This window comes from Bacillus sp. AP8, from assembly GCF_000321185.1.
In the GTDB taxonomy this organism is placed as follows: Bacteria; Bacillota; Bacilli; order Bacillales; family DSM-1321; genus Bacillus_AD; species Bacillus_AD massilioanorexius.
This window is the reverse complement of record NZ_CAPG01000070.1, coordinates 1-57,671: the sequence shown is the minus strand read 5'-3', so window position 1 is coordinate 57,671 and position 57,671 is coordinate 1. Positions and strand designations below refer to the sequence as shown.

At 33.4% G+C, this 57,671-nt stretch carries 51 protein-coding genes and 3 pseudogenes; 33 read left to right on the top strand and 21 right to left on the bottom strand.

The window, feature by feature from the left end; all coding sequences use genetic code 11:
- Positions 1 to 10: 10 nt before the first annotated feature.
- Positions 11 to 745 (bottom strand): tryptophan-rich sensory protein, encoded by a 735-nt coding sequence (locus tag BN349_RS16835; RefSeq protein ID WP_019243504.1) that lies wholly within the window; start codon positions 743 to 745, stop codon positions 11 to 13.
- 149 nt (positions 746 to 894) lie between these two features.
- Between BN349_RS16835 and BN349_RS26960 the strand changes: the two genes are divergently transcribed.
- The 5 genes and pseudogenes from BN349_RS26960 to BN349_RS16810 all read left to right on the top strand — a co-directional run bounded on the left by BN349_RS26960 (position 895) and on the right by BN349_RS16810 (position 5,086).
- Entirely contained in the window at positions 895 to 1,017 is a 123-nt protein-coding gene (locus BN349_RS26960; protein ID WP_019243503.1) for an RAxF-45 family protein, read from the top strand.
- Between the two features lie 401 nt (positions 1,018 to 1,418).
- Positions 1,419 to 3,053: a ribosomal protection-like ABC-F family protein gene (gene abc-f, locus BN349_RS24185; RefSeq protein ID WP_019243502.1), complete on the top strand. Its 1,635-nt coding sequence runs from the start codon at positions 1,419 to 1,421 to the stop codon at positions 3,051 to 3,053.
- 233 nt (positions 3,054 to 3,286) lie between these two features.
- Positions 3,287 to 4,099: a pentapeptide repeat-containing protein gene (locus BN349_RS16820; RefSeq protein WP_019243501.1), complete on the top strand. Its 813-nt coding sequence runs from the start codon at positions 3,287 to 3,289 to the stop codon at positions 4,097 to 4,099.
- 156 nt (positions 4,100 to 4,255) lie between these two features.
- A pseudogene (locus BN349_RS24180) lies at positions 4,256 to 4,763 on the top strand (GNAT family N-acetyltransferase).
- Complete coding sequence (locus BN349_RS16810; protein ID WP_019243500.1) at positions 4,760 to 5,086, top strand: hypothetical protein; 327 nt, start codon at positions 4,760 to 4,762, stop codon at positions 5,084 to 5,086. The pseudogene BN349_RS24180 and the gene BN349_RS16810 overlap by 4 nt, the downstream one beginning before the upstream one ends.
- A 187-nt stretch (positions 5,087 to 5,273) precedes the next feature.
- Here the strand turns inward: BN349_RS16810 and lepB are convergent, their stop codons facing one another.
- From lepB to BN349_RS26955, 4 genes are all read right to left on the bottom strand, one after another.
- Positions 5,274 to 5,801, bottom strand: a complete 528-nt coding sequence (lepB, locus tag BN349_RS16805; protein WP_019243499.1) for a signal peptidase I — start codon at positions 5,799 to 5,801, stop codon at positions 5,274 to 5,276.
- Positions 5,802 to 6,136: 335 nt separating this feature from the next.
- On the bottom strand, positions 6,137 to 9,289 hold the full coding sequence (locus tag BN349_RS16800; RefSeq protein WP_019243498.1) for a DEAD/DEAH box helicase: 3,153 nt from the start codon (positions 9,287 to 9,289) through the stop codon (positions 6,137 to 6,139).
- Between the two features lie 165 nt (positions 9,290 to 9,454).
- Positions 9,455 to 10,327, bottom strand: coding sequence for a protein-glutamine gamma-glutamyltransferase (locus BN349_RS16795; protein WP_019243497.1), 873 nt, complete (start codon positions 10,325 to 10,327; stop codon positions 9,455 to 9,457).
- Positions 10,328 to 10,452: 125 nt separating this feature from the next.
- Complete coding sequence (locus BN349_RS26955; RefSeq protein WP_081591275.1) at positions 10,453 to 11,016, bottom strand: ABC transporter permease; 564 nt, start codon at positions 11,014 to 11,016, stop codon at positions 10,453 to 10,455.
- A gap of 461 nt (positions 11,017 to 11,477) precedes the next feature.
- Here BN349_RS26955 and BN349_RS25945 point away from each other — a divergent pair, with 461 nt between their 5' ends.
- The 3 genes from BN349_RS25945 to BN349_RS24175 all read left to right on the top strand — a co-directional run bounded on the left by BN349_RS25945 (position 11,478) and on the right by BN349_RS24175 (position 12,788).
- A complete protein-coding gene (locus BN349_RS25945; RefSeq protein WP_019243496.1) occupies positions 11,478 to 11,648 on the top strand; it encodes a hypothetical protein in 171 nt (56 codons plus the stop codon).
- 197 nt (positions 11,649 to 11,845) lie between these two features.
- Positions 11,846 to 12,022, top strand: coding sequence for a hypothetical protein (locus BN349_RS25940; protein WP_019243495.1), 177 nt, complete (start codon positions 11,846 to 11,848; stop codon positions 12,020 to 12,022).
- A 256-nt stretch (positions 12,023 to 12,278) separates the two neighbouring features.
- Positions 12,279 to 12,788: a GNAT family N-acetyltransferase gene (locus BN349_RS24175; protein WP_081591274.1), complete on the top strand. Its 510-nt coding sequence runs from the start codon at positions 12,279 to 12,281 to the stop codon at positions 12,786 to 12,788.
- 555 nt (positions 12,789 to 13,343) lie between these two features.
- Here the strand turns inward: BN349_RS24175 and BN349_RS16770 are convergent.
- Positions 13,344 to 13,919 (bottom strand): hypothetical protein, encoded by a 576-nt coding sequence (locus BN349_RS16770; protein ID WP_019243492.1) that lies wholly within the window; start codon positions 13,917 to 13,919, stop codon positions 13,344 to 13,346.
- 343 nt (positions 13,920 to 14,262) lie between these two features.
- Positions 14,263 to 15,159: a DUF2935 domain-containing protein gene (locus BN349_RS16765; RefSeq protein WP_019243491.1), complete on the bottom strand. Its 897-nt coding sequence runs from the start codon at positions 15,157 to 15,159 to the stop codon at positions 14,263 to 14,265.
- 346 nt (positions 15,160 to 15,505) lie between these two features.
- Here BN349_RS16765 and BN349_RS16760 point away from each other — a divergent pair, with 346 nt between their 5' ends.
- Together BN349_RS16760 and BN349_RS24170 are read left to right on the top strand one after the other, a co-directional pair.
- Entirely contained in the window at positions 15,506 to 16,375 is an 870-nt protein-coding gene (locus tag BN349_RS16760) for a cation diffusion facilitator family transporter (protein WP_019243490.1), read from the top strand.
- 214 nt (positions 16,376 to 16,589) lie between these two features.
- The gene (locus tag BN349_RS24170; RefSeq protein WP_019243489.1) at positions 16,590 to 16,940 is read left to right on the top strand and encodes an N-acetyltransferase; all 351 of its coding nucleotides are present in this window, start codon (positions 16,590 to 16,592) and stop codon (positions 16,938 to 16,940) included.
- Positions 16,941 to 17,115: 175 nt separating this feature from the next.
- Here the strand turns inward: BN349_RS24170 and BN349_RS16750 are convergent, their stop codons facing one another.
- The gene (locus tag BN349_RS16750; RefSeq protein ID WP_019243488.1) at positions 17,116 to 17,349 is read right to left on the bottom strand and encodes a hypothetical protein; all 234 of its coding nucleotides are present in this window, start codon (positions 17,347 to 17,349) and stop codon (positions 17,116 to 17,118) included.
- Positions 17,350 to 17,431: 82 nt separating this feature from the next.
- On the opposite strand from BN349_RS16750, the gene BN349_RS16745 reads away from it, so the two are divergent.
- Together BN349_RS16745 and BN349_RS16740 are read left to right on the top strand one after the other, a co-directional pair.
- Positions 17,432 to 17,989, top strand: coding sequence for a cysteine hydrolase family protein (locus BN349_RS16745; RefSeq protein WP_019243487.1), 558 nt, complete (start codon positions 17,432 to 17,434; stop codon positions 17,987 to 17,989).
- Positions 17,990 to 18,227: 238 nt separating this feature from the next.
- Positions 18,228 to 19,067, top strand: a complete 840-nt coding sequence (locus BN349_RS16740) for an STAS domain-containing protein (protein WP_019243486.1) — start codon at positions 18,228 to 18,230, stop codon at positions 19,065 to 19,067.
- Between the two features lie 118 nt (positions 19,068 to 19,185).
- On the opposite strand, the gene BN349_RS16735 is transcribed toward BN349_RS16740, so the two are convergent.
- Positions 19,186 to 19,458: an acylphosphatase gene (locus tag BN349_RS16735; RefSeq protein WP_019243485.1), complete on the bottom strand. Its 273-nt coding sequence runs from the start codon at positions 19,456 to 19,458 to the stop codon at positions 19,186 to 19,188.
- Between the two features lie 254 nt (positions 19,459 to 19,712).
- Between BN349_RS16735 and BN349_RS16730 the strand changes: the two genes are divergently transcribed.
- The 10 genes from BN349_RS16730 (at position 19,713) to BN349_RS16685 (ending at position 32,321) form a co-directional block, all read left to right on the top strand.
- Positions 19,713 to 22,958, top strand: a complete 3,246-nt coding sequence (locus tag BN349_RS16730; RefSeq protein WP_019243484.1) for a BTAD domain-containing putative transcriptional regulator — start codon at positions 19,713 to 19,715, stop codon at positions 22,956 to 22,958.
- A 282-nt stretch (positions 22,959 to 23,240) separates the two neighbouring features.
- Positions 23,241 to 24,464 carry an ABC transporter substrate-binding protein gene (locus tag BN349_RS16725; protein WP_019243483.1) on the top strand — a complete coding sequence of 408 codons (1,224 nt, stop codon included), beginning with the start codon at positions 23,241 to 23,243 and terminating at the stop codon, positions 24,462 to 24,464.
- A gap of 134 nt (positions 24,465 to 24,598) precedes the next feature.
- Positions 24,599 to 25,366 (top strand): ABC transporter ATP-binding protein, encoded by a 768-nt coding sequence (locus tag BN349_RS16720; protein WP_019243482.1) that lies wholly within the window; start codon positions 24,599 to 24,601, stop codon positions 25,364 to 25,366.
- Positions 25,350 to 26,057, top strand: a complete 708-nt coding sequence (locus tag BN349_RS16715) for an ABC transporter ATP-binding protein (RefSeq protein ID WP_019243481.1) — start codon at positions 25,350 to 25,352, stop codon at positions 26,055 to 26,057. The genes BN349_RS16720 and BN349_RS16715 overlap by 17 nt, the downstream gene beginning before the upstream one ends.
- An 11-nt stretch (positions 26,058 to 26,068) precedes the next feature.
- Positions 26,069 to 26,929 (top strand): branched-chain amino acid ABC transporter permease, encoded by an 861-nt coding sequence (locus BN349_RS16710; protein WP_019243480.1) that lies wholly within the window; start codon positions 26,069 to 26,071, stop codon positions 26,927 to 26,929.
- 4 nt (positions 26,930 to 26,933) lie between these two features.
- On the top strand, positions 26,934 to 27,944 hold the full coding sequence (locus BN349_RS16705) for an ABC transporter permease subunit (protein ID WP_019243479.1): 1,011 nt from the start codon (positions 26,934 to 26,936) through the stop codon (positions 27,942 to 27,944).
- Positions 27,945 to 28,035: 91 nt separating this feature from the next.
- On the top strand, positions 28,036 to 29,058 hold the full coding sequence (locus BN349_RS16700) for a 3-oxoacyl-ACP synthase (RefSeq protein WP_019243478.1): 1,023 nt from the start codon (positions 28,036 to 28,038) through the stop codon (positions 29,056 to 29,058).
- A gap of 56 nt (positions 29,059 to 29,114) precedes the next feature.
- Entirely contained in the window at positions 29,115 to 30,014 is a 900-nt protein-coding gene (phaZ, locus tag BN349_RS16695; protein ID WP_019243477.1) for an intracellular short-chain-length polyhydroxyalkanoate depolymerase, read from the top strand.
- A gap of 13 nt (positions 30,015 to 30,027) precedes the next feature.
- A complete protein-coding gene (gene fabG, locus BN349_RS16690; RefSeq protein ID WP_019243476.1) occupies positions 30,028 to 30,768 on the top strand; it encodes a 3-oxoacyl-ACP reductase FabG in 741 nt (246 codons plus the stop codon).
- A 68-nt stretch (positions 30,769 to 30,836) separates the two neighbouring features.
- On the top strand, positions 30,837 to 32,321 hold the full coding sequence (locus BN349_RS16685) for an AMP-binding protein (RefSeq protein ID WP_019243475.1): 1,485 nt from the start codon (positions 30,837 to 30,839) through the stop codon (positions 32,319 to 32,321).
- A 184-nt stretch (positions 32,322 to 32,505) separates the two neighbouring features.
- On the opposite strand, the gene BN349_RS16680 is transcribed toward BN349_RS16685, so the two are convergent.
- Positions 32,506 to 33,054 carry a thioredoxin family protein gene (locus BN349_RS16680; protein WP_019243474.1) on the bottom strand — a complete coding sequence of 183 codons (549 nt, stop codon included), beginning with the start codon at positions 33,052 to 33,054 and terminating at the stop codon, positions 32,506 to 32,508.
- 212 nt (positions 33,055 to 33,266) lie between these two features.
- Positions 33,267 to 34,541 (bottom strand): MDR family MFS transporter, encoded by a 1,275-nt coding sequence (locus BN349_RS16675; RefSeq protein WP_019243473.1) that lies wholly within the window; start codon positions 34,539 to 34,541, stop codon positions 33,267 to 33,269.
- A gap of 196 nt (positions 34,542 to 34,737) precedes the next feature.
- Between BN349_RS16675 and BN349_RS16670 the strand changes: the two genes are divergently transcribed.
- Positions 34,738 to 36,384: a CoA-disulfide reductase gene (locus tag BN349_RS16670; protein WP_019243472.1), complete on the top strand. Its 1,647-nt coding sequence runs from the start codon at positions 34,738 to 34,740 to the stop codon at positions 36,382 to 36,384.
- A 142-nt stretch (positions 36,385 to 36,526) separates the two neighbouring features.
- Positions 36,527 to 37,276, top strand: a complete 750-nt coding sequence (gene nfsA / locus BN349_RS16665; RefSeq protein ID WP_019243471.1) for an oxygen-insensitive NADPH nitroreductase — start codon at positions 36,527 to 36,529, stop codon at positions 37,274 to 37,276.
- 140 nt (positions 37,277 to 37,416) lie between these two features.
- On the opposite strand, the gene pflA is transcribed toward nfsA, so the two are convergent.
- The 3 genes from pflA to BN349_RS16650 all read right to left on the bottom strand — a co-directional run bounded on the left by pflA (position 37,417) and on the right by BN349_RS16650 (position 41,537).
- A complete protein-coding gene (gene pflA, locus BN349_RS16660) occupies positions 37,417 to 38,151 on the bottom strand; it encodes a pyruvate formate-lyase-activating protein (RefSeq protein ID WP_019243470.1) in 735 nt (244 codons plus the stop codon).
- A 279-nt stretch (positions 38,152 to 38,430) separates the two neighbouring features.
- Positions 38,431 to 40,656: a formate C-acetyltransferase gene (pflB, locus tag BN349_RS16655; RefSeq protein WP_019243469.1), complete on the bottom strand. Its 2,226-nt coding sequence runs from the start codon at positions 40,654 to 40,656 to the stop codon at positions 38,431 to 38,433.
- A gap of 422 nt (positions 40,657 to 41,078) precedes the next feature.
- Positions 41,079 to 41,537 carry a C40 family peptidase gene (locus tag BN349_RS16650; protein ID WP_019243468.1) on the bottom strand — a complete coding sequence of 153 codons (459 nt, stop codon included), beginning with the start codon at positions 41,535 to 41,537 and terminating at the stop codon, positions 41,079 to 41,081.
- A gap of 400 nt (positions 41,538 to 41,937) precedes the next feature.
- Here BN349_RS16650 and BN349_RS16645 point away from each other — a divergent pair, with 400 nt between their 5' ends.
- The 3 genes from BN349_RS16645 to motB all read left to right on the top strand — a co-directional run bounded on the left by BN349_RS16645 (position 41,938) and on the right by motB (position 44,679).
- The gene (locus BN349_RS16645; RefSeq protein ID WP_019243467.1) at positions 41,938 to 42,888 is read left to right on the top strand and encodes an L-lactate dehydrogenase; all 951 of its coding nucleotides are present in this window, start codon (positions 41,938 to 41,940) and stop codon (positions 42,886 to 42,888) included.
- Positions 42,889 to 43,124: 236 nt separating this feature from the next.
- Positions 43,125 to 43,916, top strand: a complete 792-nt coding sequence (gene motA / locus BN349_RS16640; RefSeq protein ID WP_019243466.1) for a flagellar motor stator protein MotA — start codon at positions 43,125 to 43,127, stop codon at positions 43,914 to 43,916.
- On the top strand, positions 43,909 to 44,679 hold the full coding sequence (gene motB, locus BN349_RS16635; protein ID WP_019243465.1) for a flagellar motor protein MotB: 771 nt from the start codon (positions 43,909 to 43,911) through the stop codon (positions 44,677 to 44,679). The genes motA and motB overlap by 8 nt, the downstream gene beginning before the upstream one ends.
- Before the next feature lie 457 nt (positions 44,680 to 45,136).
- Here the strand turns inward: motB and BN349_RS16625 are convergent, their stop codons facing one another.
- From BN349_RS16625 to BN349_RS16615, 4 genes and pseudogenes are all read right to left on the bottom strand, one after another.
- Entirely contained in the window at positions 45,137 to 45,541 is a 405-nt protein-coding gene (locus tag BN349_RS16625) for a thiol-disulfide oxidoreductase DCC family protein (RefSeq protein WP_232423573.1), read from the bottom strand.
- Positions 45,542 to 45,680: 139 nt separating this feature from the next.
- Positions 45,681 to 46,310 (bottom strand): annotated as a pseudogene (locus BN349_RS26950) (methyl-accepting chemotaxis protein); the annotation flags it as partial.
- A 315-nt stretch (positions 46,311 to 46,625) separates the two neighbouring features.
- Positions 46,626 to 47,291: pseudogene (locus BN349_RS26945) on the bottom strand (cache domain-containing protein); the annotation flags it as partial.
- Between the two features lie 330 nt (positions 47,292 to 47,621).
- Positions 47,622 to 47,843, bottom strand: coding sequence for a DUF1128 domain-containing protein (locus BN349_RS16615; RefSeq protein WP_019243461.1), 222 nt, complete (start codon positions 47,841 to 47,843; stop codon positions 47,622 to 47,624).
- 261 nt (positions 47,844 to 48,104) lie between these two features.
- Here BN349_RS16615 and BN349_RS16610 point away from each other — a divergent pair, with 261 nt between their 5' ends.
- From BN349_RS16610 to BN349_RS16600, 3 genes are all read left to right on the top strand, one after another.
- Positions 48,105 to 48,578, top strand: a complete 474-nt coding sequence (locus BN349_RS16610) for a low molecular weight protein-tyrosine-phosphatase (protein ID WP_019243460.1) — start codon at positions 48,105 to 48,107, stop codon at positions 48,576 to 48,578.
- Positions 48,579 to 48,599: 21 nt separating this feature from the next.
- Positions 48,600 to 48,971, top strand: a complete 372-nt coding sequence (locus tag BN349_RS16605; RefSeq protein WP_019243459.1) for a YtxH domain-containing protein — start codon at positions 48,600 to 48,602, stop codon at positions 48,969 to 48,971.
- Between the two features lie 116 nt (positions 48,972 to 49,087).
- Positions 49,088 to 49,924, top strand: coding sequence for a YihY/virulence factor BrkB family protein (locus tag BN349_RS16600; protein WP_019243458.1), 837 nt, complete (start codon positions 49,088 to 49,090; stop codon positions 49,922 to 49,924).
- A gap of 384 nt (positions 49,925 to 50,308) precedes the next feature.
- On the opposite strand, the gene BN349_RS16590 is transcribed toward BN349_RS16600, so the two are convergent.
- Both BN349_RS16590 and BN349_RS26435 read right to left on the bottom strand, forming a co-directional pair.
- Positions 50,309 to 52,243 (bottom strand): heavy metal translocating P-type ATPase, encoded by a 1,935-nt coding sequence (locus BN349_RS16590; RefSeq protein ID WP_019243456.1) that lies wholly within the window; start codon positions 52,241 to 52,243, stop codon positions 50,309 to 50,311.
- A 466-nt stretch (positions 52,244 to 52,709) separates the two neighbouring features.
- Positions 52,710 to 53,021, bottom strand: a complete 312-nt coding sequence (locus BN349_RS26435) for an MFS transporter (protein WP_026089352.1) — start codon at positions 53,019 to 53,021, stop codon at positions 52,710 to 52,712.
- A 391-nt stretch (positions 53,022 to 53,412) separates the two neighbouring features.
- Between BN349_RS26435 and cax the strand changes: the two genes are divergently transcribed.
- Positions 53,413 to 54,477, top strand: coding sequence for a calcium/proton exchanger (gene cax / locus BN349_RS16580; RefSeq protein WP_019243455.1), 1,065 nt, complete (start codon positions 53,413 to 53,415; stop codon positions 54,475 to 54,477).
- A 588-nt stretch (positions 54,478 to 55,065) separates the two neighbouring features.
- Entirely contained in the window at positions 55,066 to 55,878 is an 813-nt protein-coding gene (locus BN349_RS16575) for a YfkD famly protein (protein ID WP_019243454.1), read from the top strand.
- Between the two features lie 68 nt (positions 55,879 to 55,946).
- Here BN349_RS16575 and yfkAB read toward each other — a convergent pair whose 3' ends face one another.
- On the bottom strand, positions 55,947 to 57,149 hold the full coding sequence (yfkAB, locus tag BN349_RS16570; protein ID WP_019243453.1) for a radical SAM/CxCxxxxC motif protein YfkAB: 1,203 nt from the start codon (positions 57,147 to 57,149) through the stop codon (positions 55,947 to 55,949).
- Between the two features lie 333 nt (positions 57,150 to 57,482).
- Here yfkAB and BN349_RS16565 point away from each other — a divergent pair, with 333 nt between their 5' ends.
- A complete protein-coding gene (locus BN349_RS16565; RefSeq protein ID WP_019243452.1) occupies positions 57,483 to 57,662 on the top strand; it encodes an SE1561 family protein in 180 nt (59 codons plus the stop codon).
- Positions 57,663 to 57,671 lie beyond the last annotated feature (9 nt).

The following is a 57,671-nucleotide window of genomic DNA, read 5'->3' as shown; positions in this document are numbered from 1 at the left end:
AATAGGTTAATCATCTCCAATATGATCGCTTTCTTTCTTTTATAAATGGCAGCAAGATAACAATAAGAAGAGCCAGAAAAAAGGAAAAATAGGCGATAAAAGTATGAGTTTGTAAATTACTTACTCCGATACCGATTAGGCTCCAGGAAATGACGAGCGGATAAGCCCAATCATTTTGATAAAGTCGAAACAATATGGTGATAACAGCAATCATAATCAGAATGATGAAAGACCATAAAGTCATTGATAATCCAAAGCCATTCCAACCTAAATATTTAACGTAGTATGCTATATTTACAAAGGTAGCTACTGTAATCCATCCTAAATAAATAGAGAATGGAAAGAGGTCTATGAAATCATGTTCTGCCTTGTGAATTCTTTGATACACAAATATTAAAGATAGAAGAAGGAGTAGCATGATAATGACGGATGCTAGAAATTGTTCATAATGCCATAAGAATATCCAGGCACAGTTTAATAAGTTGCTTATAATAAAATAAGGTGAAGTCGCACGGTAAAGTCTTAAATTTCTTCGATTAGAAGGGATCTGTCTAAACACCCAAATACCGACAAGAATGTATATAACTATCCAAATGGAGAAGGTAAATCCAGCTGGAGTCAGGATAACATCTAGTTTATTAGAAATTTCACCAGTTGTTTGATCATTTAAGGGTATGGTTTCTGCAAAGAAGTTTACAATAAGAACAAGAATGAACGTTACGATATTTAAATATAAAGTAAACATATTTCAGCTCCTTATCTTCTGTTTTACCTATTTATTCCACAATATGATATAAGATAATCATCCTTTTGGAGTCAGTCTTGCTATTTTTTTAACAAGATATTAAAATAAAGAATATACTAAATATTACTAATAAGGAGGTGTTGAGACTAATGGTACGTTCTGTAGAAATACGCATGCAATTTTTGGAGTTTCTCTATATTTGTTGTGCGATTTTTCATGGTGCATTTGTTCAAGGGAGAAGTCTGTCCTTTTTTAGAACAATTGCATATTAAACAGAACGTTAGTGTCTCTTCACCTACTATACACATAGCTTGATTTTCGAAGGGAGCTGAAAGGCTCTTTTTTGTGTACCCATTTTTACATTTGTCTTTTTTGAAGGCCATAGGTAGAGCGCTGTTATTGCTCTGCCTATGGCTTTTTTTAGTAGAAGGCTTCTTGCTGTTAATCTTCAACAAGAAATTGAATAGGAGGAAATTCGGGAGATTCTGGTGGGAGAAACGAAAGGATTGTGACCAAAGAGTCATTGATTGAATGACAATTTTAGAAGTGAATATGAATTTTTTGTTCAAAAGGCTGTTGTTGTACTGAAATAGGGTTAGTGACTAGCTTCATTATCAAGAGTTATAGAAAATCAAAAATAATTGACTAGTGAGCTATAAAGGAGAAATGATATATGATTGCTTGTGCTTTTCATTCTGTTAGTAAAATGTTTGCAGGAAATCCTGTTTATCATAAAATGTCGTTCGAAGTATATGAGAAGGATCGAATTGGTTTAGTAGGAACGAACGGAAGTGGTAAGACCACTATTTTAAAACTATTATCAGCAGTTGATACACCAGATGAAGGAACCATTTCTATTAAAAAAGGGGCAGTAATTGGATATTTATCTCAAATACCTCACTTTAATTTCGAATGGACTTGTAGAGACGTTTTAGAATCTGCTTTTGTAGAAATGAATGCAATAGAAGAGCGTTTGAACTATTTAGGAGAGCAAATGGCTAATGGATGTAATGATGAACAATTAAATAAATACATGCATGAATATGGTGCACTTCAAGATTCATTTTTAGAATTAGGAGGATATGAGAAAGGATCGAAAATAGACAGAGTTTGCAATGGATTAGCTTTACAAGAATTAATGTCCTTACCTTTTTCTCAAGTAAGTGGTGGAGAGAAAACAAAGGTTAGTTTAGCTTATATTCTTTTAAAGCAACCAGATATATTACTGCTTGATGAACCAACTAATCATTTAGATATTAGTGCTGTAGAATGGTTAGAAGAATATGTGAAAAATTATACTGGAACTGTCATTATTGTTTCTCATGATCGCTATTTCTTAGACCAAGTTGTAAACAAAATATTTGACTTAGAAGACGGTGAGTTGAATATTTATTATCAAAATTATTCTGGATTTGTTTTGGAAAAAGAGAAAAAATTAATGCTAGAATTTCAAGAATATCAAGAACAGCAAAAAAAGATTAAGAAAATGAAAGAGGCCATTAAACGGTTAAGAGAATGGGCGAATCGATCTAATCCTCCAAGTGAAGGATTGCATAAAAGGGCTACAAATATGCAAAGAGCTCTTGATCGTATGGTTAAAGTGAAGAAGCCTATTCTTGAGCGAAAAAAAATGAACTTACAATTTGAAGGAGAGAATCGAAGCGGTAAGGACGTTATTGTATTGAAGGATATTGCTAAAATATATAATGATGAATTTCTTTTTGATAGTATCAGTATGCTTCTTAAATATAAAGAAAGAGCTTGTATTGTTGGAAATAATGGTACAGGGAAAAGCACTTTGCTTAAAATCATTATGAAAGAGATTCAACCTGATGTAGGAGAGGTAAAAGTGGGGAGTAATGTGAAAATTGGTTATTTGTCACAGCACCATGTTTATCGTAATCCAGATATGACTCTTTTAGATGCATTTAGGGAAGAAGTAGCCGTATCAGAGGGAGAGGCGAGACATATTCTTGCAAAATTTTTATTTTATGGTCCTTCTGTTTTCAAAAAGGTAGGTGGTCTAAGCGGTGGAGAAAGAATGAGATTACGCTTAGCTCAATTAATGTACGCGGATCTTAACTTTTTAATATTAGATGAACCAACCAATCATTTAGATATAGATTCAAAAGAAGCATTGGAATCTGCATTGGAAGATTTTGAAGGGACAATACTTGCCGTTTCTCATGATCGATACTTTTTAGATAAATTATCTCAAAGAACCTTTTGGCTTAGAAATGGAACCATGCAATCTTTCGAAGGAGCCTATTCGTGGGCAAAAATGAAACTTTCCAAAAGTGAATGCTAGAAGAGAAGTTTTATTATAAAAGCTCAAGTTGACGAAGGAAAGTATCGACTTCGATACTGTCTTTTAAAATACCGTTAAAATAGAAATAGTAGCTTCGACATAATAGAGTGAACGGTTTATAATAAAGAAAACTTTTGTGATTCGGTATTTTCTAATTTTTTTGAGAGAATTTTTAGATATACGAAATGAATGTGAATAATGAAAAGTAAAGTATGCATAGGAGGTGTTCTTAAATGGATAAATACTTAACATCTGATTGTGATAAATGTTTTGGATTATGTTGTGTAGCTCTGCCATATGCTAAATCATCAGATTTTGCATTTGATAAAGATGGTGGAGATCCTTGTAGGAATTTAAATTCGGAATATCGATGTGTTATACATAATCAATTGAGAGAAAAAGGGTTTCGTGGATGTGTGTCTTATGAATGTTTTGGAGCTGGACAACATGTTTCACAAACTATTTATCAAGGAGTAGATTGGCGAAGAAATACTGATAAGACTAGTGAAATGTTTGCTGTATTTCCTATTGTTCAACAGTTGCATGAAATGATCTGCTATCTAAGTCAAGCGTTTGAATTACCAGAGACAAAAACTTTTCGAAAGGCTTTAAAAAACGCTTATGATAAAACAGTAGAAATGACAAATCGATCGCCTGAGGAAATATTACATTTAGATATACCAGGTCATCGTAATAATGTAAACGAGTTATTAGTCATGACTAGTGATTTAGTTCGAAAACAATTTGTTGAAAGAAATAAAAAAAGAAAAATAAAAAAAGGATTAGACTATTTAGGAGCAAATTTATACGGTGTCGATTTTAGAGGTGCAAGTTTACGAGGGACCTTATTGATTGCGGCTAATTTAAGTAATGCTGATTTACGAAAAGTTGATTTTATTGGTGCAGACTTAAGAGATACAGATTTGAGTAACGCTGATTTAACAGATGGCATCTTTTTGACACAATCACAAATCAACTCAGCTAAGGGAAATAAATATACGAAACTTCCTGAATATTTAACTCCTCCTAGTCACTGGTTGAAATAGTAAACTGTATACAAGGAGAAAATACAAAGCTACAGAAATGTAGTTTTTTTTATTCTTGCAAAGATAGAGACGTATCAGTCACTCTAGTTAAATGGAGATGTTTTGAAATAACCATGCAAAAAACGGATAAAAGAGATTTTCTAAGGAGAGTTGAAAATGTATATTGAAACAAAAAGATTAATCATAAGAAATTTTGAATCTGACGATTGGCAAGCAGTCTATACATACACTTCTAATCCAAGTGTGATGAAATTTATACCAGAAGGTGTATTATTTGAAAAAGATACTAAGAAATTCGTTACAGAACAATATAGGAGAAAAAGTTGAGAAATTCCCAGTTTTTTCAAAAGAAGAGAACATACTTATTGGACATATTGCTTTTTTTAAGTATTTTGGTAATCATACTTATGAGATTGGTTGGGTGTTTCATCCGGATTTTCACAATAAAGGATATGCTTCAGAAGCAGCGAGAGCTGTGTTGGAATACGCTTTTACCAAAATGAAGATCCATAGAATTATAGCTACTTGTCAGCCTGAAAATATATCTTCTTTTCGCGTTATGGAGAAAATTGGGATGAGGAGAGAGGGTAACGGAAATGATTGGTGGGATGAGTATTACTATGCGATTTTAAAAGATGAATGGGGAGAGGGTAAAAGAATTTGAAGAAGATGTTTGCTTTTATCGTGCTATCTATAATTAAGTTCACTTGTGGTTATGTAACAAGTGAAATGACATCGGAAGAGGTTACGAGAGAAATTCGATTAGGTGTTAAAAAACAAGAACAAGAAGATCGAATAGATTTTAAGCGGTCTATAACAGATCAACAAGATCAATACATAGTAGATAATTTTACGATGGTGTTATTAAATAGTAAAGCAATTTCAAAAGCAAATGTCGATAAAGATAATCCAAATGTTTATATTGAAATGAATAGCCCGAAACAAAGTACTCAATTGGCTGATTTAATACTGGAAATGGCGCTATAATAGGTACTCGAGCGGATGAGAGTTGGGATAATATTGATTACAAAAGTATAAATCAAGAGGCTGCCGATTTTATTAAAAAGCAGTTAGTTGAGATAGATTAAGAGAAGCTATATCGAATAATATGCACAAATAAAAGCTTGTAAAGAACAAGAAATCTTCTTTACAAGCTTGTTTTATTTATACAAAATTATTTGGTTAATCCAATTTTATTAAAAGGATAGTAACGAAGTTCTACTACCCCAATAACAGAATCAGCATCGATAGGGCCAAATATTCGGCTATCTTTACTTACTCGTCTGTTATCACCAAGGACAAATAATTGATCCTTTGGAACGTATTCATCAAAATCTCCAGTTAAATGCTCACCTATAGGAAGCATTCTTTTAATTTGTTTTAAGTAAGGTTCTTTATACTTCTTCCCATTAATAATTAATTGATCATTATGCATGACCACGTGATCTCCAGGTAAACCAATTACTCGTTTAATATAGTCTTCGTCTGAATCTGGGGCATGAAAAGTAATAATATCGAATCTTTTTGGTGTACTTAATTTGCTTGTCATCACTCTATCACTTGTTTTGTATGTAGGTTCCATCGATTCTCCCAATACTTCTTTTGGGGCAAAGATAAAATATCTACAAGCAAAGACGAGAACAATAGAAAATAGAATGGGCTTTACCCAAGAAAGCAATTCTTGTTTCATTTTTGACTTCATTATTTAGCCCCCCCTGTTTGAATTATACGAAAAGTATATCATATCCATTTATTCTAAAGTAGGAATAACGGATGAATCTTGTTTAGCTACTGTTATATAAATACTATTAAAGATCGATGCTTCTTTATTGGAAAATGAATCATTTGGAAGAGCCTTGCAATCTTTCCTACAATATTTTCATATTACGGCTTCAAATGGAGATAATGTGTTAAATGATGATAGCAAAAAGACCTCTTGCAAATAACGGTAGCACGTCTTTCATAGAAATATGAAAACGTATCAAAATCAAGAGGTCTATATGTGTAGCATTGTTAACGTAGTTTTGGCATATCATGTTAATCTAAATTTAGTATCTGGCGAATATCCTCTTCAGATAAGGAAGAGAGATTTTTATCGTTATCAATAATTTCCTCAATGAGATGTCTTTTTTTCTCCTGTAGTTCATTCATCTTCTCTTCTATTGTTCCACGAGCTACCAGTTTAATCACTTGTACATCGTTCTTTTGACCAAGACGATGGGCACGATCAGTGGCTTGCTCCTCGACCGCTGGATTCCACCATAAATCGTATAATATAACAGTATCAGCACCGGTTAGATTCAAACCCGTCCCCCCTGCTTTTAAGGAAATGAGAAAGAAATCATGCTCACCTTTATTAAAACGGGTACACATTTCTACACGTTCTTCAGGTAATGTTTGCCCATCAAGATAGAAATAGGTCAACCCTCTTACAGCTAGCTCCTGTTTAATCATTTTCAGCATTTTTGTAAATTGAGAGAATATTAATACCCTTCGTCCAGATTGTATGGATTCCTCCACAATGTGTAAAAACTGTGTGAATTTAGAAGAATTACCTTCATACCCATCTACAAATAAAGCGGGATGACAACATATTTGTCTCAAACGAGTCAAACCAGCTAGAATTCGAATTTTATTTTTTCTAAATGTATCACGATCTAAATGTTTTAAGGTGTCATGTCGAAGCTTGGCTAAATAAGCAGCGTATAGTTTTTTCTGTTCGGGTAGCAAATCTACCATTTCAATAGATTCGAATTTTTTAGGAAGTGTATGAATGACATCTTCCTTTAATCTTCGCAGCATGAACGGACGCAGTCGATTGTTTATATTTTTTCTAGTAAGTTTGCTAAACTCCTTCAAACTCATGAATAATTCCGGAAATACAACATGAAAAATCGACCAAAGTTCCTCAAGTGAATTCTCCATTGGCGTTCCAGTCAGAGCAAAAGAATGATCGGCATTAATTAACTTCACAGCTTTTGCAGTCTGTGTAATTGGATTTTTAAAGGCTTGTGCCTCATCAAAAAAGACGGTATGGAACATTTGTTTCTTAAACCAAATTATATCTTGACGCAGTAATGGGTACGAGGTAATCAACACATCTATTTCCGAATATTGTTGTTGGATTTTTTGTCTTTCAGTTTTCGTACCATCTAAGACTATCGCTTCAATTTCAGGAGCGAACTTCATTAATTCACTTAACCAATTATAGATAAGTGAAGACGGGCAAACGATGAGAGCCGGTTTTCTTTGCTTTCTGATTTCAGGTTGCTCACTAACAAGATAAGAGATAGCTTGCAATGATTTTCCGAGTCCCATATCATCCGCTAGAATACCTCCAAACCCATATTCTTTCAACGTTTTCAACCACTTGAAACCTTGAATTTGGTAGGGATATAGGATAGATTTCAAGTAAGGTGGGACTTCAATATCACTTTTGTCCGGATGTTGTATTTGGTCCAAAAATTTTTGAAAAGAGGTTTCAAATTGGAAGATACCGTTTTCTTCTAAGAGATGCTGTAGTCCTTGGACGACGGGCATTTCCCAATCCTCTTCTTGTGTTGGAACAGTATTTAAAAATCGTCTGATTTCATCGTATTCTCTGGATTCTAAAGACAATAAGGCGCCTTTTTTCAACCTGTAGTATTTCCGTTTCTCTTCTAAAGATTGTAAAACATTTTTCACTTCTGCATCCGGAATCCCATCTAGTTCAAATTTAAACTCCAGCCAATTGGTACGTTCTTTTTTCATCCTGACCGATATGCGAGGTCGGGTATGTCCTTTGAAAATTCGATTTCTAATGGCTGTGGTGGCGTATACTTTAGTAAGGCGCTGAAGTTTCGGCAATGTATGATGCAAAAAGTCATATTCTAACTCTTCATCTTGTAGAAAATATCCTCCTTCTGTTTTGGTAAACCCACTTTCGTCCAACAATTCAAGGATGTTAGCCTCTCTATTTTCATCCCTGATTAATAGTACCCCTAAATGGGGTTCCATTTTAAAAGGATCAATAATAATATCACCATATTGAAACTCTATTCCAGCTAGCAAACGATTCTTAATCCGATCCAGATATAAGTTTGCTAAGAGCTTTGTTTTAGTTAATGATGCTTGGAGTTTCTCAGGAATGATTACATTTCCTAATTTTTTTAGGCCTGGCACAACATTTTCTAAGAAGAGCTCTAATTGGCTATTAGATACAGGAATGATATTTGATTTAGTTGCCTCAATCATTTGTTGTAGATCATACAGTCGTTTACTATCTTCGTCGGTCAAGCAGTACAATTTCCCGTCCATAAGGGCGGTTCTATAATCCTTCATTAAAGTCAATGTATCTAGTCCTTGTATCTGACATTGAAATCCTTTACTCGCTTCAGTAAAAAGGAATTTGAGAGGTAATTTTTCATCAGACTGTTCTATCCTCTCGTAAATGGTCTCATTTTCTCGAAGTTTAGCGTTCTGCGATTGGACAAGTAAAGCAAGCAAATCGGACCAAACGGAAGGGCTGATTAGTATAATTGAGTCAATCTCCGATTTTGGTTCAAAATGGCGGTTATTATCTTCGACAATTTGTATTAAATATTGCAATATTCTATCTTGTTCTGAAGAAAAGTAATAAAGGTTCGGATCATAGATATATGATAAAGAAATTTTGTATGGCTTATTCTCATGTACGGCTTTCAAGAATTTCCGGATATTTAGTATAGGAATATTACCGATGCTTAATTCAATACTAGGAATTTTGTTATTTTCATCGATTAAGAATGGCTCACATATGACATTTAACTCAAGTTGTTGTCTGTTTTCAAAATGCTTTTGCTCATGACTTGAGCGGATAGGTTGTCTAGAGAATATTCTTAACAAGTCATTAGCCATTTCTGGTTCCATTTTAGTGAGTACTTTATTTTCTCTGCTCTGTAATCGATCTTGAATGGCGAATAATACAGCTGCAACATGTTGACATTCCAATTTAAAAGATGATAGTTTTGGACAACTACATGAAGCAATTATATGGTTACTTTCTTCTATTTTAATATGGACATGGAAATCTTCCTTCCCTTTTACTATTGCTTCATAGCAAGGAGGACCAAATAGTAGGAAGTTCACTTTGTCAGCTCGGTAAAATGCTTCTCCTCGTTTGAAGGAGATGGTTCCGCATATTTCTTTTATTTTTTGCTGATTGAGTTTCATGGATTTCTCCTTCCAAAGAGATGTTGTTCATAGACTGTATTGTATCATACCACTTAGAAGAGATATCATCCAAACCACCTTAGTGGGATATTGATATGTACTACTTTTTCTCGTTATTGTCGTTTGTTACAACAACAATCTTAAACAGACAAAAAACCATTCTCATCAAGAGAATGGGTTGGAATAATAATTGGTTTGATTGTAAGTGTTGTACAGATAAAAGAGATATCGTTCAAATGATATAGAGCTTTCATTATGATGTATAACCACATGACTCATTTTATACGCTCTATCATTTCGTGGTAACTTTGCCAATTTCGCAAGTGTTTTAAAAGATAGTCTTATAGCTGAATTCATTAGATAGGATGATTGCATGCTCCCTGGCTTTCTTGTGCTATTTAAAGCTTCAATCATTTGTTCGGCGGTTGCTATCTCTGCTCCGTGACCAAAATACGTACCATCTTCTAGTACGACAGCATTTTCTCCACGCCACCAAGGAGTTTCTGGATTATAGTCAGGATTATTAAAATAGACTACGTCTCCAGGTAAAAAATAATCTGTTGTAATATTTCGTATACCAAGATCAGAATCAGAATGCCAGCTATATAAATAGAGGTTTGAAAAATGTTGATTAAATAGATTTTCACCTATGCTGTTTAAAACAGCATGATAATAAATAATGACTATGGCTGTAGCACATTCAAACGCATATAATGGGCTGTTATTGTAAATGTCTTGAATAGCTTCAGAAGGTGTTACACCACGCCGTAATTGAAATCCTCCGTTACTCGTTACATGCCAATACCGAGAATTTGCACGAGACTTTTCAAAGCTTTCGAATTCAGCTTGACTTTGCTTCATGGCTCTTGCACTTTCTATAATATTTTTCCTCAAAGTTACTTCAAACATTAATTCATTGATGGATGAATACGAATGGACAGACGAATCTGTTATCATTCTTTGGATGATTACATTTTCAATATAGCCGATTCCCAACATGCCATTTGGATGGAAAGGCATTCCTGAGACTTGTAACATCCTCTCCCTCATTTCTTGTGTAGTGTTGTTGGTGCTATTACCAAATGTATTTTATATTTCATTTTATTATGTATACAAAAACAAGACTTTGAAGGAAAGGGTATAACTTTATACTTTATTCATAGTTAATCCAAGTAACGAAATGAACGAATTCGTTTTGAAGTAAATAATCGAAAAAATACAATGATAAATAAGATTCCTATAAAGAGTGCTAAGATGACTTCCTTTAATGCTGTATGAAAAAGTAAAGTGGATATGATTATGAATAATTGAGCGCTTAGTAACATGATTAATACATTCAAAAAAGAAGACTTGAAATCCAATTCGGAAATGGGGTAGTGAATGATAATATCGTTCAAGGCTATTTGTAAAGGTAGCAATTGATAACCTGTTATAAATAGGACAAGGATTATAGCAATCCATTGATAACATGGTAAGGCAAAAATAAGGATAGATGAAATCAGCGTTAATCTTAGGTATAAATAAAAGAACGTATTATATGTAATAAATAAAAGAGCAAGTAAATATCGAAAGAAAGAAGAATGCTGATAAGGAATAGCTAGTTTCACTATCGATGTAAGCCATTTTCTTTGCTTAAATGAATAAGCAAGATGTGGAACATCTACGTATATATTAATGAATTTATAAATTTGTAATACAACTTTTTCTTCTTGTTCCTTCCAATTGATATGAAGCTATTATAATGGAATTATAAATCATTTTACAACGAAGTCAGAAAATAAAGCTCTCGTATCTCTTCTTTTACATTTACATTCAAAGTCGTTACAATCATAGAATATAGTCAATATAATTTCCCATCGTAATAATAAAATGTAGATTGCTAGACAATTATTACTATGCTGAAATGTCCTATTTTCTGTCATAATAGAAGGTGTTATTATTTCTATTTTTTGAGCTGGGATTGTAGAAGGTATAGGAGGAGCCAGATTAACGAATAATGAAAAAGATATGATTCAGGGGAGTATTACTAAAAAAGTGCAAAATTATTGGATATTGTTATACGATTGTGACTGCCTTTAGTGAGGAAAGGAATGTTTCTAGCAACATGAAGTTTTGAAAGTGTAAAGCCTAAAATTATAGGAGTACGATGCTTATTGCAAGAAGTGTAATAAGAAAGGTGGATTTTACAATGAAAACGGAGCAAGAAATAAGAAGAGAAATCGAGAATACTAAAATAACAATCAATTATTATCATGGTGCATATAATAGTGGAAAAATATCAATAGGCACTTTAAAAGGTAAAGTAAATGGCTGTGAATCAACTATACAAACATTATTGTGGGTTTTAGATGAGGTCTAATTCATAAGATTATTTATAACTTTAGAATATAAAAGGAGCTATAAAAATGCTCCTTTTTCTTATGAAGAAATATTTTATTTTCAAACATATAAGTCTTAGTATATTGGGTCAGGTACTTTGAAAAGTAACATATACGTTCTAATAAAATGATTAGAGTTAAAGTATTTAATATAATGTTCCAAGCTTTATGATGGTCATTGTTACTGAAAAAAGCCGTAAAAAACCCAATTGTAGACTCCAAAAAAGTAATGGAAGAGAAAAAAAGAGATAATATTGGGAAAGTAATGGGTAAATTGGTAACGGCTAAGTTTAGCAACACAGAGAAAATAATTAGTGCTACTAAACTTATCAAAAAGCAAGAAAAAGAAAGTTAGAGTGTCTTCCAAAATATATCGAAGGAATTTGATAGAATGATAAAAAAGATGTGAATAAAATTAGCTTCATAAGGTCGATTGGAAAGTAAGGCGAGAATTCTATGGAAGCATTCAGGAGCAGCATTCGACCTTTAAGTATGTAAAACAGCGATATAAAAAGATTAGCTTGCTTGTGTGACTACTGCTAATAGCTAAAAATCCATTTCGGAGGAATTAGGATGTTCATACATAAAATAATGATGATTTATCTTTAAAAATTATTGAGTTAAATGATGCAAAAAGCTTACTTAAACTAATAAATCGTTCAAGGGATTATTTGAGAGAATGGCTCCCTTGGTTGGATCTTACTAGAAATCTTGAGGATGTGATGGAATTTGTAAAAAAGTGTCAAATAGATTATGCAAAAAATAAAAGTCTAAATACAGTCATTGTATTTAAAGGAAATATTGCTGGGGTAGCAGGTTTTAATCAAATAAATTGGTCGAATAAGACGGCACAAATTGGTTATTGGATTGGAGAAGAATTTCAAGGAAACGGAATAGTGACAAAAGTAACGAAATCATTAATCAATTATGCTTTTAATCATTTAAAACTAAATAAGGTTGAAATTAGAGTTGCCTTTGAGAATATGCGGAGCCAATCTATCCCTGAAAGATTAGGTTTTGTAAATGAAGGCTGTATTAGGCAAGCGGAATGGCTCTATGATTGTTATGTAGACCACGTAGTTTATGGAATATTATCGGATGAATGGAATCAAAACAGTTAGATGGTTCATTATTGAATAATGCAATACGCGTAATATGAGTTTTCTTAATAGATTCTTCATAATTTAGTAAACTTGTTCTTAAGATTTGCCTGATAAAGTAGGATTCTAAAGAGATTTATTACTACTTTTAGAGGTGATTAAAGTGGGAAAAACAATTTATGTAAATAGTTTATTAGTGTTGTTTATATTTGTTATTTGCTTTACATTAATATTTTTTAAACTTAACTAATCATGAACGTTATGACACTATAGAGTCTATATGACCATGAATTATTGGGAAATTAGTAATAGAATAAGAAATGTAAGGGGACGATTCTTTATGTTAAGGAATCGCTTTTTTTTTGTTTCGAAGTGTAATAAACAGTATAGAATTTATAGATAGCTTTGTTAAAAAATAAGTTTCATTCTAGATTAAGAGTTAATAAAACAGGAGTAGTAGCGCTTTGACAGGTGGAGAGTGCACAATTGATGTAGTATTTGGGCCAAGTGGCGAGAGGTATATAGTGGATTTGAGTATCTTACCACCTAAGGGTCAACCTTTATCAAAAACAGATGTTATTTGGCGTGTTTTAAAAAAATAATATGAAGTCGATTAAAGAAAACAACGCTTAATTCAACCCACAGCCAGCTATACAATAAGGGAAAAAACGCAAGTAGCAAAAATAATTGTATACTTGCAGTTGGATGAATAGAAGGACCTAATAGCGGGAATTGAAAAATAATGAAGACAAGAAGAATTCCAGCAAGTAATGAAAGAGCCCCAGTAATAATAAGACTAAACCGTCGTTCCCACACATGGAAGGCGAAACCAATTCCTATTCCTAACAATCCAGTGGTAAACGGAAAGATAATTAGTTCACTAGGTTGAATTATTAGGAGGAGAAATATTGTTACTATGTAGCTTAAAAAACCAAACCGAATAGATAATACGGAGCTAATCAAAATGGGTGCTGTTGCAAAAGGACTAATAAGCAACCCGATAACAGGTAATAATCCACCTGCTGATTGGAAAAAAGCTGCTAGTGACGCTAATAAAGCAATGAGTGAAATTTGTTTTGATAAGGTAGTATCTTTTTTGAAAGTCTCCGAAATAGCATTTGCTTGTTTTGTAACAGGCTTAAGTAAAAACATAAAAATCTCCTTTTAATTTAAGATGTAAATGATATGGTATGAACTTGTGTTTCTTTATGAATAGAAAACGTTTTACCATTCGATTAACTTAAAAAGGGGCTGTCTGAAAAGTGATATTTATCACTTTTCAGAGGCCCCTACGTTTTATGTGATTACCATTTTTATCGTTTGCTATCGTGTATTTTTACTTTCTAAAAAAGCTGATGTTACACGTTTTGGCCTATGCATCGCTTTATTCTATTCTTTGGTTGGGATAAGGACAGTATGAAACTTACATAAAATATAAGAGGTTGCCATCGAATTATTTTCTTTTTGGACATTCTCTTTTCATAAGTAGAAAATACTATTGCTGTTCACTCATTTTCTTGGCATTTAAACGCTCTTCTAAAATTTGAATCATATAAAGAAAATGTCCAGCTTCTCGTAAAACATGATCGGCCAGAAGAGGATTAATTACACTCTTGATTTGGCAAGATTGTATAAGTTCTAAACCGGCTTTTTTGAAACTTTGAAGTTCTGTAGTAGCGTTTTCACTGTCTTTATTCATTTTTCCAATGATAGGATATGTAGGCTGCTTTCGATATAGCATGGATTCAACATCTCTTGCTTGATTTAAAAGCGTTTCAAAGTCATCTCCAAATTTAAGAGCTGTTTTTACTAAGTTTCTTTCAGATTGATCAAGCAATGATCCAATAAATCTTGAATGTTCCATCATGATTCTTAACCAAAAAACATTTTCATTAATGATGGCATCTTGAATTGGTTCTAAAATTCCTTGATTAAATTTTTTTAGAGTTCGCATAAAATATTCTGCTTCACGAGCAATATGATCCACAAGTAAAGGGAAATTAAAGCCACTAACTTTGCAATTAATGATAAGAATGAGAAGGTTTCGTTTAAAATTACGGAAACCATATACTAATTCTATGCTTTCTTCATTTAATTTTCTAACTAGTTCAACATTGTTGGGAACTTGATAAGCTTTTTTTTCTTGTTGTTCAAAGTAATGATAAAAGCGAACGGTTTGTTGAATGAGGTTGATATCTTTGTGATTAAAGCCCTCACTTAAGAATAAAGCGTGCTCCTTCATAATCCTTAGCCAAAATTTATTTTCTGTAAGGGAACGTTCGACAAATAATTGTTCAGTTAGTGATTCCGGTTTCGCAGCAAATGACTCTGGGGGAAGTAGCATTTGATTATATTGTTCTTCCGTTATGTGCCCAGGGATGTTATTCTGCATTACTTTCCTCCTTTATTGTGTATATATTACAATCTTATTCCTTTAAGGTTTAATTGATACCTAACAGTGTATAAATTTTTAAAATTGTACTCTGTTTTATAAGAAAGTGAGTAGTTATGTTTTCTTGGTAAGTTATTTTTCAAATAGTGCGTATCACCGGATATGTGTATAATAACCATTTTTCTGAAAATGGTTATTATAAATTAGTAGTGGCTTATTTTTTTTGTCTAACGCAACTTTTTTACAAGTAACCTACATATATATAAATAGGCAAAAAGGTTGCTGTAGACCCACCCATACTTGAATTGTTATCATATTTAAGTACTGAAATTTGGGGGGCAAAAAGATGGAAACAGAAAAATATAACAATCTCAAATTAGGTGAACGCGGAGCAATTATTAGTATCATTGCCTATATTGTTCTTTCCATTTTAAAATTAGTTATTGGTTATATGAGTAATTCAGAAGCCTTAAAAGCGGATGGTTTAAATAATACTACAGATATTATTGCCTCTATTGCAGTTCTTATTGGACTAAAGTTGTCACAAATTCCACCAGACAAAGATCATCGTTACGGTCATTGGAAAAGTGAAACGATAGCTTCTATGGTTGCTTCTTTTATTATGGTAGCAGTCGGAATACAAGTCTTAACAGGTGCAGTTACTTCGATTTTTGAAGGTGGAAAAGAAACACCTGATATTCTTGCAGCTTATGTTGGTTTATTTTCTGCATTAGTTATGTATTTCGTATATTTATATAACAAAAGACTAGCTCAAAAAATCAATAGTAAAGCGGTAATGGCAGCTGCCAAAGATAATCTTTCAGACGCGTGGGTTAGTATTGGAGCTGCAGTCGGTATATTAGGTGCTCAATTACATATGCCTTGGTTAGATACTGTAACAGCTATAATTGTAGGTTTACTAATTTGTAAAACAGCATGGGATATTTTTAAACAAGCATCTCATGAGCTTTCAGATGGTTTTGATGAAAATATTCTTCAAGAATATCAAGATATTATTCGAAAGTTAGACGGGGTTAAAGGGATTAAAGAAATAAGAGGAAGAAATTACGGTAATAATGAAGTAATAGATGTCGTTATCCTTGTTAATTCTACGTTAGATATAACTGAAGCTCATAATATAGCAACTCGTGTGGAAAATATTATGATTAAAGAACACGGAGTATACGAAGTACATGTTCATGTAGAGCCCAATTAAGAGGGTTTTTGAAAATTATAAGTATAAGAATCAAAAAGCGATTTTTTCAAAAATCGCTTTTTCTTATGTGAGAAAAAAATAAGCTTAATGAATGAAATCTGTTTGTTTTTCATGTATTCACCACTTGGTTAAATATGGTAAATTATTATGTAGAAAACAGCCTATTTTTAAGAAAATATCTATAGAATGCCAATTTATGAAGGAGAAAAATACTTTGAAAAGAATAAGAGAAGCCAAAGAAGTGGATATGGAAGTAGTTTATATGATGGGCTATGATGTATGGGGAGAAAATATATCTTCTCAAGATTATATTGCTATGTGCAATGAATCTAGTAAGTACAAAAGAGGAATATGGTATGCTTTGGAAGAAAGTAATACTAAGAATTTGTTATGTTCGTTAATAGTATATAAGTTAAATCCTTCAGAAAATATGATTGTTCGAGGAATTGGTTCGATAGCGACTCCTAAACCCTTAAGAAATCGAGGATATGCCAGCTTTTTAATTAAAGAAGTCATAAACCAATTAGAGAGAAATGATCAATGTGATCTTATTTTTTTTGTATAGCGATATTGGTACAGACTTTTACAAGAAATTAGACTTTATTGAATTACAAAAGGATAAACAGAAATATTCGGATAGTATTTGTATGTATTATTCAAAAGAAAATGTTTGGAACTCTATAGAATTTGTAATTCCCAGTTATTTTTAAAGTATACTTGTACATTACAAATGCAAGAGGCTATTTTTTATGTTTCTCCAAAAATTTTAAAATACAAATAATTAGGATGAAAACTACTAAAGAGATGGAAATAGCATTACCAATAAAAACAACATCGAATTCACGTAGATGATATTCTTTTATTCCATGATAATTTAGCAAGATCTTTCCTGAGTTATCATAATCCATATAGCTTGAGGTAATGAAGAGACTAATTATGATAGCACCAATTAAAGATAATGTTAGTTTTTTCATAAGAATCTCCTTTGCAATTATAATGGCTTACATGATTTTTATTGTGATAAATTAGAACAATTAAATTGAGGATGTGATCATTTTGGAACAAGTTTTACTAGTTATTGATGTGCAACAAGATTTAATAGAAGGTGAATCTGGAGAGAAAGGTGTTTTTGAAAAAGAGAAACTAATTTACAACATCAACTATGTTATTGAAAAGGCAATGCGTGAAAAAGTTCAAATTGTCTTTATTAGAGATAAAGATGTTTCAGGTGGTAATGGAAGTGGATTTCAAATACATCAAGAGATTCGAGTGCCATCCACTGCCACTATATTTGATAAATACGCAACAAATTCTTTTTATGGAACGCCTTTACTAGAACTTTTACATAAAAAAGACATAGAGCATATCGTTATTATGGGATGTATGACTGAACATTGTATCGATACAGCTGTCCGGATGGCAACGGTTAATGGTTTTGATGTAACACTCGTTGGAGATGGTCATTCCACAGCAGACTCGGAAATATTATCTGCTGACCAAATTATTCGTCATCATAACAAAACTCTTCATGGTCATTATAATGTAGATCACTTCTCAGTTGTTAGAAATTCACAAGAAGACGTGTTTAATCCAAATCATAATAAATATAGATAATATTTGTATTGTATAATACTTTATTTATAGAGAGGGTGTTTTAAATTAAACGCCCTTTTATATTTTTAGACTTTAATATTGAGTTAGTGATTTTGTGAAGATTTAAACAATATTACTTTATATGCTTTGAACTAATAGAATTGAATTGATAAAATGAATGTAAAATATATTGAAAGTTTTATAATTATATATATTTTAAAATTACATATTAATACGAACATAGAGAAGAGTGATTTTAATGGAGATTGCAAGGAATTTACACGATTATTTGTTAGAGAATGCAGATGAAATGACACAAAAATGGTTAGACACTCGACTAAGTAGTGACTCTTCCCTCTATTCAAGCAAAGCCCCCAATCAAGATTTAGAAATTATAAGAGAACAAAACATACGATTTATTAAAGTGTTATCAAGTTCGTTAATTGAAGAAACGAATAAACAATACATAGAATGGGTAAAAGAGGTATCATTACATAGAGCGAAGTCTCAAATAGCTTTACATATTTCTTTAGGGAACTTTAAAAAGTTTAGATTCATATTTTGGGAATGTATTTTGACATTTGCAGAAGAAAATAATATCTCAGCCTCTGAATTAGGAAAGTTGGGAGCTAAAATTAATTTTACATTGGATCATGTTATTGAATTATTTATTTATAAATATGAGGAAGTAAATCAAGAATTACTAAATTCTCAAAAAGAAATGATTACAGAACTAAGTTGCCCGGTCATTTCAATCAATTCAGCTATTGGTATATTACCTATAGTTGGTGGTATTGATACATATCGTGCAAAAGTAATTAAGGAAAATGCTCTTTCTCAAAGTAATAAATTACTTTTGAAATATTTGGTGATTGACCTTTCTGGTGTTCCGGTTGTAGATACAATGGTTGCTAATGAAATTTATCAGTTGGTAGATATGCTGTCTTTAATTGGTATCAAAACGGTTTTAACTGGAATAAGTCCGTGGATTGCACAAACAAGCGTGCAATTAGGTGTGGATTTTAGCAAAATTCGTATTTACAGTACTTTACAACAAGCATTACCTATTCTATTAAGAGAATCTGAATTAAATCTATAGTAATATGACCATTAAGGAGATGCTTCAAGAGTATGGTTTGATTATTTTTGAAGTATCTCCTTGTTTTGGTTTATGTAGTTTTTGTTAGAGATATCTAGAATAATTCCAAGGATTGTTATTAATATTTAATATTGAATTTTTCATATCCTTTGATAGAGTCTAATTCTCTAACAGATACATTTGTAACATCCGCAAATTGAGGTCCTTTTGATACCTTATGAATAAAGGCTTGAATGTTTAATGGAGGACCCTCAGCTTCTATTTCTACGTTTCCATCACTTGTGTTTCGAACCCAACCTGTTACATGATGATTCGCTGCTTCTAAGGCAGTGAAATAACGAAATCCTACTCCTTGAACATGACCTTCAATAATGATAGATACTGCGTTCATAATCACTTCACTCCTACATATAAATTAATATAAAAAAATATATATTTATTGATTTGGAACAAGCTTACAAAATAGGTTTAGTAGCTAATGATACTCATTGAAGTGTAGCCATCCATCTTCAATTAGATACAAAAGCACTTGTGTTTTCTTATTAATTCTAGCATACATGAAAAGACAGTGATTAAAAAACAAACAGAATATTCCGTTTTATGGTAATATATTAGAAAATTCCATTGTGGGTAAGGGTGATGGACATGCAATCACTACAAATTATGAATACTAAAATACAACCACCTGGTGTCCGAGATACGATCATTCGCAGAGCAACTCTCCATAGAAAACTTCAAACAATCAATCAATATCCAGTAACATTATTATATGCAGGTGCAGGTTATGGAAAAAGTACTTCCTTGTCTCTCTATATTAATGAGTTAAAAATAAAAGCTAGCTGGTATAGTATGTCATCTCATGAAGATGATTTCTTACCGTTTCTTTCTTATATCATACATAGTATTCAAAAGACATATCCTTCCTTTGGTCAGATAATGATAAACATGCTTGCAGTTAGTAATCCGTATTTACAGGAAAAAGATGTACTGTCAATTAGTACGCATTTTATTAATGAAATTGTAAGACTGAAAGAAGAAATCATTTTAATTATTGATGATTTCCATCATGGTGAAAAATCAATAGAAATAATGGAATTCATGGAAACGATCATAGAGCATTGTCCAAATAATTTCCATATTGTTATTTCTGGTAGAAATAGACCGAAATGGAAGCTATTAACTAGAATGAAAGTGGAAGGAAAACTGTTAGAGTTAACACAAAAAGATTTGATTTTAGATAAGGAAGAAGTAGAGCTGTTAATGTCTGATGTTTATCAATTGCATCTGACAGAAGAGGAAATAACAGAAATTTATAAGATCACAGAGGGGTGGGTTATTGCTTTAGGGATAATTGGGCAACAACTGCAAATAAAAAATGATCTTTGTGATTTAGTACAAAATAGAACGCAATCACTAGAAAATTTATTTGAATATATTGCTTTAGAAGTCATACAAAAACAATCTTCAATAGATCAAATGTTTTTAGAACAAACAAGTATTTTAGAAGAATTATCAGGAAAAGTTTGTGAATATATTCTTGATATAGATAATGCGGAGATGATGTTGTTTAGCTTAGCTGAGAAGAATATGTTTATCATGTCTACTGGCGATAATCAATACCGATATCATGCACTGTTTAAAGAACTACTCGAAAAGCGTTTCAAAGAAACGCAACCTGTTGCGTATCGAAAACTACATGAAAAAGCTGCCAAATATTATGAAAGACAAGCTATGTATGATCAAATGTTATATCACTTAGAAAAGAGTAAAAGATTTGATGCAATAGCACTTATCTTACAAAAATACGGTTTCCAGCTTTTAAGTGAAGGTAAATTACAATCACTTTATGAGTTAGTAAAAAAGATTCCGAAGCAACAAAAGAAAATCTACTATTGGTTATGGTATTTTGAAGGAGAAATCTTGAGAATCCGCTCCTACTATGAAAAAGCAGAAATTTGCTATGAGAAAGCAATCTTCGAAAGTGAATCCTATATGGATAGTAGAATTAAAAGCTTAGCAAATGAAGGAAAGGCTCGAATATATATTGATACTATTCAACCAGGAAAGGCGGAACGACATTTACAAATAGCCATTGAGTGTAGAGATCATAGTGAAGATTTTACCATCAAGGAAAAAAAAGAATTATATTTCTTAATGGCAGAGAATCTTATTAATAGTGGAGATGTTAAGAAAGCGGAAAAATGGTTACAGAGAGCAAAAAGCCAAAAGTTGATATTGGAAGATTATAATGTAAAAGCCCGATTGTTATTGCGGACTGGTAGATTAGAAGAAGGGAAAAGAATTTTATTAGAGAGAAAAAAAGTACATCCATTCAATATTGAAAATCATGTACCTCAAACACATAGAGAAACGGATTTACTCCTTGCTCTTATTGAAGCTTACATGGGTAATGGTGAAAAAAGTAAACAATATGCACAACAAGCTATTCAACAAGGAATACTAATGGTTTCCTCATATGTAGAAGCTTGTGGGTGGATTAGAATGGGGCATTCCGTCCAACTTGATTCAGCTTATGAAAGTAGTATGGCGATTGAATGCTATGAAACTTCTTTGCATCTAATGGAAGAATTGAAGAATTCTAGGGGAAAAGCAGAACCATATATGGGATTATGTATATATTGGGGAGCTCAGAACAATGGTTATGAAAAAGCAATTGCATACGGAAAATTAGCTCTAGAAGAAACAGAAAAGGTATACGATTTATGGTTGTCGTCATATATCAAGCTATCTTTAGCAATAGCTTCCATTCATAAAGAAAAGTGGGAGCATGCTAGTCTTTTATTAGAAGAAGCGGAAACATGTTTAAGAGATTGTAATGATTCTTATGGTCTAACTCTCGTTTCTTTATGGAAAACTTATGTTGCATTTTCTATTAATAATGGGGATGTTTTTGTTAAAGAGTGTTTAACATTATTGCAACGAATACAGTATGGAAATTATGAATTTCTATTTTTAAAACGAACGTTATTTGGACCACTTGATATGCAACAATTTGTTCCCATTCTGTTGGAAGCCCAAAGGAGATATATTCAGGAGCACTTTGTAGCTACTATTCTGATGGAATTAGGCTATGGAAATATTAATCTTCATCCAGGTTATACATTAAGAATAGAAACATTGGGAGCTTTTAAAGTATATTTAGGAAAAACAGAAGTGACAGATTGGCAAAGAGGCAAGGCAAAGGAGTTATTTGAATTTTTCGTTACTCATAAAAAAGATTATATTCAAAAACAACAAATAATAGATAGACTTTGGCCGGAGCAAGATGAGAAAACGGCGGATCGAGATTTTAAAGTTGCGTTGAATGCATTAAATAGTGTTTTAGAGCCAACAAGAAAAGCGCGAATGGAACCTTTTTTTATAAAAAGAACTGGGAACAGCTACGGATTAAATGTGCAATCAGGGTATTTTTTAGATACGAAAGAATTCGAAGAGTGGACTCTTGCAGGGATTGATGAAAAAGATTTTCAACGCTCTAAAGATTATTTAGAAAGAGGCTTAAGAATATATAAAGGTAATTATTTACCTGACAGGCGTTTTGAGGATTGGTGTATGAATGAAAGAGAACGCTTACAAGTAATTTTTTTAAGAGGGGCCGAACGGATGGCTCAAGTTTCCATTGCCATAAAAGATTTAAATACAGCTATATATTGGTGTGAACAAATTATTCATCAAGAACCGACATGGGAAGAGGCCTATCGATTACTTATGTACTGCTATTACTATAAAAATAATCGACCACAAAGCATTAAATGGTATCAAAAATGTTATCTTATCTTACAGCAGGAACTAGGAGTAGAGCCATTAGAAACCACAAAGAACATGTACCGTATGATTTTAGATTCTGCAAGAATTGGTCCTATTACATGAGTTGCTTTCTCACTTTAAAACTAATAAGATTCATACAATTTATAAATATGGAAAGTGTCTAAGACGTTGTTCTTTAGGCACTTTTTTGATGTTTATAGATTCATATTTGGTTTGTTCCTAGCTGTTTTCATTCATGGATTATAAATAAGTGCGAACACGAGTATCACCTAGACATGCTTGGATTTTTTCGATTTTGTAACTCCAGTGTAACTACTAATAGGTACGATGTTTGTAAGCATGGTGATGCTTAATCTTAAGCAATTTATAGGGGGTAAGAAGACAGTGAAACGGAAAAATATTCTTTTAATGTTTTTACTATGTTTTATCGTAATTTTTTCGGCTGCTTGTAGCTCTAGCTCTGGTGGTAAGGAAGATGGAGGTAAATCCAAAGATCGAACAGGAAGTATTAAGATCGGTGTACTTGCATCGATGACTGGTCCGCTCGAAGCATATGGAAAACAAACAACTAGAGGATTTGAGCTTGGATTAGATTATGCAACAGAAGGTAAGTTAGAGGTTGCTGGTAAAAAAATCGAATTCATTATTGAAGATACAGAAACGAAGCCTGAGGTAGCCGTAAAAAAAGCTACGAAATTATTAGAAGAAGATAATGTAGATTTTTTAGTTGGATCATCTAGCTCAGGAGATACTTTAGCTGTCGTACCACTAGCTGAAGAATATGAAAAGATTTTTGTAGTAGAACCTGCTGTAGCTGATAGTATTACAGGCTCGGAATACAATCCATATGTATTCCGCACTGCAAGAAATTCGTCACAGGATGCAGTAGCTGGGGCAGCTGCTATTGCTGGAAAAGGTGTAAAAATAGCAACTTTAGCACCTGATAATTCTTTTGGTCGCGATGGTATTGCTGCGTTCGTAGAAGCAGCTAAGGATTTAGGGGCAGAAATAGCTCACGAGGAATATGCAGATCCTGCAGCAACTGATTTCACTTCGAACATTCAAAAAATCATAGATAAAAAGCCAGATTATTTATTTGTTGTATGGGCAGGTGCGAATACACCTTGGAATCAAATCTCAGATATGAAGGTGCAAGAAAAGGGAATCAAAATATCAACTGGAGCTCCAGATATTCCAGCTTTAGCAACGATGAATCCATTAGTAGGAATGGAAGGATTTACGGTTTACTATCATGACTTACCAAAAACAGAGGTGAATGATTGGTTAGTTAAAGAACATAAAGCACGATTTAATGAGGAGGTTCCAGATTTATTTACACCTGGTGGAATGAGTTCTGCTATAGCTATTGTTGAAGCATTGAAGAAAACAGAGGGAAATACGGATACAGAGGAATTAATCAAAACGATGGAAGGAATGAGCTTTGATACTCCTAAAGGAGAGATGACATTCCGAAAAGAAGATCATCAAGCGTTGCAAACACTGTATGCAATTAAATTGGAGAAAAAAGCAGGTATGGATTACCCAGTTCCAGTGTTGATTCGTGAATTATCTCCAGAAGAAACAGCACCGCCTATTCGCAACAAATAACTGAGTGGATCAGCTAGAACTAGATTTATATAAGATTATCTATTGCTCAGTGGTGATAAAAGTCATTACTGAGCATTATTAGATGTTGTATTTTTTGACCATATATTGATGTAAAAAGAGAGAGGAGGAGTACAATGGGGATTTTAATTGAAACAAAGGATGTAGGAATTTCTTTTGGAGCACATCAAGCTGTAGATCACGTATCATTTTCTATTGAAGAGAATCAATTCACTTCGATCATTGGCCCGAACGGAGCGGGTAAAACTACTCTATTTAATTTATTGAGTGGTCAGCTTTCAGCAAGTCAAGGTGAGATTTATTTTAAAGGGAAAAACATTACAAAGCTTTCTCCTATGGAGCGAACTAGATTAGGAATTGGTAGGTCATTTCAAATAACAAATGTATTCCCAAATTTAACAGTTTTAGAGAATGTTCGATTAGCCGTACAGTCTCAACAGAAGGTGCGCTATCAAATGCTTTCTTCTATTCGAAAGTATAAACATTTTGAAGAAAAGGCTTTACATTGGCTAGGTGTAACTTTGCTTCATAATAAGGAAAATACAGTCGCTAAAAATTTAGCGCATGGTGAAAAGAGAAAATTGGAATTGGCTATGCTACTTGCGCTAGATCCAACTATATTACTTTTAGATGAACCAACAGCAGGCATGTCACTCGAAGATATTCCAATGATTTATGAAGTCATTCAAAAAATCAAAGACGAGGGAAACAAAACGATTTTATTAATCGAACATAAGATGGACATGATTATAAATTTATCTGATCGTGTAATGGTGTTATTTAATGGAAAACTTTTAGCCGACGGTACACCAAAGGAAATTATGAATAATGAAACGGTTCAAAGTGCATATCTAGGAGGTTTGTATAATGAATTCACTACTTAGTTTAGAGAATGTTGAAACGTTCATTGGACAATTTCATATTTTACAAGGTGTTTCTTTAGTCGTCCCTAGTGGAGAGGTAACAGTATTATTAGGAAGAAATGGCGCTGGGAAAACAACTACGTTAAGAACAATCATGGGATTGAATCGAGCTTCCAAAGGTAAAATTACATTTCTTAATGAAGAGATTCAAACTAAACAGCCGTATGAAATTGCTAATAAAGGAATTGGCTATGTTCCAGAGGATCAAGGGATTTTTGGATCTTTAACTGTTGAAGAAAATATGAAGGTAGCCATTAAAAGAGATAATGATGTAACGAAGGAAAGAATGGAATGGATTCTTGATTTATTTCCCGATTTAAAAACCTTTTGGAAGAAACCTGGAGGGCTATTGAGTGGGGGTCAAAAACAAATGTTATCTATCGCTAGAGCATATGTGAATGAATGCGAGCTGCTGTTGATAGACGAACCTAGTAAAGGGTTAGCACCGATTGTAGTAGAGAAAGTGATGGATACAATTGTACAAATGAAGGAAAAAACGACGATTGTACTTGTCGAACAAAATTTTATTATGGCAAGTCAAATAGGTGATTCATTTTACATTATTGACGAGGGGCGCACAGTGTATAACGGCAAAATGAATCAATTAATAGAGGATGAAGTGCTAAGAAGAAAATACTTAGGTATTGCATAAGGAGGGATGAAATGGAGTTATTAGTTAATTTAACTATTAACGGATTAGCTACAGGTATGTTAATTTTTCTGCTAGCTGCAGGCTTAACTCTAATCTTTGGATTAATGAGTGTTTTAAATTTTGCTCATGGAGGATTATTCGCATGGGGAGCATACGGTGGAGTTTGGTTATATCTAATGACTGGAAGCTTCCTAATAGGTATAGTGGCAGCTATTCTAACAGGTATTATTCTAGGCTGGATTACAGAAAAATGGATTATTAAACCTGTATATGGCGATCACGTTCAACAAATCTTAATTACTTTAGGATTTATGTTGGTGTTATCAGAGATGTTAAAGGTTGTTTGGGGACCGAATCAGATAGCTGTTACTCCTCCTGCGTTTCTACAAGGTAGTTGGGAAATGGGAGACATGTTAATTATCAAGTACCGAGCCTTCATTATTATTGTAGGTATAATAGTGTTCGCATGTATTCGTTATATGTTGGAAAAGACAAAAATTGGTTTGATAGTCCGTGCAGGAGTAATCAATAAAGAGATGGTTCAAGCTCTCGGTATTAATATTAATCGAGTGTTTATGTTTGTATTTATGATTGGAGCAGCTTTAGCTGCTTTAAGTGGCGTATTAATTGCCCCGTATGCAGGTGTTATTCATGCAGATATGGGAATGGAATATGCCATTTTAGCTTTCATAGTTGTTGTAATTGGTGGGATGGGAAATATTAATGGATCCATTTTTGCAGCTGTATTGGTAGGCTTATCAGGATCCTTTATGGCTTATTTTGTCCCCGACTTAGCGGTTGCAGTGAATATGATTTTAATGGTAATTGTTTTAGTTTTTAAACCACAAGGCTTGTTTAGGGCAAAGGGGTGATCATGTGAGAATTAAACAATATCAAGGTAAAGGGAATTTTGTATTTATACTTATTTGTGCAGCCTTTATGTTATTTCCATTTATCTACGAAGATCGAAATTTATTAATTATTTTTACACAAATTTTTATCTTTGCTGTCTTTGCAATGAGTTATGACGTGCTGTTAGGTTTTACAGGGATAATTTCTTTCGGTCATGCAATGTATTTTGGAATAGGGGCCTATTCAACTAGTATTATTCTAAAAAGATTTGAACCCGATTTATCTTATGTATTTCTGTCATTACTGATAGGAATCGTTTTAGCAGCCGTTATTAGCTATTTAGTAGGTTTGTTGACATTACGCTTAAAAACACATTTTTACGCTATGCTAACGCTAGCACTTGCAAACTTATTTTATGTAGGTGCAGAGAAATGGCGATCATTAACAGCAGGGAATGATGGATTTACTTTTCGAATCCCAGAAATATTAAGAGACCGCACGAGTTTTTATCTGATTTGTTTAGTGTGCATGGTACTTATATATTTTGCTCTGAAATTATTCATTCAGTCACCTGTAGGAAAAGTATTAGTTGCTATAAAAGAAAATGAACAGCGAACAGAGTCATTGGGCTATAATGTATTACACTACAAAATTATTGCTAGTGTAATAGCAGGAGTATTAGCGAGTATAGCTGGCTCCTTATATGCTATTTCACTACGCTTTGTAAATACGAGCGTATTTTCAATGGATATCACATTAGATGCATTACTAATGACAATTATAGGTGGAGTTGGAACCATCATTGGAGCAGTTATTGGATCGGGTGTGATTGAAGTTGCCCATTATTGGTTAACGAGTTTAGCAAAAATTCATTGGATTTTTGAAAGATGGATTATCTTCTTTGGGATTATTTATATTCTTGCTGTCATGTTTTTTCCGAAAGGCATTGTCGGGGCATTCCATTTATTACGAAATAAATGGAAAAAACCAAAGAAACAAAATCCTGATAATCAGGATCGCAAGCTTGCTGGATAGAAAGTAGAAGTGCATCAATGGAAATAATAAGAGACTAGTCTAGTCATTAATAGATGTATGGATCTTTTAATTGTTTAAAAGGAGTGTACAGATGAATAACATCGGAATCGTTTCAACTGGAATATATCTTCCTGCTCAATTTACGACTTCGAAAGAAATAAGCGAATTAGCAGGAATGCAACAGGAAATTGTCGAAAAAAAACTAGGTATTCTAAAAAAGCCAATTCCAGGAAAAGATGACCATGCTTGTCAAATGGGGATAGAAGCAGCAAGAAAAGCAATTTCTAAAGCGAATATTAATCCAAAGGATATCGACTTAGTGATTTATATTGGTGAAGAGCATAAGGAATATCTATTATGGACAGCAGCGATTAAATTACAACAGGAGATAGGGGCAGTTAATGCATGGGCCTTTGATACTGCGTTACGATGTGGAACCACCATTATGGCAATGAAGGTTGCCAAGGATATGATGTTAGCTGATTCCTCCATATCTACAGTTTTATTGGCAGGCGGTTATAGAAATGGTGATTACATTGATTACAAGAATGAGAGGACAAGATTTATGTTCAATCTTGGCGCAGGTGGAGGAGCTATCATCCTTCAAAAAGGAGCAGATAAAAATATTGTTTTAGAAAGCTCTATTATGACGGATGGGACTTTTTCAGAAGATGTTGTTGTTATGGCGGGGGGGACTAAGTATCCAACTTCTTATCAGACAATAGAACAAAACATGCACAAGTTAGATGTCCTTGATCCAATCGGAATGAAGCAGCGATTGGAAGAGAAATCTATGAAAAATTTTGTACGTGTTATACGAGAAGCTTTGAAGAAAAGTAATCATTCTGAAGATGAAATTGATTATCTTGCCATTCTTCATATGAAGAAATCGGCACATGATTTTGTTTTGAGTGAGCTAGGTTTAAGGAATGATCAATCTATCTATTTAAATGAATATGGTCACATTGGTCAAATTGATCAAATTCTTTCTTTAGAATTGGCTGAACAACAAGGAAAACTTAAAGAAGGAGATATTGTTGTGTTAGTTAGTGCTGGGATTGGATATGCATGGGGCGCTACAGTTATTGAATGGGGCAAACCTATTCAGGAATAACGTTTTTGATTTAAAGTGTCATGAATTATGAAAGATGGTAAAGGAGGAAAAGAAGGATGAATGTAAATGTTGTGATGAAAACGGTTTCGTTGGCCAATGGAGAAAACATAGGTTATCGTGAAAGAGACGGAGGAAGTAAACAATTATTGTTGATTCATGGAAACATGACTTCATCTAAACATTGGGATATACTTCTTGAACAGCTGGATCCCTCTTTTAAGGTTTTTGCAGTCGATTTAAGAGGTTTTGGAGCATCTTCTTATCATAATCCTATTCGGCAAATAAAGGATTTTGCTGATGATATCAAATTATTCGTAGATGTTTTAGAATTAAAAAACTTTTCCATGATAGGTTGGTCAACAGGAGGGGCTGTTGCTATGGAATTTTGTGCAGATTATCCTGGCTATTGCAGTAAACTTATTTTGTTAGCATCTGCTTCTACAAGAGGATATCCTTTTTTCGCTACCGATGAATTAGGCAATGTTAATCCAGCAGAACGATTAAAATCCCTAGAAGAGGTAAAGAGAGATTCTATTCGAACGATTCCGATACAAGCTGCTTATGATACAGGAAATAGAGAAGTATTAAAAGCAATTTGGAATAGTCTTATTTATTCTCATAAGCAACCAGAGTATGAAAAATATGAAGAATATGTAGAAGATATGATGACACAAAGGAATTTAGCAGAGGTGTACCATGCATTAAATACTTTTAATATATCTGCTACATTTAATGGTCTCGTAGAAGGCAGTGGAAAGGCAAATCGAATAAACATACCGATACTAGTATTGAGGGGTAATAATGATCTAGTAATAACCGATCAAATGACGAAAGAAACAATGGAAGATTTAGGGGAAGTGGCTTGTTTTGAAGAGTTAGTTGATTGTGGACACTCTCCTCTAATTGATAATTTAGAGTTACTAAATAATAAAATTACTAAATTTTTAGATAAATAGAGAGGGCATAAATATGAAATTACAAGATAAAGTAGCGATTATTACTGGAGGAGCAAATGGAATTGGATGGGAAGCTGTAAAGTTATTTCTAAGTGAAGGAGCTAAAGTTGCAATTGCGGATTATAACGAAACGTCTGCGGAAGAAAAAATCCAAAGCTTATCAAATGTTACAGATCGTGTATCCGTTTTTAAAGTAAATGTTGCAGATCAAGGCAGTGTCCAGGAAATGGTACAAGCGGTTGTTGAGAAGTTTGGCAAAATAGATATACTGATTAATAACGCAGGAATTACAAAAGATGCTATGTTGACGAAGATGACTATCGAAGACTTCCAAAGTGTAATTGATGTGAACTTAACAGGTGTTTTTAACTGTACACAAGCTGTTGTTCCTTATTTAGTAGCCAATGGCAATGGAAGAATTATAAATACTTCATCTGTTTCAGGTGTATATGGAAATGCAGGGCAAACTAATTATTCCGCAGCAAAGTCAGGATTGATAGGAATGACAAAAACATGGGCTAAAGAACTTGGAAGAAAAGGAATAACAGTTAATGCTGTTGCTCCAGGCTTTATTGAAACATCTATGGTAGAAACAGTACCTGACCATATAATTGCTCAGCTAAAAATGTTGATTCCACTACAAAGACTAGGAAAACCTGAGGATATTGCCAATGCTTATTTATATTTAGCTTCTGATGAAGCCAATTATATAAATGGTAATGTGTTACATGTTGATGGCGGTATTATGATGTAAAAAGTGTAACTGATATGTAACTCTCTCATTTTACTATAGATCTATAGACGAATGAGGGGGTTATTTATTTGTTCTCAGGTGATTGGTTATTTAAGCGTTCTTCACTCACACCAAATCATATCGCGGTTCGTGATGCAGGGTATAGTGAAGGATGGACGTATAAACAATTAAATGATAGAGCAGAGCATCTAGCAGGATACTTTTTAAGTAAAGGTGTATGTAAAGGTGATCGTATTGCTCTTTTAGCTGTTAATCATATTTGTTATTTTGACTTTTTATTTGCTTGCTATAAGATTGGAGCCATATTTGTACCATTAAATTGGCGTTTAGCGACAGCTGAATTAGATTATATTATAAAGGATTGCAATCCAAAAATAATAGGTGTCCATAGTACATTCAATCATGTATCTATAATTGACCTTTCTACACATATTATAAAAATCAACAGTCTTTATTACAAAGAAATGAAGTATGCCAAAAGAGCAAAGAGCAAGGATTTTCATGGGGAGCAACATTTACCTGTAGTTCTAATTTATACAGGAGGTACAACAGGTAATCCTAAAGGAGTTATTCTTTCAAGAGAAAATATTCTTATGAATGCACTTAATACAATTGTGAGTTGGAATTTAAGTTCAGCAGAAATTACGCTAACTTCATTGCCGATGTTTCATACAGGAGGACTAAATGCTCTTACGCTTCCTATTTTATTAGCTGGTGGAACAGTTGTTTACAATGAGGACTTTGAGGCAGAACAAGCTGCACGATATCTAGATTTGTATTCTTGTACAATTGCTTTATTTGTACCAACTATGTATCATTCTATGATTGCAACTCCCTATTTTCAACAATCTTCATTTCCTTCTATGAAGGCGTTTTTGTCAGGGGGAGCTCCTTGCCCAATTGAAATTTATCATGCCTTTGAGAAAAAGGGATTACCGTTTAAAGAAGGTTATGGTTTATCTGAAGCAGGTCCTAATAACTTTTTTATTTCAATAGATGAATCCATTCAAAAAAAAGGTTCTGTTGGAAGACCTATGATATTAAATAATGTGAAAATAATGGATGGAGAGTTATTGATATCAGAAGCAGAAAAAGTTGGTGAATTATTGATATCAGGTGCACACACATTTTCAGGTTATTGGCATAATGAAGAAGCATATCAAGACGTGTATCAAAATGGTTGGTTGTATACAGGAGATTTAGCTAAAATGGATGAAGAGGGTTATTTCTATATTGTCGGTAGAAAAAAGGATATGATTATATCGGGTGGTGAAAATGTTTACCCTATAGAAGTAGAGCAGGCTCTTCTCTCTCATCCTTCTGTTGAGGAAGCAGCAGTTATAGGAGTAAAAGATGAGAAGTGGGGAGAAATGGTTACAGCGTTTATTGTCAGCAGTTGTTCGAATCTTCAAACAGTAGAATTAGTAAACTATTGTGAGTCATTACTAGCAAAATATAAAATACCTAAAGTATTTCATTTTATTGATAGTCTACCTAAAACACATGTAGGAAAAATAGATAAAAAATGTCTACAACAAAAAGGGGCTGTATGAAAAGTGATTTTTATCTCTTTTCATTGGCCCTTACGCTTTATGTGATCTACATTTATTGATACGTTTTGCATGAGTGTGTACTTACTTTCTAAAAAAGCTGATTTTACATACCTCGACTATAAAATGTAAGAGGGTGTCCATTGCATTTTCCTTTTTGGACACCCTCTTTTGTTTCTCATTCGAATTATTTTGTAAAAGTCTCAATCATATCTTTTTCGATAATTTTCCAAATGGATGAGTCTGTTGTGTATAATTTCCCGATTTTGCTATAGAACTCTTTAAGTGCTTCTTGATGTGAAGAATCATCAGATTCAGGTAGCTCCTTTTTCATTTCGTCAACCATGATTTGTACGTTTTTTGCACGAGGTCCCCATTTAGCTACTTCTTCACCATTCTCATTAATTAGAACAATAATAGGGATTGAACGAGCTGTTCCATTGGTTAAATATTGATCCATTAGTTCAAGATTTTCATCTCTGATAAAGAATCTGATATCCATATGAGCAGCACGGGCAATTTCCGTGAAAATTGGAAGGTTCACCATAGCATCGCCACACCAATCAGCTGTTAGTACTAATGCACGGAGGTTCCGATTTTTTAATCGTTCTGCTTCAGCTATCAATTGAAGTGAAAACTGTTCTTGAATATGAAGCATATTTTCTTTATTTACTTGCATGTATTGTATATATTCTTCAGTTGTTAATCCTTTTTCAAACCAATTGTTTAAATTCATGAAAAATCTCCTTTTTAAAAGATATGATATCAAATAAATGTCGATGTAGATGAATCTAGGTGAAGCAGAGCACATCCATACTTCTATATGTTTGAAGCAGAAAAAGGTGCTCATTCTTTCTCCTATTATCCTAGCATGGTTTAAGGAATTTCATAAATATTCTGCTTAATGAAAGTAGCTCTGAAGAAGAGACTTGAACTTTGTTCTTATTCCTAAATTGCTAATTGCTTTTGTTTATCATAAAGCTTGAACATTACGAAATATAAAAATCCGCTAAATACAGTTAAACCACATAATATGATAAAGGTAGCTGTATTACCAAACCAATCTGTCATCGGTATGGCAATTGGTGCTAACATTCTACCAATTGTATGACGCAAACTGGCAGCAGCAAAATATTGTCCCCTCATGCTCTCTGGAGCGAGTTTAGAAATGAAATTGTTCTGAATACCAACGGTCATTAACTCACCAAATGAGAAGATAGCAATAGCAAGGACGAATCCCCATACTAAATGTGTACTTCCCATTGTTAACATCGAAAAGCCATAAACAAGAGATGAAGCAATAAATACATTTTTTTCTTTATACATCTCCATCCACCTAGAGACGGAAATTGTAAAGAGTACGACAAATAATCCATTTAAAGAAACAATCAATCCAAATGCTTGTTCACCAGTAACCTCTAAACTAAAGTTTCCAAGTGTTAATAATGTTTGATTATCAACGACATCTTTAATGTAGACAGGGAAAAGTAAATCTAGTTGTAAAAAGGTCATAGCTGCAAAAATACCAGCAATGATAAAAAGCAAAAATGTACGGTCTTTTACGATAACACCATAGTCTTGAATTTGTGATTTTAAAAATTGTAGACCACTCATAGGCTGATCAGTTTTTTCTTGCTTATTAAGTACATTAGGTGCGGTTTCAACAATCCATTTTGATAAAATAAAACTAAGAAGTAGATTCATAATGGCTGAAAGCAATAATAATTCAAAACGATAGTTTTCGTAAAATAGGCTTCCGATAATAGGTCCAATTACTACAGCCATATTTACGGATGTGTAAAAAATAGCAAAAACACCGCTTCTGTATTTCTCGTCTACAACGTCTGCTATCATTGCTTGACTGGCAGGCCAATAAAATGAACTAAAGATACTTACAATCGAGAAGCAAATAAATCCGATGGCTGCAGAATCGAGCCATGGAGATGAAGAATAGGCAAAGATTAAATAAGCAATTCCCTGCCCAGCCGTTGAAATAACCATCATTCGCTTTCTACCGAAACGATCGGCACAATAGCCTCCCATTAAATTGGCAACCACAGAAAAGCTTTGCGATATAATTAAAAGTAATCCTGCGGTTATTTTGCCAAACTCTTCTGAAAAATAGATTGCTAGAAAAGGGAAAAACATCCAAAATGTAATGTTTACTAAAGCTTCTCCGCCTAAACGAATCTTTAGATTTGTATTCCAATCTCTAAGTCTCATACGTAACACCTCTCTTGGGGCAGATAAAAACAGAAATTATTTCCTTTTTATCATACATTAAAATAAATTATTTCGAAAGTCGTAATATTCTAAGGGGACAAGTGTCTAAAAATATTCATAAAGTACAAGTTTACAAATTACCCTATGGGGTATATAATCTAGGTATCATAGATTATACAAAGAGAGGGATTAGGTAATGGCAAAGAAGATATTAATTGTTGGTGGAGTAGCAGGTGGAGCTACAGCTGCAGCAAGACTACGTCGATTAGATGAAAAATCAGAGATTATCTTATTTGAAAGAGGAGAGCATATTTCTTTCGCAAATTGTGGTTTGCCTTACTATATTGGTGATGTAATCAAAAAACGACAAGCTTTACTAGTACAAACCGTAGAGGGTATGTCTAAAAAATTTGTTCTTGATATTCGCAATAAAACAGAAGTGATTCATATAAATCGTGAGAGAAAAGTAGTTATTGCTCGCAATTTACTAACAGGTGAGGAGTATGAAGAATCATATGATTCATTAATACTATCTCCAGGTGCTAAAGCAATTGTCCCTCCGATAGAAGGATTACAATCAGCAAAAAATGTATTTACATTAAGAAATATTCCAGATACAGATCAAATTAAAGCAGCAGTTGATGAACAAAATCCTCAAAGAGCTGTGGTTATTGGTGGAGGCTTTATTGGATTAGAAATGGCTGAAAATTTAGCTCATAGAGGAATTGATGTGACAATTGTAGAAATGGCGAATCAAGTAATGGCACCATTAGATTTTGAAATGGCTTCAATTGTACACAAACATTTGAAAGAAAAAGGGGTTCAGTTAATTCTGGAAGATGGTGTAAAAGCTTTTTCTGATGAAGGCAAAAGAGTTATTTTATCAAGTGAAACGGAATTGGAAAGTGATATTACCATTCTTTCTATAGGAGTTAGAGCAGAAAATGAATTAGCTATTTCTGCTGGTTTAACGGTTGGAGAACGCGGAGGTATTGTAGTAAATGAATATTTACAAACAAGCGATGAGAATATTTATGCAATAGGTGATGCAGTACAAATACAAGATTATCTATTTAAGCATCCAACGATGGTTCCACTTGCTTGGCCAGCAAATCGTCAAGGGAGAATAGTGGCTGACAATATATATGGAAAGAAAACGGCTTATAAAGGAACACTTGGAACAGCGATTGCAAAGGTATTTGATTTAACAGTAGCTACTACTGGACATAATGAAAAGACTTTAAAAAGATTAGAAGTTGAATATGAAGCGATTCATATTCATCCTGTATCGCATGCAGGATATTATCCAGGAGCAAGTCCAATCGCATTAAAGCTTATTTTTAATAAAGAGAATGGTAAGATTTATGGAGCTCAGGGTGTAGGAAAAGATGGAGTAGATAAGAGAATTGATGTCATTGCAACAGCGATTAAAGGTGGACTAACTGTTCATGATCTTCAAGAACTAGAATTATCATATGCTCCACCATATTCATCTGCCAAAGATCCTGTAAATATGGCTGGCTATGTAGCAGCTAATGTAGTTGATGGAGATGTAAGAGTAGTTCATTATAATCAAATTGATCAACTTGTTAACGAAGGTGCTTTGTTGGTAGATGTTCGTGATCCTTATGAAAGAGATAAAGGATATATTCCGAACTCTATTAATATACCATTAGGTGAATTGAGAGATAGATTAGGTGAACTACCTAAGAATCAAACTATCTATGTTTCTTGTCAGGTAGGATTAAGAGGATATTTAGCAAGTAGAATTCTTGAGTTAAATGGATTTGATGTTGTTAATGTAAGTGGTGGATATAAAACATATGCAGCTGTGTATCATTAATCGCTTTTAAAATTATAGGGCCTATCCAAAAGAAATACTTTTGGATAGGCCCTAAATTATGAGAATAAAAAGAGGTTATGTTACAATTTATCTCGATGTAGGATATTAATATATATAAAAGAGAGCAAAAGGAGGATAAGAAATGAATGAAACAATAGAAACTATTTTAAATCACAGATCGATTCGTAGTTTTGAAGATAAATTATTGTCAGAAGAACAAATTCAGACTATTGTACAATGTGCTCAATCAGCTTCCTCTTCGAGCTATATTCAAGCTTATTCTATTATTGGAGTGAATGATCCCGAAAAAAAGGCAAAATTAGCAGAGATAGCTGGACCTCAAACGTATGTTGAAAAAAATGGACATTTATTTATATTCTGTGCAGATTTACATCGTCATATAATTGCTTCGAAAATGGAAGAAGTAAATATAAATGAAGCAATCGAAAGTACAGAAATCTTTATGGTTGGCTGTATAGATGCTGCTCTTGCTGCGCAAAATGCTGCTATAGCTGCCGAATCTATGGGATTAGGTATTTGTTATATTGGAGGTATTCGCAATAACTTAACAGAGGTTGCAGAATTGTTGCATATCCCCAATAAGGTCATTCCTCTATTTGGGTTAGTAGTAGGATATCCTAAAAATTATTCCGCACAAAAGCCGCGTTTACCGATGGAGAATGTGTATCATGAAAATGAATATTTAAATGATGAATCTACATTTGAAAATCAGTTGAAAGATTATAATGAAGTTATTTCTAATTATTATCAAGAAAGAACAAAAGGTGCTAGAAAAGATACGTGGACGACGCAAGTTACTAATATGCTCAGTAAAAAAAGTCGCTTGTATATGAAAGATTTTATAGAGAAACAAGGATTGAAGAAATACTAAGTGAAAGTCGAAAAATGAAATATTTCCTGGACAATATTTTCATGAATCGACATAGACTTTTATTAGAAGAATGAAGATTTATTGTAATAAAAGTTAGTAAAAAACGGTGAAGGAATGAATTCTTCACCGTTTTTTATTCTTTATTTGATATAACTTGTTAACAATTTATAGGCATTTTGTACACGTTCATCAGACGGTGGCTCAGTATCTTGTAGGGGGTATGATAGGCCTAGAGCCTCCCATTTGTATACTCCTAACTTATGATAAGGTAGGACCTCTACTTTCTCTACATTAGATAGAGTGCCAATAAACTCACCTAATTCATCTAAATATTCATCGAAATCTGTTACACCTGGAACTAAGACATGTCTAATCCATACAGGGATTTTACGATCAGATAAATATTGTGCGAATTTTAAGATATGATCGTTGTATTTGCCTGTAAGACGTTTATGTTTGTCACGATCAATATGTTTTAAATCTACTAACACTAAGTCTGTGTATTTTAAAAGCTCATTGAATTCCTCTAGAAATTCGGGTTTTTCAGAGAAACAACCACCAGAACTATCTAATGTTGTATGAATACCTTTTTCCTTGCAGGCTTTAAATAAAGAAGTGACGAACGGCATTTGAAATAGTGGTTCTCCACCACTAACCGTAATACCGCCACCAGATGCTTCCATAAAGGGGATATAGGATTGAAGATCTTGAATGATTTCATCAACAGTTGTTTCTTTTCCAGTACCAAATTCCCATGTATCAGCATTATGGCAATACTGACAACGAAGCATACATCCTTGAGTAAAGACGATGTAGCGGATTCCCGGTCCATCTACTGTACCGCAAGTTTCGATTGAATGAATATTACCTTTCATATTAAAAACCTCCAAACTCCCCACCGAGAGAGTTTTGGAGGGGGAGTTATATTTCATAGTGTATTTTTAACGCCAATCCCCCGATTAGTTTTTACTAGAAGGAGGATTGGCGTTACTTTTTATCGTATTTAGGCTTTAGCTGTCAATACTTAATGGATTCCCTTCTCCTTATTGCAAAAAGTCAACATCGACCACTTAAGTTCTTCGAGTTTCCTTTATCTCAGTCAGAGGGCTCCAATCTATGCGTCGCTAAATGAGCGGCGCCCTTGCTTTTCTTTATTACATACTTCCGTGGAATGTACGGTTGATTACGTCGATTTGTTGCTCACGAGTTAATTTAATAAAGTTAACTGCGTAACCAGATACACGGATTGTTAATTGTGGATACTCTTCTGGATGCTCCATAGCATCTAATAAAGTATCACGATTAAATACGTTAATGTTCAAGTGGTGACCTTTTTTAGATGCATATCCATCAAGGATTGCAGCTAAGTTAGCTTCTTGGCTAGCATCGTCTTTACCAAGTGCTTTTGGAACCATAGAGAACGTATTTGAAATACCATCTAATGAGTGTTGGTATGGAAGTTTCGCAACAGATGCTAATGAAGCTAGAGCACCTTTAGTATCTCTTCCGTGCATTGGGTTTGCACCAGGAGCAAATGGCTCACCAGCACGACGTCCATCAGGAGTGTTACCTGTTTTCTTACCATACACTACGTTAGAAGTGATTGTTAAGATTGACATAGTTGTTAAAGAATCACGGTAAGTTGCATGTTTGCGAAGCTTAGTCATGAATGTTTCAACTAAGTTCACTGCCATTTGGTCTACACGATCATCATTGTTACCGTATTTAGGATATTCACCAGTAGTTTCGAAGTCAACAGCTACACCGTTTTCGTCACGAATAACTTTAACTTGACCGTATTTAATAGCACTTAAAGAGTCAGCTACAACACTTAGTCCAGCGATACCAGTTGCCATTGTACGAAGGATCTTTGTATCGTGAAGTGCCATTTCGATTCTTTCGTAACTGTATTTATCGTGCATGTAGTGAATTACATTTAATGTGTTGATATATAATTCAGCAAGCCAATCCATCATTGTATCGAAACGAGCCATTACTTCTTCGTAATCTAAGATATCAGATGTGATTGGAGCGAAACGTGGAGCAACTTGGATTTTAAGTTTTTCGTCGATTCCGCCATTGATTGCATATAATAATGTTTTTGCTAAGTTAGCACGAGCACCAAAGAATTGCATTTGTTTACCTACACGCATTGCAGATACACAGCAGGCAATTGCATAGTCATCGCCGTATTCTAAGCGCATGATGTCATCGTTTTCGTACTGAATTGCACTAGTTTGGATAGACATTTTCGCACAGAAGTTTTTGAAACCTTGTGGAAGCTTAGTAGACCAAAGAACTGTTAAGTTTGGCTCTGGAGCTGGTCCAAGGTTTGATAATGTGTGCAAGAAACGGAATGAGTTTTTAGTTACTAAAGGTGTTCCGTCTAATGACACACCACCGATTGATTCAGTTACCCAAGTTGGGTCTCCACTGAATAATTCATTGTAATCTGGTGTACGAGCGAATTTAACAAGACGTAACTTCATTACGAAGTGATCAACTAATTCTTGTGCTTCGATTTCTGTTAATGAACCGTTTTGTAAATCTCTTTCAATATAGATATCTAAGAAAGTAGATGTACGGCCTAAGCTCATTGCAGCACCGTTTTGTTCTTTAATAGCAGCAAGGTATCCGAAGTATAACCATTGGAATGCTTCACGAGCGTTAGAAGCTGGAGCAGAGATATCGAATCCGTGAGCTGCAGCCATTTCTTTTAATTCATTTAATGAACGAATTTGTTCAGAAAGTTCTTCGCGAAGACGAATTGTATCTTCTGACATTACTTTAGCTGTGTTTTTAAGATCTTTTTTCTTTTCGTTGATTAAGAAGTCTACACCGTATAAAGCTACACGACGGTAGTCACCAATAATACGTCCACGACCATAAGCATCTGGAAGACCAGTGATGATACCAGCTTTACGAGCTAATTTCATTTCATCAGTGTATGCATCGAATACACCTTGGTTGTGAGTTTTACGATATTTTGTGAAAATTTCTTTTACTTCTTCATCTACGTGGAAGCCGTAAGATTCAGCAGCTTGCTCAGCCATACGAATTCCGCCGAATGGTTGTAATGAACGTTTGAATGGTGCATCAGTTTGGAAACCTACAACTGTTTCTAACTCTTTGTTTAAGTATCCAGGACCGTGAGAAGTAATAGTAGAAACGACTTTAGAATCTAAATCTAAAACCCCACCTGCTTCACGTTCTTTTTTATTTAAATCCATTACTTGAGCCCAAAGCTTTGTAGTTGCTTCTGTAGGACCTGCTAAAAATGAATCGTCTTTATCATATACAGTTATGTTATTAATTATGAAATCACGTACATTAACTTCTTTATTCCAAATTCCAGAATTAAAGTTTTTCCATTGTTCCATAGTGAATTCCACCTTCCATCTTTATATATTAAACAGATATTAAAATGTTTATATAACAGTTTCTAAATATAGAATACACTCTTAATGTGTATTTGAACTTTGGGATTTATGAACTATTTGTGAATTATTGAGCTTGAGAGAGGGGTTTTTCCACATTTTATAGTGAAAAACCCTTTTGTTAGTGCTTACATTTAACAATTATTAGATATACATATTAATATTTCCAGGTTGTGTTACAAAGGAAAATATTTTAAATTGTGCTTTTTTTCTGGTGTTTATCTTTACTGTATTACAAATATTAATGGTCTGTATTATAAAAAAGTAAAAATTATAAATATCTATGGTATAACAGTAATAAGTATAGAAGCAAAAAAGAACCATCTTCAATATATGAAGATGGTTCTTTTTATATGAATCAATCATTAAATTCTTTTTGCGCCGATGTATTTTGGCTTCCAGTAAGAATTTGATAAGGAATCAATTGTTACTCCTTTAGAAGAAGAGGAGTGAATAAATTTATTATTACCTACGTAAATTCCTGTATGTGAAGCGCCTTTTTTATATGTAGTGAAGAATACAAGATCTCCAACTTGAAGATTAGATTTACTAACGGCTTTACCTGTTTGATAGAGTTCGCTAGTTGAACGTGGTAGTTTTTTGCCAATTGCTTTACTATATGTATAGCCAACAAATCCAGAGCAATCAAAGCCACTTGGAGTAGTTCCACCAAATCGATATTTAGTTCCTATGAATTTTTTCCCGGTATTTATGACCTTATTTTGTTCAACTGTTGTAGTAGATGCTGCTTCTGTATAGTTTGGTAATAAAAAGGTAGAAATCAAAGACAAAGCTAAAACTGATGAAACTATTATTTTCTTCATAAAAGCCCCCAAGGTTACTAGATTATCTTGCTCTAGAAATAATATAACAAAAAAATCTGTCAATTATATTTACAAACCTATTAAGTTTTATTACAGAAATATTACATGATGTGACATGAAGTCATATAAATAGTCTTATTTCGATAGTAGGATAGGGGAATTTTATTAAATCTTGATGATTTGTCCTGTTATTAGTGAAATAATAAGGCTAATTAACAGGAAAATATAAAAATCGTGTAATTTTTAGCAGATTAAAACGAACGGTTTACATGAGGAAAATAGGTCAATATAATTAATGTTTGTAGATGATTATTGATCATTATTTCACATATTGAATAATCAGAAAGTATTGTAATTAATGAAACATCCAAATGAAGATTCTATGTAGAGGCGGTATGAAATGAAATATTCAACGAGAAAAGTAGCAATAGTAGGTACTGGTTTTGTAGGAGCAAGCGCAGGTTATTCTTTAGTTAACCAAAACATTTGTGATGAGTTAGTTCTTATAGATATTAATAAAGAGAGAGCATTAGGTGAAGCAATGGATTTACAACACTGTGTAGATTTTACTACTTCACGTACAAAAGTATCCGTCGGAGATTATAAAGATTGTAAGGATATGGACATTGTCATCATTACAGCAGGAGGCCCACCTAAGCCAGGTCAAACACGTTTAGATACTTTAGAGCTAAGTTCAAAAATTGCTAAATCTGTCGTAGAAGGGGTTATGAAAAGCGGATTTGATGGTATCTTTTTAGTGGCTTCTAACCCTGTCGACATTATTACATATCAAGTGTGGAAAGAATCTGGACTCCCTCGTAATCAGGTTCTTGGAACAGGTACATCATTAGATTCCTCTCGTTTGAAATCTATTCTATCACAGCATATTAAAGTTGATCCAAGAAGTATCAACGGATATACATTAGGAGAGCATGGTGATTCTCAATTTGTTGCATGGTCACATTTAACGATTGGTGGAAAGCCATTTATGCAAATTTTAGAGGAGCATAAAGAAATGCTAGGTCATCTTGATTTAGATGAAATTATTGATCAAGTTCGAAAAGCAGGCTTTGAAATCTTAAACCGAAAAGGAACAACATATTATGGTATAGGTTGTGCGCTAGCATCTATAACTCGTTCTATTTTTAATGATGATCATAAAATTATTGCCGTATCGACAATACTTGATGGGGAGTATGGGTATGATAATATCGCCACTGGAGTTCCAGTTATTTTAACACGACAAGGGGTACAAGAAGTGGTTGAGCTGAATTTAACAGATGAGGAAAAGGCTAAATTTGATCAATCAAATAAAATATTAAAAGAATATATGGCATCTATCGGTTATTAATAAAACGATTCTTGCCTCATTTAAGAAAACAGATTACTTAGATTTAGGTAGTCTGTTTTTTAAATTTTAAGCAATAAAGAGATAGTCGTTTTTTACGAATACGAAAGAACTATTTTTTGGAAAAAATACTATAAATATTTGTAAGACAAAGAAATTTTATTAAAACCTCTCATTTATTTAACATTTCTACCGATATGATATGTAGAAAAGAAATTATAAAGAGTCGGGTGAGGTAAATGGATAAGACATCAATAATTGGTGTGATATTAGGTATTCTTGCTATTGGTGTTGGGATGGTATTAAAAGGTGTTCATCTATCAGCACTAATAAATCCAGCAGCAATACTAATTATTTTAGTAGGAACAATAGCGGTTATTACAATTGCATTCCCTGCTAGTGAATTAAAAAAATTACCAGCTTTATTTAAGATTATTTTTACAGAAAAAAAACTAGTATCCCCAGAAGAATTGATTAGTACATTTTCTGAATGGGCTGTTATTGCTAGAAAAGAAGGTTTATTAGCACTTGAAGGAATTTCAGAACAAGTTGATGATCCTTTCTTAAAAAATGGTTTAAATTTAGCCGTTGAAGGTCAAAGTGCGGATTACATAAGAGATATATTATCAGAAGAAATAGAGGCTATGGAAGAAAGACATCAATCAGCTGCAGCCATTTTCTCACAAGCAGGAACTTATGCCCCAACTCTTGGAGTATTGGGAGCGGTTGTAGGTTTGATTTCAGCTCTATCTAATATGGGAGACTCAGATGAACTTAGTCTTGCGATATCTGCTGCCTTTGTAGCTACATTATTAGGGATTTTTACAGGATATGTGTTATGGCACCCATTTGCGAATAAGTTAAGACGTAAATCTTTAAGAGAAGTTCATATAAAAAATATGATGATTGAAGGAATCTTATCAATTATAGAAGGAGAGGCACCAAGAACGATAGAGCAAAAACTTACTTCGTATTTGCCAGCCGGAGATCGAAAAAAATGGTTAGAAGGCGAAGTGAAGCGTAATGGCTAGAAGGAAAAAGAAGAAAAAACATGAGGAGCATATGAGCGAATCATGGCTACTTCCATATGCAGATATATTAACGCTACTATTAGCACTATTTGTTGTTCTTTTTTCCATGAGTTCGATTGACGCAAATAAATTTCAAAAATTATCTCGTGCGTTTAACGATGTTTTCGTAGGTGGCACGGGTGTCATGGAATTTACTAGTCCGATGGAATCTGGTGACCATTCAACAAAAAGTGATAAAGAAGGTTATTTAATAGGTGACAAAAATAAAGAAAATAATCTTGGAGAAAAGGATAAAAAAGAATTATCTGAGTTACAAAATAGAGTGAACCAATATATTAAAAAGAATGATATGTCAGATAAATTGTCTACTACTTTAACTGGTGAAGGTTTGTTAGTTTCTATTCGGGACAATGTATTATTCGAATCTGGTAGTGCAGATGTAAGAGAAGTTGATAAACAATTTGCTCATGAAATTGCAGATTTAATAGTGATGGACCCACCGAGAAGTATCATCATTAGTGGACATACAGATAATGTTCCAATTTCAACATCCAAATTTTCTTCTAATTGGGATTTAAGTGTTATGCGTGCAGTCAATTTTATGAAAATATTACTTGAAAATAAGGATTTAGATCCTGAATGGTTTAGTGCGAAGGGCTTTGGTGAATTTAAACCTATTGCTCCTAATGATACAAAAGAAGGTAGAGCCAAAAATAGGCGTGTTGAAATACTAATTTCTCCAAGAACAGAATTAAATAAGTAGTATATAGGGATAAGGGCATTTCAAATATGATTTTTAATCACTTTTGAAATGCCTTTATCCTTTTTTAGGGTTAACGAATTGAAGAATAGGTATGGACAAAAAAATACCATGACTCTATGGCCATGGCATAATAATGGGGAATTATAAGGTGAACTTAAATGACATGAATAATGTCATAAAGGGTTACTCATTTGCATCTTCTACCTCTTCTGACTTACATAAGCGATCTATCCAAAGGCCCAATCCAATCATACATACAATTGGGATTGAATAGTTTAAAATGTGAAGAAATGTCATATCCATTCCTCCTGAAATTACCTAAAGAGTAGTCCTCTTTGATATTTCTATTATATTGTAAAATTAACAAAAAATACATATTTTTGTAACGAAAAGTTCATAAATTCGTTCGACAAATATCTTGTTTTTCTATTGAACTAACATTGAAATGGGAGGAGTTTTAGGAAAGAAATCTTCTTTTTAAATCATTTGTTGGAAACATGCAAGATGATGACTGCCCCCACCATTTATAACGGTATTTGGCGAGTGTTTTATAGAAAAAGTTGCGAATTGGAGCTGGGATAACGATTCCAATAACGAAGACCTTCCACCAACCATCTAGATGTCGACAAACTCTTATTGCTGCCAGCGATTCCGTGTAAGCTTGATTATTTTCTATTAGTACAAAGCTATTACAATCTGTTGGCAATAAATATGTCTTTAATAAATTTTGACCTATTTCACTTTGTAAAGATGCAAATAAAAAGTATTCTTTTCGATCTCGAGCAATAATAAATTGAACACTTTTACTGCAAAAATTACATTCGCCATCAAATAAGATTACAGCATGCTTGTGATGCATCATTCAACCTCCTTATAGAAATAATCGTATAAGACTTATATTAAAGATAACATATTTTGGATATTTCACGAAGAGACAGTAAGGGGAGGATTGAGAAAAGGTTGCCCGATGAATTTCAGGCAACCAGAAAAGAGGTAGAGATTTATTCAAATTTAAAGCTTTTGATCGAATCTGCTAGTTCCTCTGAAAGTTTACTCAATGCATGTGCAGAAGCAGAAACTTCTTGCATTGCTGCATTTTGTTCTTCTGCTGAGGCAGCAACTGTTTGAGTCAATTCGGATGTATTGTCAATATGTTTAACTGTAAATTGAACTACTTTATCCATTTCTTTTGTGCCTATTTGAATTTCATTAATGGCACTAGATACATTTTGTACTTGTGTAAACATATTCTGTACAGAATCGCTAATGGAGATTAAAGAGGTATGTGCTTGAGATGCTAAATGAAGCCCCTCTTTGATAGCAGTTCGTCCTTCATCCATTGAAATAACAGATTCGTTAATATCTAGCTGAATGTCATTAATTAATTCTTTAATTTGATTGGCTGATTGATTGGATTGTTCAGCAAGTTTTCGTACTTCATCCGCAACGACGGAGAAACCTCGACCTTGTTCACCGGCGCGAGCAGCTTCGATTGCTGCGTTTAAAGCTAGAAGATTCGTTTGCTCAGCAATTTCAGTAATAATATTGATAATGCTATTTATTTCTTTTGATTTCTCTCCCAAGTGATGAATAATCTTCGAAGAGTTTTGCGTTGTATCATTGATGAGATTAACTTGTTTCATAGTTCGATTCATCATTTCTCCGCCTTGTAAGGCTTCGCTCGCATTCGCTTCAGAATCTTTCAGAATGGTGGTTGAAACTTGAGAAATTTTATTGATGTTTTCTACCATTGTTGTACTTGTACTTTCAAGAATTTTCACGTGTTCGATTTGTGAATCTGACGATGCAGCTACATCTTGTATCGAAGCGGATATAGAGTCAGTAGCTTTACTCGTTTCTTCAGAACTTGCATTAAGCTGTTCAGCAGAGGCAGCCACTAATTCTGAATTCCCTTTAATATGAATGAGCAGTTTAGACAATTGATCACGCATGGACATATAGCTCTGAGAAAGTAATCCTATTTCATCTTTATGTGAATCGTTTAATGTGTGTGTGAAGTCTCCGTGTCCAGCATAATCCATTGCTAAAGAAATATTTTTTAAACGTTTCTTTATAGTATTTGTAAAAAGCATGACAAGAACAAAAGAAATGATAATTAGTGCAATGGAGCTAATTAATATCACATAGAAAACTTGTTCAATAATATCATCAACCATTGTTATTGGTGCACTGACATGCCATAAGCCAATAATGTTTCCACGAACATCTTTGATTGGTTTGTAACCAGCTTGATAGGAAACACCATCAATTGTTGTTTCGCCAAAATAGGTTTCTCCTTTTTTAAGCGTCTTTTCTATAACCTCTTTTGGAGCTTTTAGTCCATATAATTTTTTCCCATTTTTCTCTAAAGTAGTTGAAGCAATTCTATCATTTAAGTAAATGGATACATTGTCATTTGTGACTTTACTAATATAGCTTAGGAATTCTCCATTATTGCTAATTCTGATATCACCTTTATACAGTTGATCATTTTCTATTCGCCAATAACCACGATATTTTGTTTCAATGGTTTTATAACCAAGCTCAATATCAGTTTTTACTTTTTCTAGACCTATGGTTCTAATAGATGCATCGACCTTCCAAATAATCAACAAACCTACAATGATTGCAAATAATAAAAGTGCAGTGAGAACGATAATGTTTACTTTCGAAGAGATTTTTAAGTTGTGAAATGTCTTCAAGAGGCTTTCCTCCTTTTTAAGAATTTGTAATGGAAATAGAGAGTAGTATAATAATCCTGAGTTTTGAAAAAAATACAAATATAGTTGATTATCGGCAAGATAATTTGAAAATGAAGGAAATTATTGAAAATACTTAAAAAATAGTTCAGCTTAAATAGTAAAAAAGGTTCTATAAGAAGATAAAAAGGAGGAGCCTATAAGTAGACTCCTCCTTTTATATGAGAATGATAAAGCGTTGGTTTATTTCTTTAAGTTACCAAGCTCTGCGGCAATGGCTTCCATAACACTTGGACTAAAACTATCCTTTTTCATTACCATGGTATATAAATCATGAAGCTCTTCGTACATATCACTGTTAAAATGACTAGATTTTACAGCTTCAATATTCATCATTCGTAGTTTTTCTTTAATTTTTTCAATCATATATTCAACATTTTCTGGTGTGTTTTGAGATAAATCCATCTAGTTCTTCCTTTCCCCTATATCATTTCATTTCATACTTTCATAATTCCAATCATCTGTCAATGACAAGCTGTTCCCAAAGCCAAGATATCTATAAAAACAAAACTGATTTTGTTTTTTGAATTGCTTTGTTTCATTCTTATTCGTATTTAATAAAGCTTTTTATTAAAATAATAATTAATTTGATGAAAAATAGTAAAAAGTGATTGGAAATATACTAATATGTATATAGGCATTAACAATTGTAGGAGTGTGAATATTTTGGTAAAAGTATTGTTTGTGTGTTTAGGGAACATTTGTCGTTCACCAATGGCGGAAGCAATGTTTCGTGATCTTGTAAAAAGGGAAGGCTTAGAAAAATTAATTACTATAGATTCGGCTGGAACAGGGGATTGGCATATTGGACAAATTCCTCATCAAGGAACTCGTGCTTTATTAGATGAAAAAGGTATTAGTTATGAAGGCATGCAAGCACGTCAATTTACTGCCAATGATTATGAACAATTTCAATATATTATAGGTATGGATGAAAGCAATATTAAAAATATGAAGAAATTCTTAAAAGGGAATTCAAATGCGTTTGTAACAAGATTATTAGATCTTGTACCAACTGCGAAAAACAAGGACGTACCAGATCCTTATTTTACAGGTAATTTTGAAGAAGTATATAACTTAGTAAATGAAGGGTGTCAGCAATTGCTAGAGAAAATAAAAAGAGAGCATCAAATTAAATAATGAAGGAGAGGTTAATGAAACATGAATCATGAGGAGACTACATATACTAATAAGAAAAAGAGTCGTTTACTTCAAGGTATTTTGCTTGGGGCGCTTGCTGGTGCAGCAATTAGTATGTTAGATCGAAATACTAGAGAAAAAACGATTGAATGTGCAAAAAAAGGGTATAGAAATGCACGGGAAGTAATTGAAAATCCAGAACATATCATTTCACAAGTAAAAGAAACGTCGGATAAAATTCGGACAACCATTGAAACAATTACAGAGGATGTTGCGTTTATTACGAATCAAGTGGAAGTTCTTAAAGAAATTCCTCCTCAAGTAAAAGCCACTGTTAAAGAAACGAAAGAGATATTTTTAGATGACAACGAAAAGGATGTAGATTCCTTATAATTTCTAGGTCTTATTAGCACACATTGCTCTCCAAAAAGCCATTGTGTTCTGTTTTTTGAGTAGAAAGTATATGTGCTAGTAAGGATGAGGTAAATAGTGAAACAAAGGGAGTTGCTATGAATACAAAAATCTTTGGTAAGCAAATTGAATTTGTAAGTACTATAATAGATAGGATTAACAAACATGATGCTTCGGGTTTGGCAGCTCAGCTTGCGTTTTTCTTCTTATTGTCCATTTTTCCGTTAATCATTTTTTTATCTACATTAATTCCTTATTTACCTATAGATGAGCAATATATATTATCTTTTTTAGGAACTTTTGTCCCTGATGATTCAATGCTATTGATTGAAAGTCATCTAGACAATATCATGCAAGGGAATGCAAAATTGCTTTCTTTTGGGATCATCGGGACACTATGGTCAGCTTCAAATGGAATGAATGCCTTATTAAAAGCATTTGATAAAGCCTATGATATTCCTGATAAACGGAAATATATAATTGTTAGAGCGCTGGCTATGGTATTAACGATAGGAATGATTTTCGTATTTATTATAGCGTTATTATTACCGATATTCGGAAAACAAATAGGCGTTGCCTTATTTTCATTCTTAGGATTAAACAATGAATTTTTGCATTTATGGGATGCGATCCGTTGGCTTTTAACCTTATTCATTTTATTAACGGTATTTTCTACTTTGTATTGGATTTTTCCGGTTATTAAGCTAAAAAAACGTAGTGTTATGAAAGGTTCCTTATTTGCTACATTAGGATGGACGGCAACTTCTCTTGGATTTTCCTATTTTGTTAATAATTTCGGTAATTACACGACAACATATGGTAGCCTAGGGGGAGTCATTGTTTTAATGCTTTGGTTCTATTTGTCCGCCCATATCATTATCTTGGGTGGAGAAATTAATGCCATTTATAGTGAAAAAGAGGATTCGATAGAATAAACTACCTCTAATAAGAAGATGAAAAGCTTTCATACTAAAAATGAATGAGAAATAAAAACTCGTTTATTTTACGGTGGAAGGGAAGACATTGCTATGGCTAAACATACGAAAAAAGATGGCGGAACAAAGCAAAAGGGTAAGAATAAACCAAAAAATAAGACGTCAAGTTCTGCAAACGGTCAGAATGGCTATCACTAGAAAAAGGGGCTGTCTGAAAAGTGATTTTTATCACTTTTCAGAGGCCCCTTCACTTTATGTGAACGTGTCCATTACATTTTCTTCTTTTGTTATCCTCTTTTGAAAGAGAGTTTCATCACTATTTAAAAGTTGATCGTCTACCCATCTTATACTTAACTCCCTTTATAGAGAGACAGTGTCTTTTTCTTAGTTATTTTTTAAGAGTCGCAGACCATTAAGAATGACTAATATTGTACTCCCTTCATGTCCTATTACTCCAAGTGGTAGATCCAGTACTTGGAAGAAATTAGAACAAATCAAAAGGACAATAACGGAGATAGAGAAAATAACGTTTTGTTTAATAATACGATTCATTTTTTTGGATAAAGAAATGGCTTCAGCGATACGAGGTAAGTCATTTTTCATTAAAACTATATCAGCTGTTTCTAGTGCAACATCAGTTCCTTCACCCATTGCTATCCCAACTGTAGCGGTTGCCAATGCCGGAGCATCATTGATACCATCACCAACCATAGCAACCGTGGTAAAACGTTTTTTCAAAGCCTTAATTTCATTTACTTTTTTCTCTGGCAAGCATTCTGCATGATACTCATCAATCGAGATTTCATTTGCGATTGCGGATGCCGTTTTCTCACTATCGCCTGTTAGCATAATGGTCTGTACCCCATGTGCTTTTAGTTCGGAAATGGCTTGATGGGTCTCTTCTCGTACAACATCTTTTAATGCTATTACACCAGCTATACCTTTTTCATCTCTCGCAAAAGTTATCGTATTACCCTTTGAAGCAAGAGATTGTGCAATCCCGTTTTTAAAGAAATCAGCATCTTGTTGATTCACAAAAGATGCTTTACCAACCTTCCATATCTGACCATTGATAGAAGCTTGCACACCCCATCCACTCACGTCCTCTGTATTGTCAGGCTTGATAAAGGAATCAGTAAATTTTTCTGTATAATATTTAACAATGGCTTGTGCCAATGGATGGTTTGAATATTTTTCAATAGAAGCAACCGTCTTTAAGAAGCTCTCTTCTGTTAAATCTTCTCTAATATAGACAGCCGTTACTTCTGGTTTACCTTTGGTAAGTGTTCCAGTTTTGTCTAACGCGATGGCTTGGAGATGACCTAAATTCTCAAGATGGACGCCTCCTTTAAACAAAATTCCATGCTTTGCACCGTGTGAAATAGCGGCTAGGGTTGCAGGCATTATAGATGCAACTAATGCACATGGTGAAGCAACAACAAGTAATATCATCGCTCTATAGAAAGTTTCAGTCCAAGACCATCCTAAAATAAAATGTGGTAGGATCATCATGCTCAATACAATAATTAATACAACTTTTACATATTTACCTTCAAATTTTTCGATAAACTGTTGTGAAGGTGACTTCTCACTTTGTGCTGATTGAACAAGTTTTATAATTTTTTGGAACAATGTTTGATCATTTGGTTTGGTCATCTTCACCGTTATAGTTCCTCTTAAATTAACTGTTCCAGCAAATACTTCATCATCAATTGTTCGATTAACAGGTATAGATTCACCTGTTATAGCAGCTTGATCAATATGGGTATTACCATCAATGATAATCCCGTCGGTCGGTATACGTTCACCTGCTTTTATTAGAATGAGATCATTAACTTGTAATTGAGAGATATGGACTCGTTCTTCTACCCCATTTGTTGAAATTCTAATAGCATCCTCAGGTTGTAAATCCATTAAAGCAGATATTTCTTTATGACTCTTATTCATTGTGTATGTTTCTAGTGCCCCACTTACAGCAAAAATAAAAATCAACATGGCACCTTCTGCCCAATAACCAATGATAGCTGAACCAATAGCAGCAAATACCATTAACATCTCTACGTTTAATTCTTTATCAGCGATAGTATCTTCTATACCTTCTTTCGCTTTTGCATAGCCTCCGATAATAAAAGCTGAAATGTAGCTAATAACAGAAGCTGTATTCATGTCAGCTTTTCCTAGTAGCCATCCAGTTAAAATCAATAATCCACAAATAAGTGCTGCAATTAATTCCATATGAGGTAACATTTTTTGATAAAAAGAAGCTTGTGTTGAATTTTGAAATGATTGACTTTTTGTTAAAACATTCGTTTCATTCATTACTTTCCCTCCCCTAAATTCGTACTGAGCTTTAAATTTTTTGTTATAGATAGTAGTATTTATCGTTTGCTGTTGATCTTAATCTAATTGAGAAAGATATTCAAAATCACTACCTTTAAAAAAGCACGAAAGCTGCCACAATAAGTGACAGCAAGTTTTGTTTATACTATTTATTTATTAATAATAATTCTAACATAGAACTGTAGGGAAAATAAAGGAAAAAATAAAAATGTGATAACAAAAAAATTTTCGTACTGAAATAGAGGGCTCATTTATTAAAAGCGTTAGTTTCTAACTAAAAATTTGTAATATATCACTATGTGTCATTATTCGTTTATGTTCTTTAAAAACGAGCAGTGTGAAAAAAATGATTAGTAAAATAAAGCTGAACATATAAAAGAAAGTACCACCTTGGAAATGATGAATAATCGTACCACCTATGATGGGACCAAGTAGGCTTCCACAACTAAAGAACATCCCACATAACAAATTCCCTGCCGGTAATAAAATCTTTAGGTAGTAGATCTGCCATATAACTGATACCTAATGAAAAAGTTGAACCGACAATCATACCTGCAACGGTGAAACAAACAAGAAGACCAATAAATGAAGAATGATAAATACTGGCAAACAGAAAGATAATAAAGCCTGATAACATAATAATTTTAAGACTTTTTTTTCTACCGAAATAATCACTCATCATCCATAGTGGAATTTGAAAAATAATAGCTCCGATTGAAAAGGCGGGTACTAGAATAGAAACAGAGTCAATATTCATACCATCTTAAAGCATAAACTGGAAAATGCCCGTTTAAAGATGCTTCAAGAAAGCCAAATCTTAAGGGTGGTAGTAAAGCTACCCAAGCATATTTTATAACCTTTTTAAACCGAGATAGTGTGGAAAATAGAAGTAGTTTCTATATTTTCCACAGGGTAAAAATGCACTCGTTCTTTATTTATTATTTCCGTCCTTTAAATATATGTCTACATCCTGATTTATCTTACTGACATAACATGTATTGTGCAAGGAATATAGAAAGTAGTTAATGGAAAAGAGTAAACAATCAGAAAATTATTGCTATAATAAGGTGAAGTTTTGTAAGAGAAGCAGTTGGGTATTATAATTGTTAATCTATACGATTCTATTTTAAGAAAAGTGAGGAACCAAGATGGGAAATAAGATCTTTTTGGTACTTGTAGTTTTAGGTGTTCCTCTTTCTGTTGCTGGCAGCTTGTTACATTGGTCAAGCTTAATCATGTTCGGTGTATACTGTTTAACGATTATTGCACTTGCTAGTTTTATGGGCCGCGCTACAGAAAGCTTGGCAGTTGTTATGGGACCTAGAATTGGGGGATTACTTAATGCTACATTCGGAAATGCTGTTGAATTAATTATTTCGATATTTGCGTTGAAGGCAGGACTTGTAGGTGTAGTACTAGCTTCTTTAACAGGTTCTGTTATTGGTAACCTGCTTTTAGTAGCAGGATTGTCCTTTTTTATAGGTGGAGTAAAGTATAAAAGGCAGAAGTTCAATGTGTATGATGCAAGACATAATGCGGGATTATTAATTTTTGCAGTTATTGTTGCATTTGTTATTCCGGAAGTATTTTCACAAACAATGAGTGACGTTAAAACGATTTCATTAAGTGTCGGTATTTCTATTATTATGATTGTTTTATATTTAGCGGCATTATTCTTTAAATTAGTAACACATCGTGGTGTTTATCAACCGAAAGGAACTACTGGGGAATCAGATGGAGAAGAAGAGCATCCAGAATGGTCGAAAAAGATGGCTATTATCATTCTTTTACTAGCTACAGTAGCAGTAGCCTATGTATCAGAAAATCTTGTACATACATTTGAATCTGTAGCCAATTCATTTGGATGGTCTGAGCTATTTATTGGGGTAATCATAGTAGCTATAGTTGGGAATGCGGCGGAACATGCATCGGCCATTATATTTGCTTACAAAAATAAAATGGATATTGCGGTTGAAATAGCGATTGGTTCAACTCTTCAAGTAGCGATGTTCGTAGCTCCAATCTTGGTATTGGTATCCTTATTATTTGATACTCAAATGTCACTGGTATTTACATTACCTGAATTGATTGCGATGGTAACATCTGTTTTCTTAATGATTGTCATTTCGAATGATGGGGAAACAAACTGGTTTGAAGGTTTAACGTTGTTAGCAGCCTATTTCATTATGGGGATTGGCTTTTTCCTTTTATAGAACGCAAAAATGACTCTGTATACTTTCTGTATTTACAGAGTCATTTTTATGTTAAAACATTTATTATACTTTCTGACATATTTGAATCCGACAATTATTACTGTTACTGATCGTTATAAATGAGTTTAGATAAACAACCTTAAATGACGACTTTGTTAAGATAATATTTGTAGGAAAGGTCACCACTTTCTGATTTGAATTTTTAAAAATAAGTATAAACCGTTCTTATTTCGATAAACATACCTCCCTTTATTGGATGGTCTGTACTGAACGATTTCCCTCCTTTTTTGAAGATTACATTTATTATACCTCTTCAGATTTTTAAAGTAAATATTCAAAATTTTACAAACTTATTACAATTTAAGAGAACCAAGCACAGTCTTTCAATTGTCCTTGTAAAGGCAGTTTTGAATTCTATTCCAGCAGGAATCTCGCACCTTGCGCGTCCGCTGGTTCTGTTTTTTGAGAAAAAATGTCCTTCGTATTTTACAAGAAAACATAAAATGAGAACAACTGCATATATTTTTGACTCCTTACAAAAACTAACGCTACATCAGAAATTATACTTCTTAGAAAAGGAGTCTCCTTATGAAAAAAATGCTAGTAACGATATGTATAGCTATGTCTATATGTGTATTCCCGCTTTATATTAAGGGAAATACAATAACCCAAGGGAATAAAGGGGCAACGTCATTTAAAATACCTTCTACGGTTATTCATATTGCGAAGGAAAACACGTATCCAAATGCGAGTCAAGACCTCCCTTATTTACAGCCGAGTGAATTAACCAAACAATTAATTCAGTCATCTAGTGTTAAAATTGAAAATCCTGAATTAATTCGTATTTTGAATGAGACAACAATTGCAAAAGCACCATTTGCATTAGGGTATAGAGCGACCATATATTTGGGACATTGGGCATTAAATTATCAGTCTGCTGAGACTTCTCCTAATTGGGAATATCAAAAAATTAATACCAATTTTCATGATAATCGTGGAGGAAATCTTCCATACCCAATGCATTATGTACAGGAAATGCAAAAACCGGTTCATGGTGGTTTAACGGCAAAAATCCCAGCATCAAAAGATGTTCAAAAAATGATGCTTATTAAAGCAGCCAAGAAATCAAATCTTCCTTTATCCTTCGAAACAATGATTGGTGCAGGAACGAAGAGTGAGAGAATTTATAATGTGCCAGCTAGGAGGCTAGGCTATTTATACGCTTATGCTAGCGCTGTAAATGAAAAGGGGAAAGTCACTTATGGAGAAATTTATCTTGTATTAAAGGGAAATAAAAAATCTTTAGTAGTGAAAAATGTAACCTCACAAGGAATAGGGGCATGGATTCCTGTTCAAGATTATGTATCCTTTGGTTTCTTTGCTTCCGATCGTCCTAGATAAGCAGCAAAAAATATTAAAGCAAAAAATAAAAGGGTGAAAAGAAGTATTCCTTTTCACCCTAAAAGTAATTAGATTTTTAATGAAGAATTCGCTGTTCTTACTTTAAAATCAATGTCAGGATAATAGCTGTTTTTCACAAGTACGTTAGGACCTAAGCATTTAACACTTGGACAATGACAATTTAGAGTTTGGGCAAGAGAAGTATTATTCCAATTCTCATAGGCTTGATATAACGTATCAGTTCGTACATTTCCTAGCGGAGGAGCATCACCAAAGTCTGTAACAATCACGTCACCATTGAATATATTGATGTTTAATCGTGAACGGCCATCTGGGTCATTTCGAACCGTAACGTTTTTTGCTTGATATAGTTTTTGAAGTAGTTCTATGTCAGCTGGCTCATTGCTACATGGATAGAAAGGTAATGTTCCAAATAGCATCCAAACATCTTCATGACGGATTTCTAATAAATGAAGGATTGCTTTTCTGATTTCTTCTAAAGATACAGGTTGAATAGTAGAAGCGAAATCGCTTGGATACACCGAAGAATATTTCGAGTCACCCTCTAATTTTTCCTTTTCATGAGGATGTATATATCTACTAGGATACATAGGATGTACCTCATGGCGTTGGCAGCACATTTCTTCAACAATTTGCTTATGAATGTTTTCTAAGTATGGTAAAGTCCGATTATTGATCATTGTTTCAGCTGAAACAAATACACCTTGTTTTACTAGTTCTCGGCTATTTTCAATCATTCTATCGAATAGCTTACCTCTTTGCTGGCGAGTTGGTTTTTTATCCATCATAGCAAAGCCGTTATCGATAAATTGATCTATTGTACCCCAGTTATGTGATATATGTAGGACATCTAAATATGGTATGACATCGTCGTATTTTGATAATTCTACTGTTAAATTAGAGTTCATCTGAGTACGTACACCGCGTTCATGAGCATACTTTAGCAATGGAACAACATAATTTTTTACGCTCTTTGTAGAAAGCATAGGTTCTCCACCCGTTATGCTTAGAGCTTTTAAGTGCTCCACTTCATCTAAGCGTTGAATGAGTAGATCTAATGGTAGTGCATTAGCATCTTTATTGGATAGTGTGTAACCTACTGCACAGTGCTCACATCTCATATTGCAGAGATTGGTTGTGGTAAATTCAATGTTGGTAAGCATTGGTTTACCGAATTGGGTTATGTCGTTATAGGCTTCCCAAGGATCATTTATGGGAGTTATCGCTGATAATTTATTTTTGTTCATCATGTCTTACTTCCCCTTATAAGAAAATATCTTAGTTTTTTATTAATAAAATAAAATTTTCATCAGCGGGGGACCCTCACTGATGGTGAGCTGAAGCCAATAAGTCTTGCTTCTGCTCAACTCTCCCACTAAAGTTTGAAGTGGAAGTTATAGCTCCAGTTCGAATGGGATAAAGTATACCGCTATTTTATAGGCTAGTAAAGAATTTACTAATGGTTTTTCTTATAATATGATGAATGTAGAAGTTATATTTGAACCTTTAACTTTTTTATAAGAGAATAATGGTTGTATAAAGGAAGTATAGCTAAGGTAAGAAATGAAAGGAGCATTATACATATGGGTAAGGCAATTTTAAATAAGGATGACCAAGTCAATTTCTTAAAACAACGTTTAACAATGTTTTTAGACGTTTTAGATAATATAAATCCTGAAGATGCTGATTTAGAAGATGTAGATCGTTTAATTGAAATTCTAGATGAGCTTGAAGTAAAGTGTGAACAATTTAAATCACGTTAATTCGAAAAA

What these genes read in the sequence shown, in the direction of transcription:
- BN349_RS16835 (WP_019243504.1), bottom strand. Translation starts at nt 745, where the DNA reads ATGTTTACTTTATATTTAAATATCGTAACGTTCATTCTTGTTCTTATT.
- BN349_RS26960 (WP_019243503.1), top strand. Translation starts at nt 895, where the DNA reads ATGGTACGTTCTGTAGAAATACGCATGCAATTTTTGGAGTTTCTCTAT.
- abc-f (WP_019243502.1), top strand. Translation starts at nt 1,419, where the DNA reads ATGATTGCTTGTGCTTTTCATTCTGTTAGTAAAATGTTTGCAGGAAAT.
- BN349_RS16820 (WP_019243501.1), top strand. Translation starts at nt 3,287, where the DNA reads ATGGATAAATACTTAACATCTGATTGTGATAAATGTTTTGGATTATGT.
- lepB (WP_019243499.1), bottom strand. Translation starts at nt 5,801, where the DNA reads ATGAAGTCAAAAATGAAACAAGAATTGCTTTCTTGGGTAAAGCCCATT.
- BN349_RS16800 (WP_019243498.1), bottom strand. Translation starts at nt 9,289, where the DNA reads ATGAAACTCAATCAGCAAAAAATAAAAGAAATATGCGGAACCATCTCC.
- BN349_RS16795 (WP_019243497.1), bottom strand. Translation starts at nt 10,327, where the DNA reads ATGTTACAAGTCTCAGGAATGCCTTTCCATCCAAATGGCATGTTGGGA.
- BN349_RS25945 (WP_019243496.1), top strand. Translation starts at nt 11,478, where the DNA reads ATGAAAACGGAGCAAGAAATAAGAAGAGAAATCGAGAATACTAAAATA.
- BN349_RS16770 (WP_019243492.1), bottom strand. Translation starts at nt 13,919, where the DNA reads ATGTTTTTACTTAAGCCTGTTACAAAACAAGCAAATGCTATTTCGGAG.
- BN349_RS16765 (WP_019243491.1), bottom strand. Translation starts at nt 15,159, where the DNA reads ATGCAGAATAACATCCCTGGGCACATAACGGAAGAACAATATAATCAA.
- BN349_RS16760 (WP_019243490.1), top strand. Translation starts at nt 15,506, where the DNA reads ATGGAAACAGAAAAATATAACAATCTCAAATTAGGTGAACGCGGAGCA.
- BN349_RS16750 (WP_019243488.1), bottom strand. Translation starts at nt 17,349, where the DNA reads ATGAAAAAACTAACATTATCTTTAATTGGTGCTATCATAATTAGTCTC.
- BN349_RS16740 (WP_019243486.1), top strand. Translation starts at nt 18,228, where the DNA reads ATGGAGATTGCAAGGAATTTACACGATTATTTGTTAGAGAATGCAGAT.
- BN349_RS16735 (WP_019243485.1), bottom strand. Translation starts at nt 19,458, where the DNA reads ATGAACGCAGTATCTATCATTATTGAAGGTCATGTTCAAGGAGTAGGA.
- BN349_RS16730 (WP_019243484.1), top strand. Translation starts at nt 19,713, where the DNA reads ATGCAATCACTACAAATTATGAATACTAAAATACAACCACCTGGTGTC.
- BN349_RS16720 (WP_019243482.1), top strand. Translation starts at nt 24,599, where the DNA reads ATGGGGATTTTAATTGAAACAAAGGATGTAGGAATTTCTTTTGGAGCA.
- BN349_RS16715 (WP_019243481.1), top strand. Translation starts at nt 25,350, where the DNA reads ATGAATTCACTACTTAGTTTAGAGAATGTTGAAACGTTCATTGGACAA.
- BN349_RS16710 (WP_019243480.1), top strand. Translation starts at nt 26,069, where the DNA reads ATGGAGTTATTAGTTAATTTAACTATTAACGGATTAGCTACAGGTATG.
- BN349_RS16700 (WP_019243478.1), top strand. Translation starts at nt 28,036, where the DNA reads ATGAATAACATCGGAATCGTTTCAACTGGAATATATCTTCCTGCTCAA.
- phaZ (WP_019243477.1), top strand. Translation starts at nt 29,115, where the DNA reads ATGAATGTAAATGTTGTGATGAAAACGGTTTCGTTGGCCAATGGAGAA.
- fabG (WP_019243476.1), top strand. Translation starts at nt 30,028, where the DNA reads ATGAAATTACAAGATAAAGTAGCGATTATTACTGGAGGAGCAAATGGA.
- BN349_RS16680 (WP_019243474.1), bottom strand. Translation starts at nt 33,054, where the DNA reads ATGAATTTAAACAATTGGTTTGAAAAAGGATTAACAACTGAAGAATAT.
- BN349_RS16675 (WP_019243473.1), bottom strand. Translation starts at nt 34,541, where the DNA reads ATGAGACTTAGAGATTGGAATACAAATCTAAAGATTCGTTTAGGCGGA.
- BN349_RS16670 (WP_019243472.1), top strand. Translation starts at nt 34,738, where the DNA reads ATGGCAAAGAAGATATTAATTGTTGGTGGAGTAGCAGGTGGAGCTACA.
- nfsA (WP_019243471.1), top strand. Translation starts at nt 36,527, where the DNA reads ATGAATGAAACAATAGAAACTATTTTAAATCACAGATCGATTCGTAGT.
- pflA (WP_019243470.1), bottom strand. Translation starts at nt 38,151, where the DNA reads ATGAAAGGTAATATTCATTCAATCGAAACTTGCGGTACAGTAGATGGA.
- pflB (WP_019243469.1), bottom strand. Translation starts at nt 40,656, where the DNA reads ATGGAACAATGGAAAAACTTTAATTCTGGAATTTGGAATAAAGAAGTT.
- BN349_RS16650 (WP_019243468.1), bottom strand. Translation starts at nt 41,537, where the DNA reads ATGAAGAAAATAATAGTTTCATCAGTTTTAGCTTTGTCTTTGATTTCT.
- BN349_RS16645 (WP_019243467.1), top strand. Translation starts at nt 41,938, where the DNA reads ATGAAATATTCAACGAGAAAAGTAGCAATAGTAGGTACTGGTTTTGTA.
- motA (WP_019243466.1), top strand. Translation starts at nt 43,125, where the DNA reads ATGGATAAGACATCAATAATTGGTGTGATATTAGGTATTCTTGCTATT.
- motB (WP_019243465.1), top strand. Translation starts at nt 43,909, where the DNA reads ATGGCTAGAAGGAAAAAGAAGAAAAAACATGAGGAGCATATGAGCGAA.
- BN349_RS16625 (WP_232423573.1), bottom strand. Translation starts at nt 45,541, where the DNA reads ATGATGCATCACAAGCATGCTGTAATCTTATTTGATGGCGAATGTAAT.
- BN349_RS16615 (WP_019243461.1), bottom strand. Translation starts at nt 47,843, where the DNA reads ATGGATTTATCTCAAAACACACCAGAAAATGTTGAATATATGATTGAA.
- BN349_RS16605 (WP_019243459.1), top strand. Translation starts at nt 48,600, where the DNA reads ATGAATCATGAGGAGACTACATATACTAATAAGAAAAAGAGTCGTTTA.
- BN349_RS16600 (WP_019243458.1), top strand. Translation starts at nt 49,088, where the DNA reads ATGAATACAAAAATCTTTGGTAAGCAAATTGAATTTGTAAGTACTATA.
- BN349_RS16590 (WP_019243456.1), bottom strand. Translation starts at nt 52,243, where the DNA reads ATGAATGAAACGAATGTTTTAACAAAAAGTCAATCATTTCAAAATTCA.
- BN349_RS26435 (WP_026089352.1), bottom strand. Translation starts at nt 53,021, where the DNA reads ATGAATATTGACTCTGTTTCTATTCTAGTACCCGCCTTTTCAATCGGA.
- cax (WP_019243455.1), top strand. Translation starts at nt 53,413, where the DNA reads ATGGGAAATAAGATCTTTTTGGTACTTGTAGTTTTAGGTGTTCCTCTT.
- BN349_RS16575 (WP_019243454.1), top strand. Translation starts at nt 55,066, where the DNA reads ATGAAAAAAATGCTAGTAACGATATGTATAGCTATGTCTATATGTGTA.
- yfkAB (WP_019243453.1), bottom strand. Translation starts at nt 57,149, where the DNA reads ATGATGAACAAAAATAAATTATCAGCGATAACTCCCATAAATGATCCT.
- BN349_RS16565 (WP_019243452.1), top strand. Translation starts at nt 57,483, where the DNA reads ATGGGTAAGGCAATTTTAAATAAGGATGACCAAGTCAATTTCTTAAAA.